General features: G+C 70.2%; 46 protein-coding genes and 1 pseudogene (1 of these 47 running past the window's edge). 28 read left to right on the top strand and 19 right to left on the bottom strand.

Annotation, left to right across the window (positions count from 1 at the left end; all coding sequences use genetic code 11):
* A protein-coding gene (locus tag ADK65_RS05575; protein ID WP_053668676.1) for a proline--tRNA ligase crosses the window boundary here: on the top strand, positions 1-183 show its end. 1518 nt of this gene lie to the left of the window's left edge; only the last 183 of its 1701 coding nucleotides appear in the window; its start codon lies beyond the left edge, outside the window; its stop codon occupies positions 181-183.
* 72 nt (positions 184-255) lie between these two features.
* Here ADK65_RS05575 and ADK65_RS05570 read toward each other — a convergent pair whose 3' ends face one another.
* Genes ADK65_RS05570 through ADK65_RS05560 form a run of 3 tightly spaced genes read right to left on the bottom strand, consistent with a single transcriptional unit; the run spans position 256 to position 2198 of the window.
* On the bottom strand, positions 256-1155 hold the full coding sequence (locus ADK65_RS05570) for an aminoglycoside phosphotransferase family protein (protein WP_053668675.1): 900 nt from the start codon (positions 1153-1155) through the stop codon (positions 256-258).
* 48 nt (positions 1156-1203) lie between these two features.
* Complete coding sequence (locus tag ADK65_RS05565) at positions 1204-1668, bottom strand: ferritin-like domain-containing protein (RefSeq protein ID WP_053668674.1); 465 nt, start codon at positions 1666-1668, stop codon at positions 1204-1206.
* Positions 1665-2198, bottom strand: coding sequence for a hypothetical protein (locus ADK65_RS05560; protein WP_053668673.1), 534 nt, complete (start codon positions 2196-2198; stop codon positions 1665-1667). The genes ADK65_RS05565 and ADK65_RS05560 overlap by 4 nt, the downstream gene beginning before the upstream one ends.
* A 227-nt stretch (positions 2199-2425) precedes the next feature.
* Here ADK65_RS05560 and rimP point away from each other — a divergent pair, with 227 nt between their 5' ends.
* The 9 genes from rimP to ADK65_RS05520 all read left to right on the top strand — a co-directional run bounded on the left by rimP (position 2426) and on the right by ADK65_RS05520 (position 14294).
* On the top strand, positions 2426-2923 hold the full coding sequence (gene rimP, locus ADK65_RS05555) for a ribosome maturation factor RimP (protein WP_053668672.1): 498 nt from the start codon (positions 2426-2428) through the stop codon (positions 2921-2923).
* Between the two features lie 2 nt (positions 2924-2925).
* Positions 2926-3924 carry a transcription termination factor NusA gene (gene nusA, locus ADK65_RS05550; protein WP_053668671.1) on the top strand — a complete coding sequence of 333 codons (999 nt, stop codon included), beginning with the start codon at positions 2926-2928 and terminating at the stop codon, positions 3922-3924.
* A 102-nt stretch (positions 3925-4026) separates the two neighbouring features.
* Positions 4027-4323 (top strand): YlxR family protein, encoded by a 297-nt coding sequence (locus tag ADK65_RS36780; RefSeq protein WP_078955822.1) that lies wholly within the window; start codon positions 4027-4029, stop codon positions 4321-4323.
* 145 nt (positions 4324-4468) lie between these two features.
* Positions 4469-7582, top strand: a complete 3114-nt coding sequence (gene infB / locus ADK65_RS36775; protein ID WP_078955821.1) for a translation initiation factor IF-2 — start codon at positions 4469-4471, stop codon at positions 7580-7582.
* A gap of 133 nt (positions 7583-7715) precedes the next feature.
* A complete protein-coding gene (locus ADK65_RS05540) occupies positions 7716-8009 on the top strand; it encodes a DUF503 domain-containing protein (protein WP_030853207.1) in 294 nt (97 codons plus the stop codon).
* 32 nt (positions 8010-8041) lie between these two features.
* Positions 8042-8494, top strand: a complete 453-nt coding sequence (gene rbfA / locus ADK65_RS05535) for a 30S ribosome-binding factor RbfA (RefSeq protein WP_053668669.1) — start codon at positions 8042-8044, stop codon at positions 8492-8494.
* Positions 8491-9396 carry a tRNA pseudouridine(55) synthase TruB gene (gene truB, locus ADK65_RS05530; RefSeq protein ID WP_053668668.1) on the top strand — a complete coding sequence of 302 codons (906 nt, stop codon included), beginning with the start codon at positions 8491-8493 and terminating at the stop codon, positions 9394-9396. The genes rbfA and truB overlap by 4 nt, the downstream gene beginning before the upstream one ends.
* Before the next feature lie 254 nt (positions 9397-9650).
* Positions 9651-13178 carry a trypsin-like peptidase domain-containing protein gene (locus ADK65_RS05525; protein WP_234352803.1) on the top strand — a complete coding sequence of 1176 codons (3528 nt, stop codon included), beginning with the start codon at positions 9651-9653 and terminating at the stop codon, positions 13176-13178.
* A 171-nt stretch (positions 13179-13349) separates the two neighbouring features.
* On the top strand, positions 13350-14294 hold the full coding sequence (locus ADK65_RS05520) for a bifunctional riboflavin kinase/FAD synthetase (RefSeq protein ID WP_053668667.1): 945 nt from the start codon (positions 13350-13352) through the stop codon (positions 14292-14294).
* A gap of 8 nt (positions 14295-14302) precedes the next feature.
* On the opposite strand, the gene ADK65_RS05515 is transcribed toward ADK65_RS05520, so the two are convergent.
* The 8 genes from ADK65_RS05515 to eccE all read right to left on the bottom strand — a co-directional run bounded on the left by ADK65_RS05515 (position 14303) and on the right by eccE (position 26699).
* Entirely contained in the window at positions 14303-15376 is a 1074-nt protein-coding gene (locus ADK65_RS05515; RefSeq protein WP_053668666.1) for an ABC transporter ATP-binding protein, read from the bottom strand.
* Positions 15373-16425: an ABC transporter ATP-binding protein gene (locus tag ADK65_RS05510; RefSeq protein ID WP_053668665.1), complete on the bottom strand. Its 1053-nt coding sequence runs from the start codon at positions 16423-16425 to the stop codon at positions 15373-15375. The genes ADK65_RS05515 and ADK65_RS05510 overlap by 4 nt, the downstream gene beginning before the upstream one ends.
* Complete coding sequence (locus ADK65_RS05505) at positions 16422-17333, bottom strand: ABC transporter permease (protein ID WP_053668664.1); 912 nt, start codon at positions 17331-17333, stop codon at positions 16422-16424. The genes ADK65_RS05510 and ADK65_RS05505 overlap by 4 nt, the downstream gene beginning before the upstream one ends.
* Positions 17330-18379 carry an ABC transporter permease gene (locus tag ADK65_RS05500; RefSeq protein WP_053668663.1) on the bottom strand — a complete coding sequence of 350 codons (1050 nt, stop codon included), beginning with the start codon at positions 18377-18379 and terminating at the stop codon, positions 17330-17332. Before ADK65_RS05500 ends, ADK65_RS05505 begins: the two co-directional genes overlap by 4 nt.
* Before the next feature lie 18 nt (positions 18380-18397).
* Entirely contained in the window at positions 18398-20251 is a 1854-nt protein-coding gene (locus ADK65_RS05495) for an ABC transporter substrate-binding protein (protein WP_053668662.1), read from the bottom strand.
* A 296-nt stretch (positions 20252-20547) separates the two neighbouring features.
* A complete protein-coding gene (locus tag ADK65_RS05490; RefSeq protein WP_234352802.1) occupies positions 20548-24330 on the bottom strand; it encodes an SCO5717 family growth-regulating ATPase in 3783 nt (1260 codons plus the stop codon).
* A 231-nt stretch (positions 24331-24561) separates the two neighbouring features.
* Positions 24562-25371, bottom strand: coding sequence for a hypothetical protein (locus tag ADK65_RS05485; protein WP_053668660.1), 810 nt, complete (start codon positions 25369-25371; stop codon positions 24562-24564).
* A complete protein-coding gene (eccE, locus tag ADK65_RS05480; protein ID WP_053668659.1) occupies positions 25371-26699 on the bottom strand; it encodes a type VII secretion protein EccE in 1329 nt (442 codons plus the stop codon). Before eccE ends, ADK65_RS05485 begins: the two co-directional genes overlap by 1 nt.
* A gap of 206 nt (positions 26700-26905) precedes the next feature.
* Here eccE and eccB point away from each other — a divergent pair, with 206 nt between their 5' ends.
* The 3 genes from eccB to ADK65_RS05465 are packed head-to-tail and all read left to right on the top strand — an operon-like array spanning position 26906 to position 30328.
* Complete coding sequence (gene eccB / locus ADK65_RS05475) at positions 26906-28432, top strand: type VII secretion protein EccB (protein WP_053668658.1); 1527 nt, start codon at positions 26906-26908, stop codon at positions 28430-28432.
* A gap of 46 nt (positions 28433-28478) precedes the next feature.
* The gene (mycP, locus tag ADK65_RS05470) at positions 28479-29732 is read left to right on the top strand and encodes a type VII secretion-associated serine protease mycosin (RefSeq protein WP_234352801.1); all 1254 of its coding nucleotides are present in this window, start codon (positions 28479-28481) and stop codon (positions 29730-29732) included.
* Entirely contained in the window at positions 29726-30328 is a 603-nt protein-coding gene (locus tag ADK65_RS05465; protein ID WP_053668656.1) for a hypothetical protein, read from the top strand. The genes mycP and ADK65_RS05465 overlap by 7 nt, the downstream gene beginning before the upstream one ends.
* Positions 30329-30524: 196 nt before the next feature.
* Here ADK65_RS05465 and ADK65_RS38425 read toward each other — a convergent pair whose 3' ends face one another.
* From ADK65_RS38425 to ADK65_RS05450, 3 genes are all read right to left on the bottom strand, one after another.
* On the bottom strand, positions 30525-31046 hold the full coding sequence (locus ADK65_RS38425) for a hypothetical protein (RefSeq protein ID WP_159038726.1): 522 nt from the start codon (positions 31044-31046) through the stop codon (positions 30525-30527).
* 79 nt (positions 31047-31125) lie between these two features.
* Entirely contained in the window at positions 31126-33459 is a 2334-nt protein-coding gene (locus tag ADK65_RS05455; RefSeq protein ID WP_053668654.1) for a hypothetical protein, read from the bottom strand.
* A gap of 125 nt (positions 33460-33584) precedes the next feature.
* A complete protein-coding gene (locus tag ADK65_RS05450; RefSeq protein WP_053668653.1) occupies positions 33585-34106 on the bottom strand; it encodes a hypothetical protein in 522 nt (173 codons plus the stop codon).
* A 412-nt stretch (positions 34107-34518) separates the two neighbouring features.
* Here ADK65_RS05450 and ADK65_RS05445 point away from each other — a divergent pair, with 412 nt between their 5' ends.
* The 6 genes and pseudogenes from ADK65_RS05445 to ADK65_RS36760 form a co-directional block, all read left to right on the top strand.
* A complete protein-coding gene (locus tag ADK65_RS05445; RefSeq protein ID WP_324614245.1) occupies positions 34519-35067 on the top strand; it encodes a DUF2563 family protein in 549 nt (182 codons plus the stop codon).
* 2 nt (positions 35068-35069) lie between these two features.
* Positions 35070-36845, top strand: coding sequence for a hypothetical protein (locus ADK65_RS36770; RefSeq protein WP_078955820.1), 1776 nt, complete (start codon positions 35070-35072; stop codon positions 36843-36845).
* Between the two features lie 54 nt (positions 36846-36899).
* Positions 36900-38147 carry a S8 family serine peptidase gene (locus ADK65_RS05435; RefSeq protein WP_420708967.1) on the top strand — a complete coding sequence of 416 codons (1248 nt, stop codon included), beginning with the start codon at positions 36900-36902 and terminating at the stop codon, positions 38145-38147.
* 149 nt (positions 38148-38296) lie between these two features.
* Complete coding sequence (locus tag ADK65_RS05430) at positions 38297-38644, top strand: WXG100 family type VII secretion target (protein ID WP_053668649.1); 348 nt, start codon at positions 38297-38299, stop codon at positions 38642-38644.
* A 100-nt stretch (positions 38645-38744) separates the two neighbouring features.
* Positions 38745-39044, top strand: coding sequence for a WXG100 family type VII secretion target (locus ADK65_RS05425; protein WP_053668648.1), 300 nt, complete (start codon positions 38745-38747; stop codon positions 39042-39044).
* Positions 39045-39158: 114 nt separating this feature from the next.
* Positions 39159-39689 (top strand): annotated as a pseudogene (locus ADK65_RS36760) (IS5 family transposase); the annotation flags it as partial.
* Here the strand turns inward: ADK65_RS36760 and ADK65_RS05420 are convergent.
* Together ADK65_RS05420 and eccCa are read right to left on the bottom strand one after the other, a co-directional pair.
* Complete coding sequence (locus ADK65_RS05420; RefSeq protein WP_053668647.1) at positions 39651-40367, bottom strand: hypothetical protein; 717 nt, start codon at positions 40365-40367, stop codon at positions 39651-39653. The pseudogene ADK65_RS36760 and the gene ADK65_RS05420 overlap by 39 nt on opposite strands.
* Before the next feature lie 289 nt (positions 40368-40656).
* Positions 40657-44631, bottom strand: coding sequence for a type VII secretion protein EccCa (eccCa, locus tag ADK65_RS05415; RefSeq protein ID WP_053668646.1), 3975 nt, complete (start codon positions 44629-44631; stop codon positions 40657-40659).
* A gap of 334 nt (positions 44632-44965) precedes the next feature.
* Here eccCa and eccD point away from each other — a divergent pair, with 334 nt between their 5' ends.
* The gene (gene eccD / locus ADK65_RS05410; RefSeq protein WP_053668645.1) at positions 44966-46477 is read left to right on the top strand and encodes a type VII secretion integral membrane protein EccD; all 1512 of its coding nucleotides are present in this window, start codon (positions 44966-44968) and stop codon (positions 46475-46477) included.
* A gap of 125 nt (positions 46478-46602) precedes the next feature.
* On the opposite strand, the gene ADK65_RS05405 is transcribed toward eccD, so the two are convergent.
* A complete protein-coding gene (locus ADK65_RS05405; protein ID WP_053668644.1) occupies positions 46603-46878 on the bottom strand; it encodes a DUF397 domain-containing protein in 276 nt (91 codons plus the stop codon).
* Positions 46879-47146: 268 nt separating this feature from the next.
* Between ADK65_RS05405 and rpsO the strand changes: the two genes are divergently transcribed.
* From rpsO to ADK65_RS05380, 5 genes are all read left to right on the top strand, one after another.
* On the top strand, positions 47147-47434 hold the full coding sequence (gene rpsO, locus ADK65_RS05400) for a 30S ribosomal protein S15 (protein ID WP_053668643.1): 288 nt from the start codon (positions 47147-47149) through the stop codon (positions 47432-47434).
* Positions 47435-47724: 290 nt separating this feature from the next.
* Positions 47725-49941: a polyribonucleotide nucleotidyltransferase gene (locus tag ADK65_RS05395; protein WP_053668642.1), complete on the top strand. Its 2217-nt coding sequence runs from the start codon at positions 47725-47727 to the stop codon at positions 49939-49941.
* Positions 49938-51317 (top strand): M16 family metallopeptidase, encoded by a 1380-nt coding sequence (locus tag ADK65_RS05390; protein ID WP_053668641.1) that lies wholly within the window; start codon positions 49938-49940, stop codon positions 51315-51317. Before ADK65_RS05395 ends, ADK65_RS05390 begins: the two co-directional genes overlap by 4 nt.
* A 28-nt stretch (positions 51318-51345) precedes the next feature.
* A complete protein-coding gene (gene dapB, locus ADK65_RS05385; protein WP_053668640.1) occupies positions 51346-52098 on the top strand; it encodes a 4-hydroxy-tetrahydrodipicolinate reductase in 753 nt (250 codons plus the stop codon).
* A 13-nt stretch (positions 52099-52111) separates the two neighbouring features.
* On the top strand, positions 52112-52567 hold the full coding sequence (locus ADK65_RS05380) for a hypothetical protein (protein WP_053668639.1): 456 nt from the start codon (positions 52112-52114) through the stop codon (positions 52565-52567).
* Between the two features lie 75 nt (positions 52568-52642).
* Here ADK65_RS05380 and ADK65_RS05375 read toward each other — a convergent pair whose 3' ends face one another.
* Both ADK65_RS05375 and ADK65_RS39110 read right to left on the bottom strand, forming a co-directional pair.
* Positions 52643-53197 carry a hypothetical protein gene (locus tag ADK65_RS05375; RefSeq protein ID WP_053668638.1) on the bottom strand — a complete coding sequence of 185 codons (555 nt, stop codon included), beginning with the start codon at positions 53195-53197 and terminating at the stop codon, positions 52643-52645.
* 111 nt (positions 53198-53308) lie between these two features.
* Entirely contained in the window at positions 53309-53548 is a 240-nt protein-coding gene (locus ADK65_RS39110) for a hypothetical protein (RefSeq protein ID WP_053668637.1), read from the bottom strand.
* 176 nt (positions 53549-53724) lie between these two features.
* On the opposite strand from ADK65_RS39110, the gene thyX reads away from it, so the two are divergent.
* The 3 genes from thyX (at position 53725) to ADK65_RS05355 (ending at position 57414) form a co-directional block, all read left to right on the top strand.
* A complete protein-coding gene (gene thyX / locus ADK65_RS05365) occupies positions 53725-54465 on the top strand; it encodes an FAD-dependent thymidylate synthase (protein WP_053668636.1) in 741 nt (246 codons plus the stop codon).
* Positions 54466-54677: 212 nt separating this feature from the next.
* Positions 54678-55577, top strand: a complete 900-nt coding sequence (gene dapA, locus ADK65_RS05360) for a 4-hydroxy-tetrahydrodipicolinate synthase (protein ID WP_053668635.1) — start codon at positions 54678-54680, stop codon at positions 55575-55577.
* Between the two features lie 151 nt (positions 55578-55728).
* Positions 55729-57414 (top strand): ribonuclease J, encoded by a 1686-nt coding sequence (locus tag ADK65_RS05355; RefSeq protein ID WP_053668634.1) that lies wholly within the window; start codon positions 55729-55731, stop codon positions 57412-57414.
* Positions 57415-57671: the final 257 nt, after the last annotated feature.

Raw genomic sequence — 57671 nt, 5'->3', positions numbered from 1 at the left:
GTCGACGACCGCCCCGGCGTCTCCCCGGGCGTCAAGTTCACCGACTCCGAGCTGATCGGCGTACCGCAGATCCTCGTGGCCGGGCGGCGGGCGGCCGACGGTGTGGTGGAACTGAAGGACCGCCGCACCGGCGAGCGCGAGGAGCTGACCGTCGAGGAGGCCGTCGCCCGCCTCACGGCGTAGCCCCGGCAAGGGCGGTTGCGGCAGCCCGTGGCCCGCACCCACCCGGCTGTGAGCGCTCCGGTGGCGGAGCGCTCACAGCCAGGCCGCGAACTCCAGCAACAGTTCCGCGTCCCGCGGCCGTCCGACCCGCCCCGCCCGCACGCCCGACTCCACGGCCCGGAACAGCGTCCAGCCCCGCAGCCGGTCCTGGTCCACGTCCAGGGACTCGGCGAGCCGCTTCACCCGGCGCCGGGTCGTGGCCGCGCCGGACGGCTGGGCGATCAGGTCCTCCACCCGGTCCCGGACCAGCCGGGCCAGGTCGAAGGCGCACTCGCCGACCACCGGGTCAGGTCCCACGGCCAGCCACGGCATCCGCTCCCCGGCGAGCACCTTGCTCTGCCGGAACGTGCCGTGCAGCAGCCGGTGCTCGGGCGGCGCGGCCAGCAACTCCTCGCGCGCCGCGAGCGCCGGATCGACCAGCGCGGCCACCTCGGGCTCGGCCCGTGCCCGTGCCCGCATCGCCTCGGCCTGCCGCCCGGTCCGCTCGGCGACCGTCTCGAAGACGAAGTCGGCGGGCGGCTCCACCCACAGCCGCCGCAGCGTTCCCGCCGCCTCCAGCAGCGCCTTCGCCTCCGGCAGCGACCGCACCGACACATCCGGATGCAGCCGCTCCAGCAGCAGTGCGCCCTCAGACGAAACAGGGTCGAGCAGTTGTACGGCGCCCCGCCCGGCCCAGTGCGCGAGCGCGGCCCGCTCCGCCTCCGGACGGGCCCGGCCCGGCGCCAGCTTGAGTACGGCGGGCGTACCGCCGGCCGTCCGCACCAGCAGGACCAGGCTGCTGCGCCCACCGGGCACCTGCACCCGCTCCACGGTCAACTCGCGTAGCGCGACGGCCCGCTGCGCCGCCTCGGGCAGCTTTTCCAGCCAGTCGTCACCGTCCGGCGCCGTCTCACCGAGCGCCCTCACCAGACGCTGCGGCGGTTCGAAAACCATGCGCGAGTCGTTCCCTTCGTGCTGTCCGCGGTGCGTGCCCCGCGAGGGTCACGCCGTCGGCGCCGCCGAGGGCGGGGCCGTGCCGGCCCGCTCGGCGAGCCCAGGGAAGGCTACGCTCTCGCCGCGCCAGCGCACCGCCCGCACCGCAGCCTCCCGCAGCGCCTCGGCGGCCAGGGCCCGGCGCCCGCCCCCCGCCGCGCGCACCAGGTCGGCGTACACCCCGGCCACCCGGTCCTCCAGCTCGGCGGCGAGCCGCACGGCCGCCGCCGCGTCCGGCACCTGGAAGGGCAGCGCGTAACCGGCGGACGCGGCCACCGGCCGGCCCCCCAGGTCCTTCACCTCGCGTACCAGGGCGTCCCTGCGGGCCCGGTGCGCGTCGTAGGCCGTGACCGCCTCGGCGCGCTTCCCCTCGCCGATCCTCCCGCCGACGACGCCGTATCCGTAGACCGCCGCGTGCTCGGCCGCCAGCGCCGCCTGCAGAGCCCGCAGCTCCCGGTCCTTCTCCGCGCTCACGCGCCACCCTCCGTCAGCAGATACACATGCGCCGCCCCGGCCGCCGCCACCGACGCCAGCAGGCGCGCCAGCTCGCCCGGAGCACCGCCCAGCGCCTTGACCCGCCGGTCGGCCAGCTCCCGCTCCGCCGCGGCGAGCCCGGCGAGGGCGTCCTTGTCGTTCCCCGGCACGGACAGCGACGGCGAGGGAGAGGCCGACGCGGACACCGAAACCGACGGGGACGCCGAGGGCGATGCTTTTCGGCCACCGCCGAACGCCTGCGTGTGCCGCACGACCTCCTCGCGCAGCGGCCGCAGCCGGTCCGCGAGCCCCGGCCGGGCCGCGATCACCGCGTCGTAGCGCTCCGCCAGCCCCTCGCTGTCGCGTGCGGCGCGCGCACGTGCCCGGTCGGCGGCCGCCGGGCCGTCCGGGGCCGGGCCGCCGGAGTCCCCGCCGGTGCAGCCCGTCAGGACGAGGGCCGCCGGGGCGGCGGCGAGCAGACTCCTTCTGCGCGGCCCCGAGCGGGTTCGCGGCGAGGGGGGGAACGGCACGTCAGACGTCCTCGGGGCTCGTGTCGAGAAACTTCGAGAAGGATGCGGGAAAACAGGGGACCGCACGGGCTGCGCGCCCGTGATCACGGTACCCGGGCCGCGGTCCGGCATCACTCAGCGGCACCGTTCGTGACCGGGTGGACGGCAACACTCCCCGCGACCGGATACCCTTTGACCAGACACGCGACCCATCCCACAACAGCACACGCGGCCGAGGAGTCACCCGGATGAGCACCACCCAGAGCGAGAGGCTGCGAGAGCTACTGGAACCGCTCGTCAGCTCCCAGGGCCTGGATCTCGAGGAGATCGAGGTGGACTCCGTCGGACGCAAGCGGGTGCTGCGCGTCGTCGTCGACTCGGACACGGGCGCCGACCTGGACCAGATCGCCGATGTGAGCCGCGCGCTCTCGGCGAAGCTCGACGAGACGGACGCGATGGGCGAGGGCGAATACACCCTCGAGGTCGGCACCCCGGGCGCGGAGCGCCTCCTCACGGAACACCGCCACTACGTCCGCGCCGCGGACCGGCTGGTGAAGTTCCAGCTGGCCGAGGGCGGCGAGCTGGTCGCCAGGATCCTGAAGGTCGACGACGAGGGTGTCGACACCGAGGTGCCCGGCGTGAAGGGCCGCAAGGCCACCGCGCGCAGGATCGCCTTCGACGACATCGTCCGGGCGCGTGTCCAGGTCGAGTTCAGCCGCAAGGACAAGAAGGAAGAGGAGGCGTAGCCGTGGACATCGACATGAGCGCCCTGCGGGGCTTGGTACGGGAGAAGGAGATCTCCTTCCCCCTGCTGGTCGAGGCGATCGAGTCGGCCCTCCTCATCGCCTACCACCGCACCGAGGGAAGCCGCCGTCACGCGCGCGTGGAGCTCAACCGGGAGACCGGCCATGTGACCGTGTGGGCGAAGGAGGACCCCGACGACCTCGAGGAGGGCCAGGAGGCCCGCGAGTTCGACGACACCCCGTCCGGTTTCGGCCGTATCGCCGCCACCACGGCCAAGCAGGTCATCCTGCAGCGCCTGCGCGACGCCGAGGACGACGCGACGCTCGGCGAGTACGCCGGCCGCGAGGGCGACATCGTCACCGGAGTGGTCCAGCAGGGCCGTGACCCGAAGAACGTGCTCGTCGACATCGGCAAGCTCGAGGCCATCCTGCCCGTGCAGGAGCAGGTGCCGGGGGAGACCTACCCCCACGGCATGCGCCTGCGCACCTACGTCGTGCGGGTGGCCAAGGGCGTCCGCGGGCCGTCCGTCACCCTCTCGCGCACGCATCCCAACCTGGTGAAGAAGCTCTTCGCCCTGGAGGTGCCGGAGATCGCCGACGGGTCGGTGGAGATCGCCGCGATCGCCCGCGAGGCCGGTCACCGCACGAAGATCGCCGTCCGGTCCACGCGCTCCGGCCTGAACGCCAAGGGTGCCTGCATCGGCCCCATGGGCGGCCGTGTGCGCAATGTCATGGGCGAGCTGAACGGCGAGAAGATCGACATCGTCGACTGGTCGGAGGACCCGGGGGAGATGGTGGCGAACGCGCTGTCCCCGGCCCGCGTCTCCAAGGTGGAGATCGTGGACATGGCGGCCAGGTCGGCCCGGGTGACCGTGCCCGATTACCAGCTGTCCCTGGCCATCGGCAAGGAGGGGCAGAACGCCCGCCTCGCGGCCCGGCTGACCGGCTGGCGGATCGACATCCGCCCGGACACCGAACCGGCCGCGGCCGGCACTCAGGAATAGATCCAAGCCGCGCGCCGTTCAGATCACGACAGGTTCATGCGCGGCAACTGTTCGAATCCTGCCCCAAAGGGGTGAGGAGCGTACGGGGAGGTAGACTTAGCAGTGTCTGGCCGGACGCGCGCCCGCGCATGCCCTGAACGCACCTGTGTGGGGTGTCGGGAGCGAGCGGCCAAGGCCGAACTGCTGCGGATCGTGGCGATCAAGGACGCGTGCGTCCCTGATCCACGCGGTACGCTGCCCGGCCGGGGTGCGTACGTACACCCCGCACCGGTCTGTCTCGACCAGGCGGTACGCCGCCGGGCGTTCCCGAGGGCACTGCGCGTCCCGGGGCCGCTCGACACAAAGGCGTTGCGCCAGTACGTCGAGCAGACGACAGTTGCCGAGCAGGCAACACGGTAAGACGTGCCGTACGGAACCCCGTACGGCTAGGTACCTCGCGAGTCGAAAGCAGGTCGAGATTGCGATGAGCACTCGATGAGTACGCGATGAGTACGCCCATGAACTAGCGACGGTCCGGACGCAACCCGGACCTCAAAGGAGCGAAGTGGCTAAGGTCCGGGTCTACGAACTCGCCAAGGAGTTCGGCGTCGAGAGCAAGGTCGTCATGGCCAAGCTCCAGGAACTCGGTGAATTCGTCCGTTCGGCGTCTTCGACGATCGAAGCGCCCGTTGTACGCAAGCTGACGGACGCCCTCCAGCAGGGCAGCGGTGGCGGCAAGCCCGCCCCCGCCCGCAAGGCTGCCCCGGCGAAGCCGGGTGCCCCCTCTCCCGCGCAGGCCGCCCGTCCGGCCGCCCCGCGCCCGCCGGCCCCCAAGCCGGCCGCCGAGAAGCCCGCGGCTCCCGCCGCGCCGGCCACTCCCGGCCCCCGTCCCACCCCGGGCCCGAAGCCCGCGCCGCGGCCCGCCCCGGCGTCCCCGGCTCCGACCACGCCCGAGTTCACGGCGCCCCCGTCGGCTCCCGCCGCCCCGGCCGCTTCTCAGGGCCAGGGCCAGGGTCAGGGCTCCGGCCCGCGTCCGGGCGCCCCGCGTCCGGCCGGCCAGGCCCCGCGTCCGGGTGCCCCGCGTCCGGGCGGTCAGGGCCAGGGAGGCCAGGGCCGCGGTGACCGCGGCGACCGTCCCGGCGCTCCGCGTCCGGGTGGCGGTGCCCCGCGTCCCGGCGCCCGTCCGGCGGGTCCCCGTCCGGGCAACAACCCCTTCACCTCCGGCGGCTCCACCGGCATGGCGCGCCCGCAGGCGCCCCGTCCGGGCGGTGCCCCGCGTCCGGGTGGCCCCGGTGCGCCCGGTGGCGCCCCGCGTCCGCAGGGCCAGGGCGGCCAGGGCGGTCCCCGTCCGCAGGGTGCCGGTGGCGGTCCTCGTCCGCAGGCCCCGGGCGGCGCGCGTCCGACCCCGGGCGGCATGCCCCGTCCGCAGGGCGGCGGCCCGCGTCCCGGCGGCGGTCCCGGCGGTCCGCGTCCGAACCCCGGCATGATGCCGCAGCGTCCGGCTGCCGGCCCCCGTCCCGGCGGTGGCCCCGGTGGCCGCGGTCCCGGTGGCGGCGGTCGTCCCGGTGGCGGCGGTCGTCCGGGTGGCGGCGGCTTCGCCGGCCGTCCCGGTGGCGGCGGTGGCGGTTTCGCCGGTCGTCCCGGTGGTCCCGGTGGCGGTGGCGGCGGTTTCGCCGGTCGTCCCGGTGGTCCCGGTGGCGGCGGCCGTCCCGGCTTCGGTGGCCGTCCCGGCGGTCCCGGTGGCCGTGGTGGCACGCAGGGTGCCTTCGGCCGTCCCGGCGGTCCCGCGCGTCGTGGCCGCAAGTCGAAGCGGCAGAGGCGCCAGGAGTACGAGGCCATGCAGGCCCCGTCGGTCGGCGGTGTGATGCTGCCTCGCGGCAACGGCGAGACCGTTCGCCTGTCGCGCGGTGCCTCGCTCACCGACTTCGCGGAGAAGATCAACGCCAACCCGGCGTCGCTCGTCGCGGTCATGATGAACCTCGGCGAGATGGTCACGGCCACGCAGTCCGTCTCCGACGAGACGCTGCAGCTCCTCGCCGACGAGATGAACTACACGGTTCAGATCGTCAGCCCGGAGGAGGAGGACCGCGAGCTCCTCGAGTCCTTCGACATCGAGTTCGGCGAGGACGAGGGCGACGAGGAGGACCTGATGGTCCGCCCGCCCGTCGTCACCGTCATGGGTCACGTCGACCACGGTAAGACCCGGCTCCTCGACGCCATCCGCAAGACGAACGTCATCGCGGGCGAGGCCGGCGGCATCACCCAGCACATCGGTGCCTACCAGGTCGCGACCGAGGTCAACGACGAAGAGCGCAAGATCACCTTCATCGACACCCCGGGTCACGAGGCGTTCACCGCCATGCGTGCCCGTGGTGCGCGGTCGACCGACATCGCGATCCTGGTCGTCGCGGCCAACGACGGCGTCATGCCGCAGACGGTCGAGGCGCTCAACCACGCCAAGGCGGCCGACGTCCCGATCGTCGTCGCGGTCAACAAGATCGACGTCGAGGGCGCCGACCCGACCAAGGTGCGCGGTCAGCTGACCGAGTACGGCCTGGTGGCCGAGGAGTACGGCGGCGACACCATGTTCGTCGACATCTCCGCCAAGCAGGGTCTGCACATCGACTCCCTGCTGGAGGCCGTGGTCCTCACCGCGGACGCCTCGCTCGACCTGCGGGCCAACCCGAACCAGGACGCGCAGGGCATCTCGATCGAGTCCCGCCTCGACCGCGGCCGTGGTGCCGTGTCGACGGTCCTCGTCCAGCGAGGCACGCTGCGGGTCGGCGACACCATGGTGGTCGGCGACGCGTACGGCCGAGTCCGGGCGATGCACGACGACAACGGCAACAGCGTGGCCGAGGCCGGCCCGTCGACGCCGGTTCAGGTCCTGGGCCTGACCAACGTCCCGGGTGCGGGCGACAACTTCCTGGTGGTCGACGAGGACCGTACGGCCCGTCAGATCGCCGAGAAGCGCGCCGCCCGTGAGCGCAACGCCGCGTTCGCCAAGCGCACGCGCCGCGTCTCGCTCGAGGACCTGGACAAGGTGCTCAAGGCCGGCGAGGTCCAGCAGCTGAACCTGATCATCAAGGGTGACGCTTCCGGATCCGTCGAGGCGCTCGAGTCCTCGCTGCTCCAGCTGGACGTCGGCGAAGAGGTCGACATCCGCGTCCTGCACCGCGGTGTCGGTGCGGTCACGGAGTCCGACATCGACCTGGCCATGGGCTCCGACGCCATCGTCATCGGCTTCAACGTGCGCGCCGCCGGGCGTGCGCAGCAGATGGCCGAGCGCGAGGGTGTCGACGTCCGGTACTACTCGGTCATCTACCAGGCGATCGAGGAGATCGAGGCGGCCCTCAAGGGCATGCTCAAGCCGGAGTACGAAGAGGTCGAGCTCGGTACGGCGGAGATCCGCGAGGTCTTCAAGTCGTCCAAGCTGGGCAACATCGCGGGTGTTCTCATCCGCTCCGGCGAGGTCAAGCGCAACACCAAGGCGCGCCTCATCCGCGACGGCAAGGTGGTCGCGGAGAACCTCAACATCGAGGGTCTGCGTCGCTTCAAGGACGACGTCACCGAGATCCGCGAAGGGTTCGAGGGCGGTATCAACCTCGGCAACTTCAACGACATCAAGGTCGACGACGTCATCGCGACGTACGAGATGCGCGAGAAGCCGCGCGTCTGACCTGAGCCACGATCGGGGCCGGTCGGCGGGAGTTATTCCGTCGATCGGCCCCGGCCGTTGCGTGTACGGTTCCCGTATCGGCGTCGAAGCGTGGCGCCCGTACCCCGAACCGGCGGGACATCCGGATACACACATGTATGTGGGGACTCTGTCCTTCGACCTCCTCCTCGGCGACGTCCACTCGCTCAAGGAGAAGCGCTCTCTCGTCCGTCCGATCGTGGCCGAACTCCAGCGCAAGTACGGGGTGAGCGCGGCCGAGACGGGTAACCAGGACCTCCACCGCAGGGCCGAGATCGGGCTCGCGGTGGTCTCAGGGGAGACGGGTCACCTCACCGACGTCCTGGACCGCTGTGAGCGGCTCGTCGCCGGGCGGCCCGAAGTCGAGCTGCTCTCGGTTCGACGCAGGCTCCACAGCGACGAAGACTGAAGCAACAAGTAAGCACTTAAGGAGACGGACCAGTGGCCGACAACGCGCGCGCCAAAAGGCTGGCGGACCTCATCCGAGAGGTGGTGGCCCAGAAGCTGCAGCGCGGGATCAAGGACCCGCGGCTCGGCTCGCACGTCACCATCACGGACACCCGCGTCACCGGTGACCTGAGGGAGGCGACCGTCTTCTACACGGTGTACGGGGACGACGAGGAGCGCAACGAGGCCGCAGCCGGCCTGGAGAGCGCCAAGGGCATCCTGCGCTCCGAGGTGGGCCGGGCCGCCGGCGTGAAGTTCACGCCGACCCTGACCTTCGTCATGGACGCCCTCCCGGACAACGCCCGCACCATCGAGGACCTCCTCGACAAGGCGCGCCAGTCCGACGAGAAGGTGCGCGAGGCGTCCGCGGGCGCGAAGTACGCCGGCGACGCCGACCCGTACCGCAAGCCCGACGAGGACGACGAGACGGACGACAGCGCGGAATGACCCAGAAGCCCACCACGCCCGACGGCCTTGTCATCGTCGACAAGCCGTCGGGCTTCACTTCGCACGACGTCGTCGCCAAGATGCGCGGCATCGCCAGGACACGACGCGTCGGGCACGCCGGCACCCTCGACCCGATGGCGACGGGCGTCCTCGTCCTCGGCGTCGAGAAGGCCACCAAGCTCCTCGGCCACCTCGCGCTGACCGAGAAGGAATACCTGGGCACCATCCGGCTCGGGCAGAACACCCTCACGGACGACGCCGAGGGGGAGATCACCTCCTCCATTGACGCCTCCAAGGTCACCCGCGACGCCATCGACGCCGGCATCGCCGCGCTGACCGGCGACATCATGCAGGTGCCGTCCAAGGTCAGCGCCATCAAGATCAACGGTGTGCGGTCCTACAAGCGGGCCCGCGAGGGCGAGGAGTTCGAGATCCCGGCCCGGCCGGTCACGGTCTCGTCCTTCGGCGTGTACGACGTCCGGGACGCCGTCGCCGACGACGGCACGGCCGTCCTCGACCTGGTCGTCTCGGTCGTCTGCTCCTCCGGTACCTACATCCGGGCCCTGGCCCGCGACCTGGGCGCCGGTCTGGGGGTCGGCGGTCACCTCACCGCGCTGCGCCGTACCCGCGTCGGCCCCTACAAGCTGGACGCGGCCCGTACCCTCGACCAGCTCCAGCAGGAGCTGACCGTGATGCCGATCGCCGAGGCCGCCGCTGCCGCGTTCCCCCGGTGGGACGTCGACGCCCGGCGGGCCAGGCTGCTCACCAACGGCGTCCGGCTGGAGATGCCCGAGACCTACGCGGGCGCCGGACCCGTCGCCGTCTTCGACCCCGAGGGCCGCTTCCTCGCGCTCGTCGAGGAGCAGCGGGGCAAGGCCAGGAGTCTGGCCGTCTTCGCCTGACGGTCCGGGGAGCGGGGGTCCGCCCGTGGAGCGGCGGCCACGGATACCTCCACTGCCGCCGCTCCACGGTCCCCCTCGGTTCCCCCACCTCTAGGCGTATCCAGCCGTCGCCGTTCCTTCACCCGTTTGTGCGGGCGCTCGGAGTGAACCGGGGGAGCGGAAGGGGGCGCTTTCGCAGACTGGTCTGTCCCGCTGATCATCTCGCCCCTACCGTCGGACCCGAGGGCAGGGGTGTACGGCGGGAAGGCTCGACGATGGCGTCGCGGAACCGGTCGCGGGAGAGGGACGACAGCTCACAGGACTTCCCGGGCAGTCCCGGCACAGCAGGGCACGAGGCCGGGGCGGTGCCCTGCCCCCGAAGAGTGCCGCGAGAGGGCGGAGCGGTCCTCGATTCCGGGACGGCGGGGCACGAGGAGGGAGCGGTCCCCGACGACCGCCTCGTCCGTGTCCGGGATCTCGCCGGCCGCCCCCGCGGCACCGGCTTCCTGGCCGACCACCACGGCACCCTGATCACCAGCCACGAGGCCGTCGACGGCCTGTCCCGGCTCGTGCTGCAGGGGCCCGGCGACCGCCGCCGGGTCGTGTCCGCCGACGCGGTCACCCCGCTGCCCGCGCTGGACCTGGCCCTGGTCCGGACCGAGGGGCTCGGTGTGCCGCCGCTGCCCGTCACCGTGCGGGACGGGGCGGCGACCGGCGCCTATGTACGGATCCCCGCCGGCGGCTGGCGCGAGGCGCGGGTGCTGGGCCCGGCCTGCGTGACATACGCGGCCACGGACCGCTCCCACCGTCTCGACGGCGCGCTGGAGCTGGCGGTCGGCACGGCGGGGCGGGACGCGCTGCGGCTGGGCGGCGGAGCGGCCGGAGGCCCCGTGCTCGACGCCGCCACCGGCGCCGTCGTCGGAGTCCTCGGCACCGCGCTCAGCTCCGGCCATCGCGACGTCGGGTTCGCCGTACCGCTGCATGCGGGGGTCGCCGCAGCGGCGGGCCCGCTCGCCGGACTGCTCGCCGAGAACGCCGCGACGGTACCCGCCTATGGGGCCGATCTGAACCTGGCGGGCGTGCTGGAAGTGACCGGCGCATCGGTGGGTCTGGACGGTCCGCCCGGCGGGACCGGAGTGCCGGAACCGGTCGAACGGGCGGGGATGGCCGCCGAGTTCGACGCCTTCGCGACAGGCACGGCGGCCGTCCTCGGTCTCGTCGGAGCACCCGGCAGCGGTCGCACGACGGAACTCGCCGCGCTCGCCGCCCGCCGCGCCCGCGGCGGGCAGCCCACGCTCTGGCTGCGCGGCTGCGACCTGCGGGAGGACGACACGTCGGTGGCGGACGCGGTCCGCAGGGCGCTGACCCGGGCCGTCCCCGTCGTGGCCGGTGCGCAGGCCCCGCCTCCGCCCTCCCTGCCCCGACCGGCGGGCCCCCAGGACATGACGCCCGAGCGCCTCGCCCGCCTCGCCGGTTCGTCCGGCCGGCCCCTGCTGCTGCTTCTGGACGGCCCCGAGGAGATGCCTCCGGCGGCGGCCCGCCGCTTGGCCGACTGGGCGGGCGGGACCCTGCGGTGGCTCGGGGAGACCGGAGCGCGGCTGGTGGTGGCCTGCCGGCCGGAGTACTGGGAGGAGGTGTCCGGCCCGCTGCACCGACCGGCGTGCGTGCGGCTCGGCGACCTCGGCGAGGACGAGGCCCGGGAGGCCCGGCTGCGGTACGGCATCGCCGAGGGCGCCGTCGGCGGCACCGGCGCCCGGCACCCCCTCACCCTGCGTCTGCTCGCCGAGATCCGGGACGAGTTCACCGACGCGTCCGACACGCCGGTCCTGCTCGCGGGCCCCGTCGGCCGGGACGAGGTCTTCTCCGCCTACCTGGACCTGATGGCGCTGCGCGTCGCCACCCGGCTGGCCACCGGCAACGGCCTGAACGGCACAGCCGTACGCCGGCTGGCGGCCAAGGTCGCCGGGCAGGTGCACGAAGCCGCCCGGCGCGGCCTCGGCCCGGGACAGGGCGACCTGGACCGGGAGGCGTTCGAGGCGGTGTTCCCGTGGGGGGCTGCCCCGGAGCGGCTCGGCGGCTGCTCGGGCTGGGCGGCGGCCGTGCTCGCCGAGGGACTGCTCGTGCCCGCCGGTCCCGGCTACCGTTTCGCGCACGAGGGGCTCGCCGACTGGCTCCAGGGCATGCACCTCGACCTCGACGAGGCGCTGCACGCCCTGGTCCACCGCGGCGGGGACGCGCAGACCGACCCCGTTCCGCGGCACCGCATCGGGCCGGTGATCCAGGCCCTGCTGTGCCTCGCCCGCCAGCACGGCGCAGCTCACCTGGCCTCCCGCCTGACGGACCTGGTGCACGCGCTGGACGCCGACCCGCGGTCCTGGTGGGCCGTACGACTGCTCGCAGGGACCCTGTCGGCCCTGCCCGACGCGGCACCGTACACGGAGGTGCTGCGTCTGCTCGCCGACCGGATCGTGGCCTGGCGGCAGCAGGCAAGGCCCGTGCCGAAGGAGCTCGGGCCCCCCTTCTGGACCGAAGTACGGCTCCCGCCGGAGACGCGCTGCGCACTGCTGCGGCGGCTGGTCCACGCCGACGGGCCGCCGTGCGAGGCCGGGCCCCGGTTCCTGGACGCCGTCGCCGGACTTCTCACCGCCGACCCCACCGCAGTGCAACCCCAGCTCGCCCGCTGGTTCGACGACGAGCAGCCGCTGCCCGCCACCCCGCACGCGACCGTGGCCACGGCCGCGCAGGCGCTGCTGCACACCCACCGCCACACCGCCCTGGACGATCTGACGGACGTGCTCGTCGACCGCGCGCACCCACGGGCCGACGAACTGCTCGCGGTGCTCGCGGAGGAGGAGCCGTCCGCGGTGTGCCGGGCCGCCGACCGGTGGGCCCGCGACGAGCGGCCCGCGCGGCGGAGCGCCGCGGTGGCGCACGGACTGCGCGTCGCGCCGCACGTGAGCACGGGAGGCGACCGCGCCCTCCTGCGCTACGCGGCCCTCACCCTGCTCGCCCGCCCCGCCGACCGCGCCCTGCACGGCGGCGCACTCGCCCTCCTCGTCCAGGACCCGCACACCCGGGCCCGCTACCTCCCTCGGGCGCTGGAGCACTTCGCGGCGGGCGACCCGCGGTTCTCCCCGGACGCCCTGGCCGGAGCCCTTCTGACCGACCCCGAGCCGGTCCTCGGGGCCTTCACGGCCCGGCTGGAACGCCCGGACGCCCAGGAAGCGCTGCGGGCACTGGCCGACGCGGCCCCACCGGGCCTGGCCCGGCGGATCGCCGCGCTGCTGTGCCGGGCGGCGCGCGGGCGGCCGGAACTCGCCGGGCAGGTGGCCGCGTACGCGGACCAGCGGCTCGACCGGGGCCCCGACGCCCGGCCCGTGCTCCTGCCGCTGGTCACCGGCCTGCTGGAGGACGGCGACGTGCGGCTGCGCTGCGCCCTCGCCACCGTCCTCACGCCGCCCGGCATCCCCGCCTCACGTCCGCTGCGCCGCGAACTGCGCGACGCGCTCCTCGCCCGTGAGCACGACACCGACGTCCTGGACGCGCTGCTGCACGCCGCCGCCCGCAACGGCGGCGACGACCTGCGCGACCTCGTACACCGCGTCGGACTGCTCCTCGTGCGCACCCCACAGGGCGCCACCCGCTTCGACCGCGCCCTGGTCGACCTGGGCCGGCACGTGCCCGGTTTCGCCGCCCGCACGGCCGGCTGGCTGGCCGACGCGCCCGGGGAATGGGCCGCGCTGGTCGGGCCGAGTTCCCGCCGCACGATCGAGAACCTGGCCGGCACCGCCGTCCCCGTGTGACCGGCCTTGCGGGGCCGGGGCCGCAGGACGGTGCCGTGCGCCCTGTCACAGCCCCCATGCCGATGCGGGCACGGGGCACCCGGCATGGCACCCTTAGACCTGCGCACGAGGCAACGACGGAAAAACCGACCGGACACGGGTTCGACGAGTTTTCGACAAGGAGCAGGCACAGTGCAGCGCTGGCGTGGCTTGGAGGACATCCCCCAGGACTGGGGGCGCAGCGTCGTCACCATCGGCTCCTACGACGGAGTGCACCGCGGTCACCAGCTGATCATCCGGCATGCCGTGAACCGCGCCCGGGAACTGGGCGTGCCCGCCGTCGTCGTGACCTTCGACCCGCACCCCAGCGAGGTCGTCCGCCCCGGCAGCCACCCGCCGCTGCTCGCCCCTCACCACCGCCGCGCGGAACTCATGGCGGACCTGGGCGTGGACGCGGTGCTCATCCTCCCCTTCACGACCGAGTTCTCGAAGCTGTCCCCGGCCGACTTCGTCGTCAAGGTCCTGGTCGACAAGCTGCACGCCAAGGCCGTCGTCGAGGGCCCCAACTTCCGCTTCGGCCACAAGGCCGCCGGGAACGTGGAGTTCCTGTCCACGCAGGGCAAGACCTACGACTTCGAGGTCGAGGTCGTCGACCTGTACGTGACGGGTGAGGCGGGCGGCGGGGAGCCGTTCTCCTCGACGCTGACGCGACGGCTGGTCGCCGAGGGCGACGTCCGGGGCGCGGCGGAGATCCTGGGGCGCCCGCACCGGGTGGAGGGCGTCGTCGTCCGGGGCGCGCAGCGCGGGCGCGAACTGGGCTTCCCCACGGCCAACGTCGAGACGCTGCCGCACACCGCCATTCCGGCCGACGGGGTGTACGCCGGCTGGCTGCACGCCCAGGGCGAGGCGATGCCGGCGGCGATCTCCGTGGGGACGAATCCGCAGTTCGAGGGGACCGAGCGGACGGTGGAGGCGTACGCCATCGACCGGGTGGGGCTCGATCTGTACGGCTTGCATGTCGCGGTCGACTTCCTGGCGTTCGTGCGGGGGCAGGCGAAGTTCGAGACGCTGGACGCGCTGTTGGTTCAGATGGGGCAGGACGTCGAGAAGTGCAGGGAGCTGGTGTCCGGCGGCTGAGGGGCTGCCTAGGCCTCTTGCCGGCCGTCTGCGGGTGCGGTGTGGCTGGTCGCGCAGTTCCCCGCGCCCCCCTCAGGTGCGTCTGCGACTGCCCAGTGGCAGGCCACCTGCGAGTCGCCGCCACCGTTCAGCACCTCCAAGTCCTGGTGTCTGCACGCGTCCGCCACGCCCGCCGCTTCCGCCTCGCCGCCCGCCAGGATCCGGCAGCGCACGTGGAAGCGGCACCCTGACGGGATGCGCGACGGGTCCGGGGGCTCGCCCGTGAGGACCACCGGGGTGCCCGGAGCCTCCGGGAGGACGGACAGAAGCGCCTGCGTGTAGGGGTGCCGGGGTGCCGTCAGGACCTGCTCCACCGCCCCCGTCTCCACGATCCGGCCCAGGTACATCACGGCCACCCGGTCGGCGATGTTCCACGCCAGGCCCAGATCGTGCGTGACGACCAGGGCGGACAGGCCCAGTTCGGTGCGCAGTCGCAGCAGCAGGGCGAGGATCTCCCCGCGTACCGAGGCGTCGAGGGACGCCACCGGCTCGTCGGCGACGAGGAGTTCGGGTTCCAGGACCAGCGCGCCCGCGATGACCACCCGCTGGCGCTGCCCGCCGGACAGTTCGTGCGGATAGCGCAGGAAGAAGCGCTCCGGGGGACGCAGCCCGGCCCGGGACAGTGCCTCGGCGACCGCGGTGCGTTCGTCGCCGCCGTGGCCGTGGATGCGCAGTCCCTCGGCGACCGCGTCGTACACCGTGTGGCGGGGGTTGAGGGAGCCGCTCGGGTCCTGCAGGACCAGCTGGACGCGTTTGCGGTAGGCCTTCAGGGACCGGCCGGAGTACTCCAGCGGGCGGCCGTCGAAGGTGACCCCGCCCGCCGTCGGGGCGACCAGGCCGAGCAGACTGCGCGCCAGGGTCGTCTTGCCGCAGCCGGACTCACCGACCAGCGCGACGATCTCGCCGGGGCGGATGTCGAGGTCGACGCCGTCCACCGCCCGGGCCCGGGGGCCGCCGTGCCGTCCGGGGAAGGTGACGTGGAGGCCCCGGGCGCTCAGCAGCGGGGCGGAGGTGACCTCGGGGGCCGTGGGAGACGTGGTCATGGCGTGCCGGGCCTCGCTTCCTCCAGGGCCTCCGGTGTCCCGGACGGCCGCTCACCACGGTCCCGCGCACCCTGGACCGCCTCACGGTCCTCCGCTCCCGGCGGCCCGGCCAGCACACACGCCGCCCGCCGCTCCGGCCCCGCCGCCCGCAGCACCGGGTCCTCCTCGGAACACGACTCCAGCGCCACCTGGCACCGCGGATGGAACGTGCAGCCGGACGGCAGCGCGGCAGGGTCGGGCGGGTCGCCCGCGAGCCCCTGCGGCGCGAACCGGGACGCCGGGTCGCCGATGCGCGGGAACGCGGCCGACAGGGCCCGGGCGTACGGGTGCCGGGCGTCCTCGTACACCTGCCGGGCGGGGCCCTCCTCGACCACCCGGCCCGCGTACATCACCGCCAGCCGGTCACAGGTGTCGGCGAGGACCGCCAGGTCGTGGCTGATCATGATCAGACCGAGGTCCTGGTCCGCGACCAGCTGCTCGATGAGCCGCAGGATCTGGGCCTGGATCATCACGTCGAGCGCGGTCGTCGGCTCGTCGGCGATGATCAGCCGGGGGGCGCAGGCCAGCGCCATGGCGATCATGACGCGCTGGCGCTGGCCGCCGGACAGTTCGTGCGGATAGGCGTCCGCGCGGGCGGGCGGGAGGCCGACCTGCTCCAACAGCTCACCGGTCTTCCTTTTCGCACCGGCGGCGGTCGCCTTCCGGTGCAGCAGGATCGGCTCGGCGATCTGGTCGCCGACGCGGTGCACGGCGTTGAGGGAGTGCATCGCGCCCTGGAAGACGACGGAGGCCCCGGCCCAGCGGACCGCCCGCACCCGGCCCCACTTCATGGTCAGCACGTCCTCGCCGTCGAGGAGCACCTCCCCGGTGATCCGGGCGCCCGCCGGCAGCAGCCGCAGCAGGGCCAGCGCCAGCGTGGACTTGCCGCAGCCGGACTCGCCGGCCAGGCCCAGCTTCCGGCCCGCCTCCAGGCGCAGATCCACCCCGCGCACGGCGGCCGCCCCGCCCGCGTACGTCACGGTCAGGTTCCTGACGTCGAGCAGACTCAACGCGACACCCCCAGCCTGGGGTTGAGGACGGACTCCACGGCCCGCCCGCAGAGCGTGAACGCCAGCGCCACCACGGCGATGGCGATGCCCGGCGGCACCAGATACCACCAGTCCCCGGCACTGACCGCGCCCGCCTCCCGCGCGTCCTGAAGCAGCCCGCCCCAGGACACGACCGTCGGATCGCCGAGGCCGAGGAAGGCGAGGGTCGCCTCGGCGAGGATGGCCGAGGAGATGATCAGGGTCGTCTGGGCCAGCACCAGCGGCATCACATTGGGCAGGACGTGCCGGGACATGATGTGCCAGTGGCCGCCGCCCAGCGCCCTCGCCCGCTCGATGTACGGCCGGGTCTCCACGGCCAGGGTCTGGGCGCGCACCAGCCGGGCCGTGGTCGGCCAGGTGGTCACGCCGATCGCCACGACGGTCGTGGTCAGCGAGCGGGACATCACCGTCGCCAGGGCGATCGCGAGCACCAGCGTCGGCATCACCAGGAACCAGTCGGTGATCCGCATCATCACCGTCGCGTACCAGCCCCTGAAGTGCCCCGCCGTCACCCCGATCAGGGTGCCGATCGACACCGACAGCACGGCGGCGAGCAGCCCGACCATCAGCGACACCCGCGAACCCCAGATCACCAGGCCCAGCAGGTCCCGGCCGAACTGGTCGGTGCCGAGCGGGAACTCGGCGCTCGGGCTCTGCATCGGACGCCCCGGCGCGTCGGTCACGCTGCTCACGTCGGAGCCGACGAACAGCGGCGCGAACAGCGCCAGCAGCGCGCACAGCGCCAGCACGGCCAGCCCGTGGAGCCCCGCCCGTTCGGAGCGGTACTGCCGCCAGAAGCGGGCGACGGAAGCCCGGCGCCGCTGCCGGGCCAGGGCGCGCGGGCTCGGGGCCGGCTCGGTCGTCGTCATCGGGCCACCCGGGGGTCCAGCAGCGGATAGACCAGGTCGGCGAGGGTGTTCATCAGGATCACCGCGGCGGCGAACACGAAGAACAAGCCCTGCACCAGCGGCAGATCGGGCACGCTCAGCGCCTGGTAGAACAGCCCGCCGAGCCCCGGCCAGGAGAAGACCGTCTCCACGAGGATCACGCCCGCCACCGTCCGGCCGAGGTTGATGAAGATCAGCGTCACGGTCGGCAGCAGCGCGTTCGGCACGGCGTGGCGACGGCGTACGAGGTCGTCGCGCAGCCCCTTGGCCCGCGCCGTCGTCAGATAGTCGCTGCCCATCTCGTCCAGCAGCGCCGACCGTGTGACCAGCAGCGTCTGCCCGTACTCCACGGCCACCAGCGTCACCACCGGCAGCACGAGATGGTGCGCCACATCGAGCACGTACGCGAAGCCCTCCTCGCCGCCCGACTCCATGCCGCCGGTCGGGAACATCCCGGGCAGCGGGCCGATGCCCACCGACAGCACGATGATCAGCAGCAGCCCCAGCCAGAAGGACGGGATGGAGTACAGCGTCAGCGCAAGGCCCGTGTTGAGGCGGTCGCCCAGCCCGCCGTGCCGCCACGCCGAGCGCGTGCCGAGGAAGATGCCCAACGCCGTGTAGAGGACGAACGCCGTGCCCGTGAGCAGCAGCGTGTTCGGCAGCGCCTCGGTGATCTTGTCGACGACCGGGGCGCGGAACTGGTACGACGTCCCGAAGTCACCCGTGAGCGCCTTGCCGCAGTAGTCCGTGAACTGCCGCCACAACGGCAGGTCCAGCCCGAACTCCGCGCGATATGCCGCCAGTTGCTCGGCCGACACCTGACGGCCGCCCGTCATGGTCTTCACCGGGTCACCGGGGATCAGCCGGAACAGGAAGAAACTGGTCACGAGGACCGCGAGCAGCGAAACGGCGGCACCGGCCAGCTTGCCCGCCAGGTACCGCGGGTACGCGGACCTCCCGCGCACCCGCGGCCCGGCCGCCGCCTGCTGCTTGTCCTCGACCAGCGCGGGGGTCGCGTCAGCGGTCATGAGTACCCGCTCGCCGCTTCACTCGCGTTCCTCGGCGGTGGCCCGTCGCCGCATCGCCGCGAAGGCGCCGAGCCCGCCGAGGATCAGGACACCCGCGACGATCCCCACCACAACCCCCGTCGACGAGGCGGTGTCGGAGGAGCCGCCGGAGTCCGCGGGGACCGCTGACCACCAGCTCCAGTAACCGTCCTGACCGTAGATGTTGCCCGCCTTCGCCGGCATGGTCGTGATCGACTTGATCTGGTCCGTCCGGAAGGCCTCGACCGCGTTCGGATACGCCATGACGTTCATGTACCCGAGGTCGTACAGCCGCGACTCCATCCGCTTGACGATGTCCGCCCGTTTGGCGGGGTCGTACTCGCTCAGCTGCCGGGCATAGAGCTCGTCGTACTTCTTGTCGCAGATGAAATTGTCCGTCGCGCCGGTGTCCTTCGGGGTCGCCGGGAGCGCGCCGCACGTATGGATCGACAGGACGAAGTCCGGGTCGGGATTGACCGACCAGCCGTCGAACGCCAGGTCGTACGTGCCGGCCAGCCACGGGTCGGTCACGTTGTCCAGGCAGTTGAGCCGCACTCCGATGCCGAGCTTGCCCCACCACTCCTGCAGGTACTTGCCGACCGCCTTGTCGTTCGGGTCGGTGGCGTGGCACAGCACGCGGTAGGTGATCGGCTTGCCGTCCTTGCCGACGCGCTTGCCGTCGCCGTTCTTCTTGTACCCCGCCTGGTCGAGCAGCCGGGCCGCCTCGGCCGGGTCGTACGCCAGCTTCCGGTCCGCGGAGGGCTTCCAGAAGTAGTCCTGGAAGCGCGGCGGGAGGTAGCCCTCGCCCTCGACGGCGTGGCCCCGGAACACCTTGTCGATGATGGCCTCGCGGTCCACGGCCCGGAACAGCGCGTTGCGCACCCGCTGGTCCAGCAGGGAGGGGTGGCCGTCGCCGAACTTCTCGCCGTTCTTCGCCTTCGCGCCCGGGTTGGTGGCGAGGGCGTAGAAACGGCGGCCGGGGGCGTCGTTCACCTGGATGTCGTCAGCGCCCTTCAGGGACTCCGCCTGAGCGGGCGTCAGGGACGGGGACCCGGCCACGAAGGACACCTCGCCCTTGCGCAGCGCCGACACGGCCGCGTCCTGGTCCTTGTAGTAGCGGAACACCAGCTCGTCGAACTTCGGCGACCCGCGCCAGAAGCTCTTGTTGGCCTTGAGCCGGACGTAGCTGTCGGCCTTGTACCCGCTCAGCACGAACGGCCCGTTCCCCACCACGGGGAAGCTCTTGTCGTTGTTGAACGCGGAGAAGTCCGAGACCTTCTCCCACACGTGCTTCGGCACGATCGGCACGTCCAGCGCGGCCATCGTGGCCTGCGGCTTCTTCAGCTCGATGACCAGCTGGGTGGGGCTCGGAGCCGTCACCTTCCTGAAGTTCCCGACGTAGCTGCCGTTGGCCGTGGCCGCGCCGGAGTCGGTCATCATCTTGTTGAACGTCCACGCCGCGTCCTCGGCGGTGGCCTGCTCGCCGTCCGACCACGTGGAGTTCGAACGGATCGTGTACGTCCAGGTCAGCTTGTCCGCCGACGGCTCCCACTTGGTGGCCAGGCCCGCGATGGCGCGGTTGTCCTTGGGGTCGTAGTTCGTCAGGTACTCGTACACGAGCCGGTGGATGCTCGTACTGAGCAGCCGGACCGCCAGAAACGGGCTGAGCGAGTCCACGCTCTGCGCCACGGCGACGGTCAGCACCTTCTTGCCGTCGTCGGCCGCCCGGGCCTGCTGGGGCGCCGGGGCGAGCGGGGTCGTGAGACCGGCGGTGAGGGTGAGCGCGGCCGCCCCGGCCAGGGCGACGAGCCGGAGGCCGTGCGGGAGGCTGCGTTTCTGATCGTTCGTGCCCATGGGCGGACCTCGCGTCATCGCTCGGACGGGAAGGACGGGTTGATCAGCTGTCAGATCCGTGATGTGTGTGTACCAGCGGCCCCGCCACCCGTCAACGCCGCATTCACCCCTTGTGGCCTGCGGAAATAACGAATCGGCGAGCGTTCCGCACCCATTGGTCGAGACCACTGACGCGCCCCTGGCCAGGGCCTGGCAACGGAATTCGCCCCTGAACGCGCCAAGGCCCGCGCCGAGTCGAAGCGGCGCGGGCCGGAGCGGGGACCGGCCCCTGAGAAGGGGCCGATCGGGTGAGGCGATTACTGCGTCGGAGGCGGGGGCGGCGGCGTCTGCCCGTCCGGCTGGGCCGGGTGCCCGGGCTGCCCGGGCTGGTCGGCCTGGGGGTAGCCGTAGCCCGGCTGGTCGGCCTGGGGGTAGCCGTAGCCCGGCTGCCCGGGCTGGGGGTAGCCATAGCCCGGCTGCGGGGGAGCGGCCGGGGGCTGCCCGGGCTGGGGGTACGGCTGGCCGGGATGGGCCGCCGGCGGCCCGGACTGCTGCACCGGCTGGCCGGGCTGTCCCGGCTGCCCGGGCTGGCCGGGCTGCGGGAAGGGCGGCTGGCCCGCGGCCTGCGGATACGGCTGCCCGGGCTGGGCCGGGGGCTGTCCCGGCTGGGCATAGGGCTGTCCCGGCTGAGGGTACGGCTGCCCGGGCTGGGCGTAGGGCTGCCCGGGCTGCGGCGTCGGCGGCTGCGGGTACTGGTCCGGCTGGCCGGGAGCCTGCTGCTGTCCAGGAGCGGGCTGCTGCAGACCGGGATGCGGAGGCTGCTGCAGACCGGGATGCGGAGGCTGCCCGGGCTGGCCGTAGAGCTGCCCCGGCCCGGCTTGGCCCGGCATCGGCGGGGCCGCGACCGGCGGCGGATTGCCGTCGGAGGTCCACAGCCCGTGCGACTGCTGGTGCCGGACGAAGTCCTCGGCGACCATCGTCGCCAGGTTGAAGTACGCCTCCCGCACCTTCGGTCGCATCATGTCGAGGTCGACCTCGGCACCGGCGGCGAGATGCTCGTCGAAGGGCACGACGACGACGCCCCGGCAGCGCGTCTCGAAGTGAGTCACGATGTCCTCGACCTTGATCATCTTCCCGGTCTCGCGGACCCCGGAGATGACGGTGAGGGACCGCGAGACGAGGTCGGCGTAACCGTGCGCCGACAGCCAGTCCAGCGTCGTACTCGCACTGCTCGCACCGTCCACGGACGGCGTCGAGATGATGATGAGCTGGTCGGCGAGGTCCAGTACACCGCGCATCGCGCTGTACAGCAGACCGGTACCGGAGTCGGTGAGGATCACCGGGTACTGCTTGCCCAGCACGTCGATCGCGCGCCGGTAGTCCTCGTCGTTGAAGGTCGTGGACACGGCCGGGTCGACGTCGTTGGCGATGATCTCCAGGCCGGAGGGCGCCTGCGACGTGAACCGCCGGATGTCCATGTACGAGTTGAGGTACGGGATCGCCTGGACGAGGTCACGGATGGTGGCCCCGGTCTCCCGCCGCACCCGGCGTCCGAGGGTGCCGGCGTCCGGGTTGGCGTCGATCGCGAGGATCTTGTCCTGCCGCTCGGTGGCGAGCGTGGAGCCGAGCGCGGTGGTCGTGGTCGTCTTGCCGACACCGCCCTTGAGGCTGATCACCGCGATCCGGTAGCAGGACAGCACGGGCGTACGGATCAGGTCGAGCTTGCGCTGCCGCTCGGCCTCCTCCCTCTTGCCGCCGATCTTGAACCGACCGCCACCGGCCGCCGGACGGCTGCTCTTCGCCTTCTGCTTCTTGCTGTTGAGCAGCCGGTCGGACGACAGCTCCACGGCAGCGGTGTAACCGAGCGGCGCGACCCCGGGGTTGGTCGGCTGCCGCTGGTCGTGCTGCATGGGCTGAGGCCAGGCGGCGCCGGTGCGGGGGTCGACGGGCTGCTGGGGCTGCTGCCCTGGCTGCGGCTGTCCCGACGGGCCGGCCTGCGGGGTGTGGCCCTCGGTGTGGGGCTGGGCCTGCGGCGGGATGTGAGGCTGCGGCTGGACCTGCTGGTGCGGGGGCTGAGCACCGGGGTGCGGGAAGCCGTATCCGCCCTGAGCGGTGGCCGGAGTGCTCTGGTGCGGGAAGCCGTAGCCGCCCTGGGCGTCGGGTGCGGGGGCCGGCGCACTCTGGGGCTGCCGAGCCGAGGGCTGCTGGGCATCCGGAGCCGGAGCGCCCGGCTGAGGAAAGCCGTATCCGCCTTGCGGGGCGGGCGGGGCGGTGGGCGGAGTGCCCTGGTGCGGGAAGCCGTAACCGCCGGGCTGCGGGGTGGGCTGCGCGGGCGGCGCCGGTGCGGCAGGCTGGTTCCATGCGGCGGGCGCGGGCTGCGGCGCCTGCGGCTGGAACGTTGGCTGCTGCGCCGGCGGCTGCTGTACCGGCACGGAGGGCTGCGGCGGCACCGGGTGCTGTCCCTGTGCGGCCGTCGGCTGCGGCTGAGCGGGCGTGTTCGGGTCCCAGGGCTGCGCCTGCGGCTGCTGCTGCGGCTGGGCGGGCCACTCGCTCGCCGGGGCCGGAGCGGCCGGCTGGTACGACGGCGGCAGCGGCGGCACGCCCGGCGGGGGCGGGGGAGTGAAGCCGGGCGGCGTGCCGTGCGGCGCATCGGGGGAGGCCGGTGCCGGCGGTGCGGCGTCCTCGGGCTGGCCCGGCGCGGACGCGTGGTCGGCGAGGGGCGCGTCGGCCGGCTCGGCAGCTGGCGCCACCGAGTCCTCACCCTCGTGCTCGGCGTCGGCGGGTACCGCGTGCTCGGACTCGTCGGAGCCGGGCAGCGCGTACCCGGGCTGCGCGTCCTCAGACAGGCCGGCCTCGGGCTTCGTGTCCTCAAGCTGCGCGTCATCGACCGGTGCCGGCTCGGAGTCGGCGTCGTCGGCCTCGGCGGCCGAGGACTCCACGTCCTCCGCTTTGGGGCGCGTGTTCCCCGACTCGGCCTCAGCGAGCGGTGGTGGCACGTCCGTGAAGGAGTCCACGTCCAGCGCGTCATCCGAAGCCGCTGGGGAGTCGTCCCCCTCCGCAGCGGGAGCGACGTCCTCCGCGTCGTCGGGTCGAAGCCCGCCTACGGCCTCGTCGGCGTTCTTCGCCTCGGTGGCCTCGGGGGCGTCGGTGTCTGCGGAGCCTTCGGACCCTTCAGGGGCGGCGGGCGCGGAGGCCGCCTCCGCAGCGGCACGCTCCTCGATCTCCCGCTTCAGGGCGACGGCGGAGAAGCGCATGGTGGCGCCGCTCTCCAGATCGCCGTTCTCTGGCTCCGCGGCATCATCGGAAGCCGCCACGGCCGAAGCCTCGGGAGCGACTGGGGCCACCGAAGCGACAGGCGGAGCTGCCGGGACCGCGGGATTCGCCGGGACGGCCGGGGCCTCCGGCGGAGCCGGCGGGGCCCACTGCGGCTGATGCCCGCCGACGGGGATGTGCGGCACGGCCGCAGGAGAAGCCGCATCCCCCGCGGGCGCCTCCACCTGCCCCTCAGACTGTTCGCCGTGCGGCGACCCCTGCGGCTCGAATCCGCTGCCCATCGGAAGCCTGGGCACGGCCGCAGGGCCCTCCGAAGAGGGCGCAGGCGGCGCAGGCGGTGCGAAGGGCGCACCCGGCGCGGACGCGGGAGGCGTGAACGGGGCGCCCGGAGCGGGGGCCGGCGCGGGAGGCGTGAAGGGCGCCCCGGGCGCCGGAGCCGGTGGGGAGGCCTGCCCCGGCATGGACGTCGGAGAGGCCGAAGGCCCACCGTCAGGATTGGCGTGCGCCGGTCGGGTCAGCCCGGGCAGCGGCGGCACGGGTCCCTTCGGCACGGTCGGACCCCCAGGCGCCCAGGCGGCTCCGGCGCCACCGGGCACGCCGGAAGCGCCGATCGCCCCGGGGCCGGGCGCCCCGGGAGCGCTTGAGTCCTCGGACCCGCCCGCCCCCTGCCCCGAGGACGAACTCCCCGAGGCATTCTGCGTGTACCAGGCGGGCGGGGCGTAGTCGATGGTGAACTCGCCCGTCATCTCCGCTGCGGACTCCGCGTCGGGCTGGTCATCGCCGGGTGTCGCCCAGCCCCCGCGGATCCCGTCCCGATCGCTGCTCACAGTGTTCCTCCTGGTGTGCTCGAGCACCCTCATGCCGTGCTGGGGCGACCCTTGCTGTCGCACGAGTCAGTGGGCTACCCCCTGGGCCACCCCCGATATCGCGTCACCCTGTTGGGTCATCGCCTCGTCCCCCGCCCCAGCCTAATCAAGAAAGAGGCGGACACGGCAGGCGTGTCCGTCCGCGTGGGGTGCGTCCGACACAAAGTCGGTTGGACCAACGCGAGTTCGCGGTCAGTCCATCCGCCGGGCCATACCCAGCAGACCGATCTCGGCGTCCGTGGGCTGCGTCATGACGTACTGGCGGTCACCGTCGGTGCACCACAGGGTCATCCCGTCAGCGAGGGTCGGTAGCGGTTCGTACTCGGTGCGCGGCAGGCCGATCACCCGGCCTACCTCGGCCGCCTCGTCGGGCGACACCCGCTGCACTCCGGTGAGCCGCGCCTGACGCATCAGCCTGGGTGCCACCGGGCTGAGATACGGCAGCAGGGTGAGCACCGACTGCCAGGGAGCCGACACCACGCGTCCGCGTGGCGGACGCATACCGCAGTCCCGGACCACCAGGACCGGGTTGCCGGCCGAGGCGCCGAGGGGAGGGACTCGGCCCACGTCGTGCACCGTCATCCCTGACTGGCCGCCGCCCACTGCCTGGACGATCTGCGACCAGTGCTGGGCGCGGCCGGTCTCGACGGCGACCCGCGCGCCCGTCGCCGCGGCGCGCAGGGCGAGCACCTGGGCCGTCCACAGGCCGCCGATCAGCAGCACGTCGTAAGGCGTCGGACGGTTCACCCCGAGCACGGCGGGCTGGCCTTGGGGGGTGACGCCGACGACCACGCCATCGTCACCGATGGGCAGCGACAACGCGTCGAGCTGGTCAACCGGCAGCGTGTGTCGCGGATGGCGTGGGCCGAGCAGTCCGAAGCCGGTGCGCAGCCGCACGGCAAGGCCGCCGCCATCGGAGCGGGTCCGGGACGGCGGGACCGCATCCGGACCGGGCGCCGTGGGGTAGTTGGCGGACGAGATCGGGGTCGTCAGGGGGGCCATCAGCGTGCACCTCCGAGCGGCAACGTGGCCAGGACTCCGGGCAATTGCTCCCGGTCGAGTCGGGCGAGTCCGGTTTGCGCCTGCCGCGCCACGCGTTCCAACTCGCGCCGTGACGACGCGAGCTCTGTGCTGCTGCGCCCGGTGACCCGCACATGCCCAGTAAGGGCTACCTCCTGCTGTCCGCTCCGGGCAAGTGTCAGGCTGAGCGTCGTCGCAAGGGCAGGCACCGCGGTCAATTGCGCGACCAGTTGCGGCAGACCGGTGCCGGAGCCGCCGAGGGAGGGCCAGCGGCGCACCCAGTACGTGGTGTGTCTGCGGTTGTCACACCGCCAACTGCGACTGGTCTCCTCGGTGCGTCGCCGGGGCGCCTCGTTGTGCCCGGCTTGGGTGGTCACCGTCGGGTTTGCGCAGGCGGAGGTGGCGATGGCCGAGGTCACCTCCTCCTCGGTGAGCACGCTCACCCGGAACCCGGCACCCGTCAGCCGGCTCGCCAGATGCTCCGCGGACCGCACCAGGCTCTTCTGGGCCCCGACGAGGCCGCCGCCGCGGGCGGCCACCGCCTCCGAGCACAACTCAGGGTCCAACTTCAGTGCGATCCACGTGATGCGGACGGCCGGAGAGGCCGTCTGCCCCTGCAGCTGTGTGTAGTTGGTCACCACGACCGACTGCTGGGGCAGGTGCGGCGCGGGCGCGGGCTGGGTGTGCACCACGATTTGGGCGGACTCCAGGTGGATTCCGTCGACATCCAGAGCGTCCCGCACCGGGGCGAGGGGGAGGGGGCGGCGGCCGCGCTCCGCGCGCAGCGCCCCGAAGTCTGCCTCCACTTGTAGGACCGCGGTGAGGAAGCCACCGTCACCGACCATGCCGACGGGCCGCTGGTCTCGGTCGTTGCCGCGGCTGTAGCTGTAGGTCCGCAGGCTCGGGTCGCACTCGACGGCAGGGGCCAGCCCCGGGTCCGTGCCCGGCGGCACTGTGCTGTTGGAGGCTCTGCGGCGGCGGGAGCGCAGGGCCTGCACGCGGGCCAGCCACTCGGGCAGGGAGCGCCCTCGGCGCCGCACCAGCGCGAGCATCACGAGGATCCCGGCCACGACGGCGGCCGGGACGAGCGCGTATGTCCCGATCACCCAGCCGCACATGACGAGTGCCGCGGCCAGTTCCAGCAACACCAGCCGCTGCACGGCGAAGGAACCTCCGCGCCCCGAACGTGCCCTCAGGTGCGGCGTGACATTGCCTGACGCCGCCCCGCCGTCGCTGGGCACCGGCCGACCGGCGCTGCCCGAACGCGACCTCGATTGCGATCGTGACTGTGACCGCCGTGCGGAAGCCATCACCCCAAACCCCCCGAATGTCTCACGAATACCTCTACCCACTCGCTCATGCGAGTCCTGAGCCCACTGCCCGTGACACACGCACGGTCACGCAACAGGCATAGTAGGGGCCGGGCCTGACAACGAGGCACCAGAGGCAACCACGGCCGGGCGACGGTCACCATCACCGTCCCCAGGGCTCCGCAACGGGGAAAGAGCGGACACGGATGGCATCACGCCGCGATGAACTCAACGCCTACACCTTCGCGAAGCGTCGCACACTCGCTTCGTTTCTGCGGCCGTCGCCGTCGGGTTCCGAGGAGGGCGCGCCGAAGCCGCTGAGCGCGGTATGGCCAGGGGTGGTGGTTGCCGTGGTGATCCTCGCGGTGTTCGGCGCCATCGGGCTCTTCAGCCCCACCGCCCCGAGAGGCTGGGACACCCCGAACGAACACGTCATCGTCGCCAGCGACTCGACGACGCGATACGTCGTCCTGAAGACGAAGGGCCAGAAGCAGCTTCACCCGGTGCTCAACATGGCCTCGGCGAAACTGCTGCTGAAGCCCGACAAGAACAGCATCATCACAGTCGACGAGAAGGTCCTCGACAGCGGCAAGCCCCCACACGGTGCCACCCTCGGCATCCCGTACGCCCCCGACCGGCTGCCCTCCACCGATGAGGCGGAGGCCGCTAAGCGCTGGGCGGTCTGCGAGCGCCCGAGCGACGGCGGACGGGCCATCCAGAAAGCGGCGTTCGTCCTGGCCGAGAAGGAGTGGACAAGGACGGAGGGCCGCCACAAGCTCTCCGGGAGCGACCTGATGTACGTCGTCGGTCCGGACGGCAAAACGCAGTACGTCGTCGACGACCGCGGCTGGGCCTACCCGCTCGGCGACCCCACCGACAAAGAACTCCTCAAGGCCCTCGACACCCAGGGCCGCGCCCCGCAGCGCGTCTCCCAGGACTGGCTGGACACCCTGCACAAGGGCGACCCCCTGACCATCCCCTCGATCGACGGCACCCCCGGCGCCGAGGCCGGCGCGTCCGAAAGCCTCGGTGAGTACGACAAAGTCGGCATGGTCATCAAGGCCTATGACGGCACGCGCATGCAGTACTACGTCGTCCTCCCCGGCGAGGTCGCCCGGATCAGCGAGTTCACCGCAACCCTCCTGCTGAACAGCGGCAAGCTCATCGCCGTCGGGCAGACAGGCGAGGCACAACAGGTCGCCCCCGGCGCGGTGGTCGACAGCACCGCCTTCCGTGGCGAGAAGAAGTGGCCGACGTACAAGCCGAAGACCGTCAACAACGGCACCAGCGCCACCACCGGCCGCAACACCGTCTGCAACGTCCTGCGCTCGGTCGACACGAAGAACGGCACGACCACCCTATCCACGTGGGTCGGCACCGACTTCCCCGCCTCGCTGCCCACCGGCTCCTCCAGCGCGTATGTCACCGCCGGCTCCGGACAGCTCTACCGCCAGTTCCAGGGCACCGAGACCAAGGCAGGCAGCGTCTTCCTGGTCACCGACACCGGCCTGCGCTATGCGCTGCAGTCCAATAGCGACAGCGCCACCGAGGACAAGGGCATCGGTACCTCCAAGGAGCAGCGCGAGCAGGCACTGACCGAGGCCAAGATCGCCCAGACCAGGCTCGGCTACGAGAAGGTTGACCCGACCCCCGTCCCTCTGGCCTGGTCGAGGTTCCTGCCCACGGGCCCCCGCCTGTCCGAGTCGGCGGCCCGACAGCCGCAGGGCTCGTAGCCGCGGGCATTCGGTAGGAGAGCGACTGATGCTGAAAGCAGGCGACGTGAGGACCAGAAGCCGCTCGCTGGTGGTGACGCTGCTCGCCACGACGGTCGTCAGCGCGACGACCCAACTCGTCCTCCCGATCCACGAGGCCCGGGCGGACGACAGCGGCCAGTGCACCTTCCCGTCGGAGAAGTACGAAGGCCGCCCCTGGTCGTTGCAACGCATCAATCTCGACGAGCTGTGGGCGCAGACGAAGGGCGAAGGGATCCGGGTCGCTGTCGTCGACACGGGTGTCGACGTCAAGAATCCCCAGCTCACCGAGGCCGTCGACGCGTCGAAGGGTAAGAACTTCCTCCCCGAGAAGAACCAGAAGGGCGAGAAGATCGAGCGCGGCAACGCGAGCGGCACGACGGACACCGTCGGCCACGGCACCCGCGTGGCCGGCATCATCGCCGCCCGCCCCGTGGCGGGGACCGGCTTCGTGGGCCTGGCCCCCGAGGCCACGATCATCCCGATCAAGCAGAACGACGCGGACGGCAACGGCACGGCGCTCACCCTGGCACAGTCCATCCGCCATGCGGTGGACGTGGGCGCGGACGTCATCAACATCTCCCAGGACACGGCCAACGCCGTGAAACCGGCCGCGGAACTGGAACAGGCGGTGAACCATGCCCTCAGCCGACAGGTCGTCATCGTCGCCTCGGCCGGCAACGACGGGCTGGGCGGCAACGTCAAGGTCACTTACCCCGCGTCGTACCAGGGCGTCCTCGCCGTGGCCTCCTCGGACCGCAACAACGAGCGCGCCCCCTTCTCCCAGTCCGGCAGTTTCGTCGGGGTCGCCGCACCCGGCGTCGACATGATCTCCACCGTCCCCGGCGACGGCCACTGTTCCGACAACGGCACCAGCTTCTCGGCCCCGTACGTCGCCGGCGTAGCCGCCCTGCTGAAGGCCAAGTATCCCAAGTGGACGGCACGGCAGATCGTCGCTCAGATCGAACAGACCGCGGAACGCACCATCCCCGGACATGACATCCTCGTCGGCTGGGGCGTGGTCGACCCGGTCAAGGCCCTCACCGACGTCGACCCTGCGCACCCCGTCGAGTCTCCCCGCCCGGAACGCAACCCTGTTGGCGCCGAAGCGCCCTCGGTGGCCCCCGTCCACTTCGGAGAGACACCAGAGGAACGCAACACCCGCCTCGGCACCTATGTCGTGGTCGGAGGTCTCGTCCTGGCAGCGGGACTGAGCGGCACGGCGGTGGCGGTGCGGGACGCGCGGCGTCGGCGGAGAGGCCTGGGAGGCCCGGCATGCTGACGCAACTGTCGATCATCCTCTTCGTGCTGGCGGCTCTGCTGATCCTCATGGCCTGTGTGAAGGCGCAGCGGGTCCGTTCCTGGCGCGAGTCCCTGAACCCGTCCGCGCCCGAGGTCCCGGACGTGGCGTTCGTCGTCGCCCGCATCACCCTCATAGGCATGGCGGCAGTCTGCGCAGTGATGGGTTTTCGAGGCGTCGACGTGCAGGACCGTTGGAAGTGGAGCGACGACGAGCTGCAGAGCGCGGTGGAACAGGCCACGCACGAGCTCGACGGGTTCCTGTATCGGGTCGACGAGTCGGGCAAACCCGTCGTCCCCATGTACGAGTACGAGACGCTCCTCGAGAGCGAGGTCGTCGAGAACGGCGGCGACGCCCCACAGGACGGCGTCGCCGCCTCAGCCGCCGACGGCAACACGAACGCCGACGCGTACTTCACCGTCTCCGCGAACGGCGCCGACGCCGAATTCTGCGTCCACATCGAGCGCGTGCGCTCGAAGGAGGACGACTACACGCCGCCGGGCATCGCGGGAGGCGAGGGGACGTACACCGAGCTGGGCTACCGGCTCACGGTGACCACACAGGAAGGGGCGTGCTGACTGGTCAGGTGAAGCCGCACAGGGGGGCGCAAGGCGCGCCTTCACGGCCTGAGCCTGCTCTGCGGGCAGGGTTGCCTATGTCCGCTGGGCGTCGAGTGATTCGCCCCTGTCCGCCTTGCCGCCAGCGCAGCTGAACAGGAGCACGAGCACGCACGGTGTGACCGCCTGTCGGACCAGGCTACGGTCCCGCCTCGCGTCAGCGGCATGTGTCCGAGTCGGCGACGGACTGGCTGTAGGAGGTGATCAGCTTTTTCACCGCGGCATCGTCGCTGACATCGTCAGCGTGGACCTGCAGCCCGGTGAAAAGAGTGTGATTTGGATGATCTGGGCTGGTGCAGTCCGCTACCTTCATCACCGCCCCTGTGCCGGAGCCGACGTACGTGCCGGCATCATCTGTGAGCCTGGCTGATTCAAGCTGCGGAACGGAGGCGGCAACGTCGACGACGGTGTCACCATCTTCCCACCACTCCTGGCTGAGGGTTAGAGCGGCCTTGCCGTCGACGTTCACCTGGCACTCGCTCCTCCGATACACCGGGTGCTTCTCCTCGGTTTCGATCCGATTCCCAGTCGGCAGGAGATCGGAGACGACTCCGCGGTTCACTGTGGCGCCGCACAGAGCGCTAGGCACCTCGTATCCCTGTTTTTCGCGAGAGCAGCCGACGAGCATGCTGAACGCGGTGAGTAGTACACATACTTCCGCCACTCGTCGTTCGATCACAATGACTACCTCTCGTTGGTCCAAGTACGTGCCCTTGGCGGTTCAGAAGCTAGAGAGTGCCTTGAACACGCTGGCTGTCTCAGATATCCGTGACAAGGTCCGGCGCGACTGTTCGCATGTACTCCCCAGCATCGAGGAATGCCTTCGAGGACTCATCCTCCGCCCATGACGCGACATCCCCCGGGTGCTGCAAGTTGTACATTCTGGCGGCTTCCGACGCTGCTCGACGTGTGTACTCCATGTTGGTCGTGCGGCCGTTCTGCCAGTCATCACCGATCTTGGGCCCTGCATCGTCCTTTGCGCTGCCCTCCGCGTCCTTGAACAACTCCTCCAGGATTACGCTCGTGACAGTGCCCGCAGCGCCACCGACCCCCGCTCCTACGGCAGGCGTGGCGATGAACGAGGTGCCGACGCCGACTCCGGTACCAACTGTGCCCGAGATCACGTTCTTCCACTGGGCCATCGAGTGGTCGTACTCCTCATCCGACTTGACGGCTTCGGAGGCGACAGCCTCGTTGCGGCCCATGGCCAGAACACCCGAAACGTCGCCCGAGTGCCGGGCGATGGATCGAACAGTGAGTTCCAAGTCGTGATGCGGGCGCTGACTCTCCGGTAGGTCCGGGTTGAGGTGGTACTCCATCAAGTCGCCCATGTACTTCGTCTGACCCACTTCGACTGCGGCGTATCCCTCCGGATTCTGGCCCACGGCGAAGAGGAAGCGTGACACCTCGTTGTGTTCCAACTCGGCAGACGAACCGAACACGGGGTAAAGCTTCTCAATTCGTTCCCAGGCGTCCTTCTTGTCCTCGTCGTCCCGCTCCGGATGCGGGTCGACCTCTGTCGTCGCGCGATTGATGTCGGGCAGGTACTCGGAAGCGATCTGTCCCATGCTGTCCGACATGTAAGCGCTCTCGGTGAGTCGTGTGTCGTTATCCGCAATCGACGCGACGATGGCCTCGAAGAGTTTGGTTTGGCCCTCGTTGTGTGCGGGAGTGTCCTTGGTGGGAAGCTCGCCGGCTGGGTGGCCAGTGGTTGCTGCCTCCAGAGCGAGCGCCAGATTGTTCTTCCCTGTGTGGAGATCGTCCCCCTTGAGGTCGCTCTCCTTCGGCCACTCACGCTCCTCGAAGAGGTACTGGAAGTTGGAGAGCGTGACCTTGCCGTTCTTGCCGTTGCCGTCGGTGTCCCGCTCGAAGGGGTTGCCCTCGTCGTCCTTGTTGATGAACTCCTGGTTGAAGAAGTCCGTCGCCGCGTCCGGGCTGTTGGAGAGGCCTTTCAGGTAACCGGTGAGCGGGTCGGAGCCGCTGTCCTCGCCGATGCGGTTCAGCCAGGGGTCCGCACCCATGTGCTGCCACGCCATGTTCTGGTGCTCGCCGTTGCCGGTGAGCTTGCGCTCGGTGGCCATGAGCTTGTTGCCGTAGTCCTTCAGGAACTGGTCGTCGTAGTCGCCGGTCCGCATCAGGTTGCTCATGACCTGGAAGCCCATGGGGCCGCCGGCGTTGTTGCCGTAGACCGGTTTGTCGCCGATGTCGATCATCGTGCGCTTCCACTCGCTCATCGCGACCGAGTCGCTCTGCGTGGCGTTGGCGAGCGTAGTGCCCAGGCTGCGCTGCAGATCGTCGAACTTCTCCTGCCGTTCCCGCCCGAGCTCGAAGTTGCCCCGGTGCGGGTCGTTGACGCCGGTCCAGAACTCCAGCGTCTTCTGCGGACCGAGCGTCGTGGCGAACCGTTCGGCGAACAGATCGTCGTTGCCGTACTTGTTGAGCCCATTGAGGAGCCGGTCGAACTCCTCGGGGCTGAGGTCCTTGGGATCCTTCCGCGCCAGCTTCGCCAGCTCGTCGGCCTGCTTGACGGCCTCAGCCGCGCTGTCCCGGTCCTTGTACGAGGCGTCCGAGAAGCCGAGCTTGCTCTGGTCGGCGATGGCCTGCAGGACGGTCTTGGCCGAGTTGTCGCTCTCGGTCGCCTTGTCGAGGATCTTCTGGAGCTGATCGCGCAGCCCGTTGATCTCGGACTGGTTGTCCTTGTCCTGCCGCGCCCGGCCCTCCGGCGGCACGTCCGTGGTGACGGTGAACCCGCCCTCGTAACCGATGACCCTCAGGTTGCTCTTCCGGCCGCCGTCTATTGCATTGACGAGCTGCTGGTGATAACCCTTCAGCTCTGTCCGTGTGTCCGCGAGGATCTTGTGGATGGTCGTCGCCTGTGTGTGCGCGTCGCCAAACTCACCGGCCGTCTTACCGATGAACTCCTTCGACACCTGAGCGTTCACACCAGCCCAGTCCGCCTTGTTCGCTGCCTGGTGCAGTTCGTCCTCGGCGTCTTTCTTCAGCGTCTCCAGGTGCTTGACCAAGGTCGACCAGTCCGTGACGGCGTCGTCGAGCAGCTTGAAGTTGGCGTCGCGCAGAGTTTCGAGGTCCATCGGTCTCTATCCCCAGAAGTCCAGGAGTTGCAGAAGTGTCGAGCTGCGGCTGAGTGAGTCGCTGAGCCGTGTGCCGGTGTCCGGCCGGAACGGCGGGAACCACACGGGCGTCCCCTAGGCCGCCGCTACTCGTCCTTCTTCTTCTCGTCCTTCTTCTCCCCGTACACGGGATTCTTTTCGCCGGGCTGCCCCACGCGCTCGTCGAAACCGGCGTCCAAAGTGTCGATGCTGCTCATCTGGCGCACGATGAAGTTGTCGTCGCCGGCGTGGATCTTCTTGGTGACCTGCAGATGGTTCGTGATCTGCGCACACGCGTCCATGAGGGACTTGAGCTGTTGCTCCCACCGGTTCGACACGTGCTGCAGCCCCGCTCCGAGCGCGAAGCCCTGCTTCGACAGGTCGCTGGCCGCGGAGTCACTGCTGGGGACAGAGACGCGGGCCTTGTCCCACAGCGCGTTGTACAAGCTGTGCGCGGATTTGCTGATCTTCGTCAGGGAAGCGTTGGCGACCTTCAGGTCGCCGTATGACGACGGTCCTCCCGCCGAACCCGGCGATCCGTCACCGGGGTCGAGCTGGTTCAACTGCATGTGCGTGGACTGCTGCTCGGCAGCCTGAGTCTTGAGCTGCTCCCACTCGTCCCATGCCATGGGTCGACCTCTTCCCCCGTACTGATCGGCTCCCGGAGCTCGTGCCGATGGGATGACTTGATTCCGGGGGCTGTGGTTGAGGACCAACCTAGCAACCGGGCTTGGCATGGAGGGAGCAGGATCTTTTGTGTACGGATTGTCCGCAGTGAAGATTTGGGGGAGGTGCCCGCCGGGCGGTGGTCCGGGGGCACGGGTCTCGCGGTCCCGTGTACAGGCCTGCAGGCCGGTGTTGGCTGCTCGGAGTTGCTGCCGCCAGCGGCCGCAGTGGAGCGGAGACCGCCCGGGGACTCGCTGTGGGTTGGAGGGCAACTCGTGAAACGGTGAACGCGTCGGTGGGTGGCTTGTAGCACGAGACTCGTAACTGAGCTAAGACGTGGGACGGTTGGTCCCATTGTGCTGGTTGACTAGAGTGGTGAACGCGCTGTCCGACGCGGCTCGCCCTGCGATCGGCGCGCGAGTGGTCGGTCCGGATCTGGTCGGGCCGACGGATGTTCACGGGGAAACGGGGAGGAACGTCGTGCTTCCAGCGGACATGGGGGGCGTGTCGGCGGCTAGGGCGGCGGACCTGGAGGTCAGTGGCGAACTGTTGAAGGACTTCGTCGACCGAGTGGACGCGGTGCTTCGCGATCTTGAGGGGTCCGCCGGCAACCCGACGAAGGTGGGTGCGCAGACGATCAAGGCATCGTCCTTGAGTAATGGGTCGGCTGGTGTCTTTCCTGAAGCGCAGAGCCTGCATGCCCAGTACAACAGCGTCCACGAGAAGCTCACAGCGCTGTCGAAGACGCTGCATCTTCACATCGAGGCGATCGCCATCGGGGTCAAGGGCGCGGCCAACGGCTACGACCAGCTCGAAGACGACCAGCGTCGGCGGTTCTGGGCGATTCGCTGGGAACTCGAATCGATGCAGGACGACAAGAGCGGCCAATACAGCCGCGAAGACGAGTCCGGGATTGGGGCCTGACCATGAGTGACAGGCAGCACAAGCAGGACTTGGAGCGTGTTACCAACCAGAACGACTTCGCCGACGTGGCCCGGAATGTCGAGCACTCCGAGGGCTACGGGTTTCTCCCCGGGTTCATGAGCGACCCGTTGCGGGCGGTGGTCGGGTCCACCGCTCCGGGCAAGGCCGTCTTCAGCAGTACGGACTTCGGAACGAAGGACCTCGACCTCAACGCGATGATCGACCTGGTCGAGCAGACAGCGCCCGAGGACCTGGAGTCGTCCGGCAAGGCGCTGTGGGACGCACGTGACGCCATCCAGTCGGCAGCGGATGAACTCAGGGGGCGCATTGAACGCGTCAAATGGAAGGGTCAAGCAGGTACTGACTTCCAGAAATACGGTCGCTCCCTCGTCGAGAGCACGGACGGGTTGAGCGAGTTCGCCGGAAAAGCCGGTGATCAGATCTCCGCTGCCGCGGTGGGCCTGGCCTCAGTGCGTGTGGCCATGCCTAAGCGTGATCCGCGAAACCTCAAGCGGCCCGAGAGCTACAGCGAGGCCGAGAAGACTGAGAAGAAGGACGAGTACGAAGCTGCCGTCAAGGTGGAGAAGGACCGGCAAGAGGCGATTAACCAGATGAATCGGTTGGCCTCGTACTACGCGGTCTCCAGCCAGCAGCTTTCCGTGCTGCAGGAGCAGCCTCCGACGTTCCGGTCGTTGCCGACCATGGGCATGCCGCCCCAGACCGTGGACGGTGGTTCGGGGACGGCCGGGGAAGGGGCGGGGACAGCAGCGAAGGCGGCTGCCACCACGTACCACGCACCGAAGGAGGCGGAAGGCCGCTCCAGTGTGGACGGCGTAACGGACGCGCGGGCGCCCGAGAGCATCCCCAGGGGCAGGGTCTCGTATCCCGACGACGCCGTCGGCACCACCATCGACAGTGTCGACACTCTGCCGCCGACCACGACGACACCCGCCACCGGGAACGTGCCTCCGGTCACCGGAACGCCCCCTGCCACGGGTGGGCAGCCCGGCACCTCCGACAGCTACGCGCCCGCTGTTCCGGGCAGGGTCAACGGCAGAACGACGGGTGGGGCGAGCGGGCCCCGCACCCCTGTCACGGCCCGAGGGCGTACTCAGACCGGTTCGATCAACCCGGCCACCGGGCGCACAGGTCCCGGTGCCACGAACCAGACGGGTCGTCCCTTGGCTACGGGCCAACCCATCGCCAAGGGAACCGGTTCCGGTTCCAGACCGTTGCCTATGGGACAGTCGGGCGTGCACGGAGGCACTCCTCGCTCCGGCGGTACGGCCGCATCGCGGACGAACACCGGTCCCACCACTGGTGCCGGGCGGGCGAACGGAGTGGTCGGTGGACGACCCGCGGCCACCGGTGGTGCGGCGGCGAAGGGCAGGCAGCAGATTCCTCGTGGCACGGTGGTCGGTGCCGGTCCCCATGCCGGCACCCGGCCGTCGACCGGTGCTCCCGGACAGCGCGGTGTCTTCGGTGCATCTCAGACCGGCGTGAGGCCTGGCGCCGGCTCCGGTGGCGCTTCTCGTGGAGGTGCCGGAGCAGAGAACAGGCCTGTGACAGGCAACCCGGCAGGTCGTAACTCCGCTGTCCAGGCTGAGCGCAATGGCATGACGCGGGGTGGCGCTGGACTGGTTCGGCGGCCTGGTAAGGGCAGGCCGGACGACGAGAGGGACGCGCAGGGGGCAGAGCGTCCCGACTATGTGGTCGAGGACGTAGAGACGCATCTGCCCAATACGCCCCGGCGCGACGTGCCGCCGGTCGTCAACTGAGTGTTAGCGAGGATTGACAACGCCATGAAGTCAGGGACGACATTCGGTAGGCGAGTGCGTACTACAGGCGCGATCGTCGGCACCCTGGCTGCCGCTGGAATGGGACTGGCTCCGAACGCCACTGCCGCCGACGGCGAGCCACAGCAGTGGTACCTGGAGCCGATGCACATCGAGCAGATGTGGAAGACGAGCACGGGCAAGGGTGTCAAAGTCGCCGTCATCGACAGCGGGGTGAACGCGAACACGCCCTCGCTGAAGGGGCAGGTACTGGGCGACGAGGTTCCCAAGTCGGTTGCGTACCGTGCGACGGTCGACTACAGCGGTCACGGGACGAGCATGGCGGAACTGATCGCCGGCACCGGTGAGGGAGGCGGCATTCGAGGGCTGGCTCCAGGGGCCAAAATCGTCCCTTACCGAGTTGAGACCTTTGACCAGTCGAACGCGGACCGAGAGAAGACGCCGCAGACATACCAAGCACTCAGGGCTGCGGCCGACAGCAACGCCAAGATCATCAACATGTCTATCGGCGGTATGAACTCCGACGAGGACAAGGCCGCGGTCAAGTACGCCGCTTCAAAGGGCAAGCTGCTCATCGCGTCTGTAGGCAACGACGGCGTACCGAACGCGCCCGCGATTCTCCCCTACGTGGTCGGTGTCGGGGCGGTCGACTCCTCCTACGAGGTGACGGAGTTCGCTAAGAAGTCGTCGCACGGATTCGCCGACCTCGTAGCGCCCGGCAAGGACGTGCCCACCTGGTGCGACGAGAAGTTCCGTTCGTACTGCAAGTCCGCGGGAACGAGCCAGGCTGCCGCTCTCGTCTCCGCCTCTGCCGCCCTCATTTGGTCCGCCCACCCCGACTGGACCGTCAACCAGGTCACTCGAGCGCTGCTCGACACCGCCGGACGAGGCTGGCCCAAGGACGAACCCAGCAAGTATGCGGGCTATGGAATGGTCCGTCCGCGAGTCGTCCTGGCGGACTCCGACTACGACGCCGGCGCGCCGGACGTCGACCCGCTGGCGAAGATCAATGGCGGCGACGTGCTGGCCAAGGCAGGGGCACGGGACGCAAGCGACAGCGACGCCGCCGACCACTCCTCCTCCGTCCCGTCCGCTTCTGCATCAGCCGCGTCACAGGCCCCCGAAAAGGGTTCAGTCGACGGAACTTCGGCGGCAGGATCGCACGCGGAAGTGGCCGCCGACACCAACGACAGCACCCTGTGGATCGCCCTGGGCGCCGCAGGCGCAGTGATCGTGATCGGCGGTGGCGGCGCAGCCGTACTGCGGGCGCGCCGCGCGAGGTGACTGGACCAGCCGCCCGAGCCGACTGAGTACCTGGGCGTGAGCCACGGGGCCTTCGGCTCGGTATCAACACCGCGTTCGCCTCCTTCAAACCTCGAGGTGACGCGGGACCAATCGACCAGACAAACACACAGCGGAAGGGACGGCTGGCCATGGCGATGGACCAGAAGCTCGAAGATGCAGCAGTAGTCAAGCTGCAGAAGCAGATGTTCGAGAAGTACGAGAGCATCCGCAAGCGGGTGCACAACCTTCAGGGCGTCATCGACGGCCTCGAAGGGCAGTGGCAGGGTATCGGTCGCGCCGAGTTCGACCGGAAGCAGTACGAGATCAACGAGTCCCTCGCCAAGATCGGCAACATCCTCGGTGAGGTCATGGATGCCATGACCACCACGCGCAACATCAAGGACAGCAAGGAAGACGAGGTCCGTGCGGCAGTCAACCGCATCAACCTCCAGGACGGTGCTCCTACGGTTCAGCCGTCTGCGTTCAACTCGATGTGAGCAGCTCGAACCGAGGCCTCCGGTCCGGTTCCAGGGCATCGAGCTAAGCAGTTCACCCCCACATCACCCACCGCACACGAGCGATACGAGGTAGGTAGGCATGAGCCGTAATGGTGACGGTCTTTCCGTAACTTACGACGCGCTGGACTTCGCGGCCACGAACATCGGCAACGAGGCGAAGCAGCTGGAGCAGGACCTGGCGGAGCTCCGCAAGCTGGTCGAGAGCAGCAAGCAGTACTGGGCGGGTCAAGCCCAGGGCACCTTCGGCGACAAGCTGGCCCGCTGGGACAAGGAAGCAAATGACATCCACCAGGCGCTGACGGGCGTCGGCCACGTCGTCGGCCAGTCGGGTGGTACGTACATGGAGGGCGACAAGAAGGCCGCCAGCTACTTCCTGTAAGAGGACGGCTGTTCGCGGGACGAGCACAGGGTGGGCGCGCACGGGAGGCGCCCACCCTGCTGTGTGTGGGAACGGGACGATTGGTGTGACGAGGGCTCGGGGGAGCCGCTGCGGGCCAAGCTTCACCGCCTGGCCCTGGATGAAGCTCGGTGCCTATGGTGAGCTGGACTGGTCGCGGTGCGCGATCGACTCGGTAAGCGTCCGGGCCCTCAAAGGGGGCAGCTGACGGAACCGGCTCCGACCGACCGTGGCAAGAAGGGATCGAAGATCCACCTCATCGTCGACCGCCAGGGCCTGCCTCTGTCGATCGGCATCTCCGCCGCCAACCTCCACGACAGCCAGGCACTCATCCCGCTGGTCCGCGGCATCCCACCCATCCGCTCACGTCGCGGCCCGCGACGCCGACGGCCCGCCAAGCTACACGGTGACAAGGGATACGACTACCGCCACCTGCGGCGATGGCTCGCTTCCCGCGGCATCCGGCATCGCCTTGCCCGCAAGGGCATCGAGTCGTCCAGGCGGCTGGGCCGGCACCGCTGGGTGGTGGAGCGGGCCGTGTCCTGGCTGTCCGGCTGCCGCCGCTACGAGCGCAAACCGGAACTCTGCTCAGGCGGCTGTCCATGCAAGTGCAGGAATCTGATCTAGCACGTCGCACAGGTAGTTCAGCTTCTCTTCGAGGGCTTCGTGCGACAGCGTGCCCGTGTACCACGTGAAAAGTTCCCCGTCACGCAGCTGAAGCGGGGATTTTTTGGCTCGTGGGTCTGTGAGCAGGAAAGACGGCAAGGAGCCGCTCAGGAAATTGCGAGCAAAATTCTCATCCTTGGTGACGACCCGGAAATCGTCATCGAATTCTGGTAGGTCGAGCCGCATCCGAGACCTCCGGTCCAGCAGCACGTCCGTCTTGCTCGGCCGGAGAACCTCGACAGGCTGCCCCGATCCAGGTGTCGTGATCATGAAAACGGCCTCGATGGTGGGGCGTTCACGGTCGCCGGCCTGGTTGCCGGAAGTGGGGCTGTTATAGCGGTGCTCGAAACACTTGAAGGAACGGCCGCGGAACTCTCCCGTGATGTAGTGCCAAGCACTCAGGTTCGAGCCGCTCCCAGGCATGGGGCCGATTCCGCAATACTGGGTGGCTTGACCTCGCGCGTGCTGTTCGTACGTCCAACCACGTTCCGAGGCGACCCGCGGGAGCTCCGCCCACGCCTCTCTCATCCGTTTGTCCGCCTTGTGTGTGCGAACGAATGTCCTGCCGACAAAGGTGAACAGTCCGGCAATGACGGCGAAGAAGAGGACCTTAGCCAAGATCGGTATCAGTTGCTCCATGGTCCGAGATTATTGTGGACCGCGTGTGCTTTCGTGAACTGGGGCTTCGCCGTGAGCGAGCCGCCTGATCCCCGCGAACGCGATTCGTCTTGCGGCGTCCGTGCCGTGAAGATCGCGTGAGGGTGCTGCGAGAGTTCAGCATGGGTCCATGTACTGTGGCCGAAGGTGCACTCCTCACGCCGATGTATACCCCTGCGCCTTATCCGTCTCCCGATCCTCACCATGCTCAATGGCGACGGGCCGCCTCGTCGAAAACGAAGCGACCCCGAAGCCGAGCCGACGGTGCCCGTCACTGAAGCCCGTCCGCCACCAACCCCACCTGAACCAGTGGCTTGCCCCGCTTCCGCGACACGAACACGCCCCGCCCCGCGGGCATCGGACGCGGCCGTACGCCCCCCAGCAGGTCGCCCTCCCCGGAGTCGCCGGCGAGGACGACGCCCTGGGCGCCGAGCTCCTTCATACGCTGCATGAACGGCTCGTAGCCCGCACGACCCGCGCCCGCAGAGGAGCGCGCGATGACGAAGCGGACACCGACGTCCCGGGCGAACGGGAGCATTTCCGTGAGGCCGGCCAGGGGGTTGCCACTGGATGTGGACACCAGGTCGTAGTCGTCGATGACGATGTACACCGTCGGGCCCTGCCACCAGCTGCGGTCGCGCAACTGCTCCGGAGTGACATCGGCGGTCGGCGTACGGCGCTGCATCAGGTTGGCCAACGCGTCCATGTGGTGCTGCATCTGGTTGGACATGGGGATGTACTCCGCCAGATGGGAGTCCGGTGTCACGCCGAGCAGCGAGCGCCGGTTGTCGACCACGAAGAGCTTCGCCTCGTTGCCGTTGTGACGCTCGGTGATCCGCTGGATGAGCAGCTTGAGCAGGTTCGACTTGCCGGACTCGCTCTCGCCGAAGACGAGGAAGAACGGGTCCTGCTCGAAATCGACGAACACCGGCTCGAGGTTGTCCTCGTCGAGCGCGAAGGCGACGCCGCGGTTCGGGAACCGGTTACCGGGCGGGAGCTGCTGCGCCGAGAACTCCCGGGGCAGCAGCCGCACCTCAGGGGCAGCGGGCTGCTGCCAGTGCCGGGAGACCTCGGCGGCGAGCGCCTGTGTTGCCTCGGCCAGGTCGGTGTCGGAGGACAGGCCGTCTATGCGGGGGACCGCCGCCATGAAGTGCTGCAGCTGCGGCGTCTGGCCGCGCCCCGGGACACCGGTCGGCACGTTGGCCGCCACCTTGCGGTCGAACTCGGAGTCCATCGCGTCGCCGAGTCGCAGCTCAAGGCGGTTCATCAGGTGGTCCTTGAGATTGGAGCGGACCTCCATCGACCGCGAGGCGGTGAGGATCAGGTGCATGCCGTAACCGAGGCCGCGCGCCGCGATGTCGACGACGGCAGGCTCCAGACCCTCGTAGTCCTGACGGAAGTTGCCCCAGCCGTCGACGACCAGGAAGACATCACCCCACGGCTGGTCGGTCGTGGAGATCTCGCCACGTGCGCGCCGGGTGCGGAACTCGGCGATCGAGGAGATACCCGAGGTACGGAAGTACTCCTCGCGGCGGGTCATGATGCCGTACACCTCGGCGACCGTGCGCCGGACCTTCTCCGGGTCGAGGCGTGAGGCGACGCCGCCGACGTGCGGCAGACCCGCCACCGAAGCCAGACCGCCACCACCGAAGTCCAAGCCGTAGAACTGAACCTCCTGCGGGGTGTGCGTCAGCGCGAACGAGGCGACGATGGAGCGCAGCAGGGTCGACTTGCCGGACTGCGGACCGCCGAGGATCTGCATGTGGCCGGCCGCGCCGCCGAAGTCCGTCCACAGCGAGTCACGGCGCTGCTCGTACGGCTTGTCGACGATGCCGACGGGAATCACCAGCCGGCCCGCGCCCTCGTACCCGGGCTGCGTCAGCCCGCGGCCGGGCACGGCGGCGAGGCCGGGCAGCAGGGAGTCCAGCGACGGCGGGCTGTCCAGTGGCGGCAGCCACACCTGGTGGGCCGCCGGGCCCTGTGCCTCCAGCCGCCGCACGATCACGTCGAGCACGGTGTCGGCAAGCGCGTCGTCCGTCCGCTCGGGCTCCTCCTCCTGTCGCTGCTGCGGCACCGGCACGTAATGGACCGGCACCTGCGCCGCGGTGAACAGCACGGGCCGGCGGTCCACCGGGAGCGGACCGCCGTACGACGCTGCCTGCTGGGCGCTGGAGCGGTACACGCCGGAGACGTACGCCGCCTTGAAGCGGACCATCTCGTCGGTGCCGTACTTCAGAAAGCCGGAACCCGGAACGTTCGGCAACTCGTAGGCGTCCGGGACGCCGATCGCGGCGCGCGACTCGGCCGCCGAGAAGGTACGCAGACCGATTCGGTAGGAGAGGTAGGTTTCCAGACCGCGCAGGCGTCCCTCCTCCAGGCGCTGCGAGGCCAGCAGCAGGTGCACGCCGAGCGAACGGCCGATACGGCCGATCTGCACGAACATCTCGATGAAGTCCGGCTTGGCAGTGAGCAGTTCGCTGAACTCGTCGATGACGAGGACGAGCGAGGGGATCGGCTGGAGCGCGGCACCGGCCGCGCGGGCCTTCTCGTAGACGTGGATGTTGGCGTAGTTACCCGCGTCGCGCAGCATCTCCTGGCGGCGGTTGAGCTCACCGCGGATCGAGTCGCCCATACGGTCGACGAGGGTCAGGTCGTCGGCGAGGTTGGTGATGACCGCGGCCACATGCGGCATCCGGGACATGCCCGCGAACGTCGCACCGCCCTTGAAGTCGGCGAGGACGAAGTTGAGTGTCTCGGAGGAGTGGGTGACCGCGAGACCGAGGACCAGGGTGCGCAGCAACTCCGACTTGCCGGAACCGGTGGCGCCGACACACAGACCGTGCGGTCCCATGCCCTCCTGGGCGGCCTCCTTGAGGTCGAGCATTACGGGGCGGCCGTCCTCGCCTACCCCGATCGGCACGCGCAGCCGCTCGGACTGCGAACGCGGCCGCCAGGTGCGCCGCGGGTCGACGGCGGCGGCGTCCCCGAGGTTCAGCAGGTCGGTGAACTCCAGGTTGGCCAGCAGGGGTTCGTCGTCTTCACCACCGGAGGCCATCCGCAGCGGCGCCAGCTGCCGGGCCAGAGCCTCCGCCGCCGCGTGGGACAGGACGTCGGGTGTGCCCTCGTAGACCATGCCGTGCGCCGACTCCAGACGCAGCTCGCGCGGGTGCACGACGACGGACAGGTCGCCACGTCCGGCGGTGAGCTCGCCGGGTACGACCTCCAGGACCGTCACGCCCTGCAGCCCCTCGGGGCTGGCGAGCAGGGACGTCGGCGGCAGCGAGACACCGTCCAGGATGACGACCACGTGCGGCTGTTCGGGCACCGGCAGCGCGCTCGGGTGGAAGCGCGCGCGGCTCTGGAGTCCGGAACCCAGCAGGTCCTCCAGCTCGAGCGGGTTCGTGGTGATCAGACGCAGGCTGCCGGCGCCGTCCGCCTCGCCCCTGGCCTGTACGTGCGGCAGCCACTTCGTCCACTCCCACTCGGGTGCGGAATCCCGCCCGGTGGCGACGGCGATGACGAGGTCCTCGGGTGAGTGCAGCGAGGCCAGGGCACCCGTCACCGCGCGGGCCGCGCCACGCACGGTGTCCGGCTCACCGCTGATCGACACGTGGTAAAAGGCCCGCAGTGATACCGCCATCGGCAGATCCTCGAGCGTGCTGTGTGTGGCCAGGAACCGCTGCATGGCTCCCGCCGTCAACGGCTCCAGCTGGTCCACCGGCGCGGTCTCCGGCGGGAGCAGCGGGGTGGCCAGGGACTGCGCTCCGAGTCCCACACGCACCTGCCCGAAGTCCTCGTCACCGGCGCGGCGTTCCCACACCCGGCTGCCCTCGGCGACCAGCGCCCACAGTTGCTCCGGCGAGGGGTGCAGGTAGTACTGGGCGTCGCGCTGCGCCTCGGCGGTCTTCTGCGCCGCACGCCGGGTCTGCGACAGGTACCGCAAGTAGTCACGGCGGATGTCGGCGATCTGTCCTTGGCTGCCCCGCCGGTAGCGGATCAGCATCGCGATGCCCATGGCGATCGTGGAGGCCACCATGACCATGCCCATGATCTTCATGAAGGGCTGAGCCTGGGGGTTGAAGAAGAACACCACCGACCCGCCCATGCCGAGCATGGGCAGGAGTTGCATCAGGGCGCCTTCCCGCTCCCCGCGCGGCAGCTCCGGCGGCGGTTGCAGGAGGACCTCGTTCGTGGGCACTTCCCGCGGCAGAGCCCTCGGTGGGCGCTTGACGACGATGTGGCTCACTTCGCACCAATTCCCTTGCCGGACCGACCGTTCCGTCCGCCGCCCCGTGTCCGGCGAGCGTCGATCGCGAAGCGCGATCCTACTGACAACCAGTGACATCGGTGGGCGGTAGGGTGCCCGTGAGACAAGTGAGCAGTTGCGAATCGGGCGCCCGAAAAACAGACAGCCCGCACTGTTCGTGGGAGAGTGCTCGCCGCCTGTTCCCGGGAGACGGGGCTCATATGACCGGCGGACCAGGTGATGGCAAGGCACAACCCGACAGCATCGTTGTCGGCGCTCGCGCGCTCGACGCCGTGAGCGCCGCACCATTGACGAGGGGGAACAGCAGGTGAGCATGATGGCTTCCGCGCCGACCGGCACGACCGGCGGAGCGGGCACCGGAGCTCCTTCCGGGGCGGGCACCGGGTTCGGATTCTGCCGAGTCACCATCGTGGCGCCCGACAGCCGGATCGACGTCGCGCTGCCCGACGATGTGGCAGTCGCCGATCTCTACCCGGAGATCCTGCGGTTCTCCCGGCAGAGCCCCGCCGAGGGCGCCCCGGTCGGTTACCACCTCGTGCGCAGGGACGGCACGGTCCTCGACGGGTCCCGCTCCTTCGCCGCTCAGCGCATCCTCGACGGCGAGCTGCTGACACTGCGTCCGTTCGCCGAGTCGCTGCCGCCCGCGGTCCACGACGATGTCTCCGAGGCGGTCGCCTCCGCCGTGACCGAGGACCGCACGCTGTGGAATGGCACCCTCACCAGGGCCGCTGGACTCATCGCCGGCGGTGTCCTGCCTGCGCTGCTCGCGTTCGTGGTCTGGAGTTCGGAGTTCCGCCACGACATGAACAGCCTCCAGGGCGTCCTGGCCGCCGTCACCGGTCTCCTCCTCGTCACCGTCTCGTGCGTCCGCGCGCGGGTCTACGACGACCGCGGCTCGGCCGTCGCCCTGGGCCTGGGGGCCCTGCCGAACATCGCCGTGGCCGGCTCCGGACTGCTCCCGCTGTCGGAGGGACAGGGCATCGGACGCCTGCAGTTCCTGCTCGCGTGCGCGGCCGTCCTCGTCGCCGCACTGGTCCTCACGCTGGTGTCGCCCAGCGGGGACGGCCCGTTCGTGGCATTCGTGTTCGCCTCCGGGATCGGCCTGCTGACCACCTTCGTCGCGATGCTCACCCAGCTGAGGCCCATCGAGACGGCCGCCGTCTGCGCGCCGCTCGCGGTCTGTGCCCTCGCGTTCCTTCCCGGTTTGTCCATGCGCTTCGCCAGGCTGCCCATCGGCTTCGAACCGCCCAACCCGGGCCGTGGCTACAGCACCGAGGAGTCCACCGGTCAGCACGGGCCCGTCGATGCCCGGCGCATCGCCGCCCAGGTCCGCCGCGGTCACGAACTCCTGGTCGGCCTGGTCGGTGGCTGCGCGCTCGTCGCGGTCGGCGCCTCCATCGTCCTCGGCTTCTCCGACGACGTATGGGCGCAGCTCCTCGCCCTCGCCACGGGCATCGCCATGCTGATGCGCGCCCACCTGTTCCGTTACACGGCGCAGGTCGGCGCCACGCTTGCCGCTGGTCTCTCCGCCCTCGTCTTCCTCGGCCTGGGGCTCGCCCTGAACCCGCCGGTGGAATTCGTGCGGGACGCCATCCAGGGCGACACCACCGGTCTCGACATCCGCTCGGTGTGGCTCGCGGCCGCGATCGCCGCGACCGCCGGCCTGCTGACGGCGATCGGTCTGATCGCACCGCGCAGCGGAGTCACTCCCTTCTGGGGGCGCTTCACGGAGATCGCCGAGACCTTCGTCTTGCTGACGCTGGTCCCGCTGGCGCTCGCCGTGTTCGACGTGTACGCGTCCGCGCGGTCCATGGCCGGTAACTGAGTCGCCGTCCGCGCTGCGCCGACGGGCGAAGATGCCGCGGACCGTGCCTCCAGCGGCGCGGCCGCCGGTCGTGTCCTGATCGTCATGCGCGCGTGACCCGGACAGGGGCCACGCGCGCGTCCCCACTACTCCGCGGAGCCGGGCTCAAGATCGAACTCCCCGTCCCGCGCCCCCAGCACGAACGCCCGCCACTCCGCCTCCGTGTAGCGCAGCACCGTGCCCGGGTCGAGCGACGACCGCATCGCCACGGCCCCCTCGGGCAGGTAGGCGATCTCCACCCGCTCCTCGTGCGCCTCGGTGCCCGGCGCGCTGTGCCACTCGACACCGGAGATGTCGAGGGCGTAGAGCTCGTCCCGCTCCCGCTCCTTGCGTGCCTTGATCTCCTCAGCCGTCTCCGCCATGCCGCAGCGACCCCTTCCCGACGTACGAACCATCCGAACCTGCTCACCCTAGTGGCCCCCTCCGCCCCGGCCGGGAGGTTCGAGGGACCAGGGCAAACGGGACCCCGGTCGCCTGGTACCCTGGTCGACGGCCGTTTGTGTACGCACCCCCGGAGCCCACCGCTCTGGAGGCCGCGCTCAGCGGATCCCCGCCTTCCGAGTCATGGAAGCTCCCCCGAGACACAGACCGGGGGCACTCGGTGGCCACCACAGACTACGAGGAGTACGCGTGCCGCTCGACGCCGCTACGAAGAAGCAGATCATCACCGAGTTCGGCCAGAAGGAGGGCGACACCGGCTCCCCCGAGGTCCAGGTCGCCATGCTCACGCGCCGCATCTCGGACCTGACCGAGCACCTCAAGACCCACAAGCACGACCACCACTCCCGTCGTGGTCTGCTGATCCTGGTGGGTCAGCGTCGCCGCCTTCTCCAGTACCTGGCGAAGAAGGACATCCAGCGCTTCCGTACGCTGGTCGACCGCCTCGGCATCCGTCGCGGTGCGGCGGGCGCCAAGTAAGACGCCGTGAGGGGAGCGGTTCCCGAAGAAAGGGGACCGCTCCCTTTGCTGTACGTGCGGAGTGTCACCGCGGCTTTGTAGTGTGGTAGCACAACGCAATACGGACGACACGGCACAACAAGAAGAGGAGAGGCGCACCCAGCCGCCGCCGGTCCTCGGTAGTGGCCCCCGGGGGAAGCGAGCCCCGGGTGCTTCGATCGAAGACCGGCCCGCACAGCCCGGAGCGCTTCTCCGCGACCGTCCCCCTGCCACACGGGCAGCGACGGGACGAGGACGAGGAGATAACGCTAGTGGAGAACGAGACCCACTACGCCGAGGCCGTCATCGACAACGGCGCCTTCGGCACTCGCACCATCCGCTTCGAGACGGGCCGCCTGGCCAAGCAGGCCGCCGGCTCCGCCGTGGCGTACCTGGACGACGACACCATGGTGCTGTCGGCCACCACCGCCTCCAAGAACCCCAAGGACCAGCTCGACTTCTTCCCCCTGACGGTGGACGTCGAGGAGCGGATGTACGCCGCCGGCAAGATCCCCGGCAGCTTCTTCCGCCGTGAGGGCCGTCCCTCCGAGGACGCCATCCTGACCTGCCGCCTGATCGACCGCCCGCTGCGCCCGTCCTTCAAGAAGGGCCTGCGCAACGAGATCCAGGTCGTCGCCACGATCATGGCGCTCAACCCCGACCACCTGTACGACGTCGTCGCGATCAACGCCGCGTCCGCGTCCACGCAGCTGGCCGGCCTGCCCTTCTCCGGCCCGATCGGCGGCGTCCGCGTCGCGCTGATCCGCGGCCAGTGGGTGGCCTTCCCGACGCACACCGAGCTCGAGGACGCCGCGTTCGACATGGTCGTCGCGGGCCGCGTCCTTGAGGACGGCGACGTCGCGATCATGATGGTCGAGGCCGAGGCCACCGAGAAGACCATCAAGCTGGTCGAGGGCGGCGCCGAGGCGCCGACCGAGGAGGTCGTCGCCGCCGGTCTCGAAGCCGCGAAGCCCTTCATCAAGGTCCTCTGCAAGGCCCAGTCGGACCTCGCCGCCAAGGCCGCCAAGCCCACCGGCGAGTTCCCGATCTTCCTCGACTACCAGGACGACGTCCTGGAGGCGCTCACCGCCGCCGTCCGCCCGGAGCTGGCCTCCGCGCTGACCATCGCCGGCAAGCAGGAGCGCGAGGCCGAGCTGGACCGCGTCAAGGGTCTGGCCGCCGAGAAGCTCCTGCCGGAGTTCGAGGGCCGCGAGAAGGAGATCTCCGCCGCGTACCGCTCGCTGACCAAGACCCTGGTCCGTGAGCGTGTCATCAAGGAGAAGAAGCGCATCGACGGCCGCGGTGTCACCGACATCCGCACCCTGGCCGCCGAGGTCGAGGCCATCCCGCGGGTCCACGGCTCCGCGGTGTTCGAGCGTGGCGAGACCCAGATCCTGGGCGTCACCACCCTGAACATGCTCCGCATGGAGCAGCAGCTGGACACCCTCTCCCCGGTGACCCGCAAGCGCTACATGCACAACTACAACTTCCCGCCGTACTCCACCGGCGAGACCGGCCGCGTCGGCTCCCCGAAGCGCCGCGAGATCGGCCACGGCGCCCTCGCCGAGCGCGCCCTGGTGCCGGTCCTGCCGACGCGCGAGGAGTTCCCCTACGCGATCCGCCAGGTCTCCGAGGCGCTGAGCTCCAACGGCTCGACGTCCATGGGCTCGGTCTGCGCCTCCACCATGTCGCTGCTGAACGCCGGTGTGCCGCTGAAGGCCCCCGTCGCCGGTATCGCCATGGGCCTGATCTCACAGGAGATCGAGGGCGAGACGCACTACGTCACCCTCACCGACATCCTCGGTGCGGAGGACGCCTTCGGCGACATGGACTTCAAGGTCGCCGGCACCAAGGACTTCGTGACCGCCCTCCAGCTCGACACCAAGCTGGACGGCATCCCGGCCTCCGTCCTGGCCGCGGCCCTCAAGCAGGCCCGTGACGCCCGCCTCCACATCCTCGACGTGATGATGGAAGCGATCGACACGCCGGACGAGATGTCCCCGAACGCCCCGCGGATCATCACCGTCAAGATCCCCGTGGACAAGATCGGCGAGGTCATCGGCCCCAAGGGCAAGATGATCAACCAGATCCAGGAGGACACCGGCGCCGAGATCACGATCGAGGACGACGGCACCATCTACATCGGTGCCGCCGACGGCCCCTCCGCCGAGGCCGCCCGCACCACGATCAACGGCATCGCCAACCCGACGATGCCCGAGGTCGGCGAGCGCTACCTGGGCACGGTCGTCAAGACGACCACCTTCGGCGCGTTCGTCTCCCTGCTGCCCGGCAAGGACGGTCTGCTGCACATCTCGCAGATCCGCAAGCTGGCCGGCGGCAAGCGTGTGGAGAACGTCGAGGACGTCCTCGGTGTGGGCCAGAAGGTCCAGGTCGAGATCGCCGAGATCGACTCCCGCGGCAAGCTCTCCCTGATCCCGGTCATCGAGGGCGAAGACGGCGACGAGACGAAGGACGACGGCGACAAGTGACGTCCCGTGGCTTCCAGGCGACGGCCCGCACCTCCTCGGAGGCGCGGGCCGTCGCCCGTACCCAAACCCTCATCAAGGGCGAGAACGGCATCGGCACGGTCCGCAAGACCACCCTCCCCGGTGGCCTGCGCATCGTCACCGAGACCCAGCCCTCGGTCCGCTCCGCGACCTTCGGCATCTGGGCGCACGTCGGCTCCCGCGACGAGACCCCGGCCCTGAACGGCGCCACCCACTACCTGGAGCACCTGCTCTTCAAGGGCACCAGCCGCAGGTCGGCCCTGGACATCTCCGCCGCGCTGGACGCGGTCGGCGGGGAGATGAACGCGTTCACGGCCAAGGAGTACACGTGCTACTACGCACGCGTGCTCGACAACGACCTGCCGCTGGCCATCGACGTCGTCTGCGACATGCTGACCGGCTCGCTGATCCGCGAGGACGACGTGGACGTCGAGCGGGGCGCGATCCTCGAAGAGATCGCCATGACCGAGGACGACCCGGGCGACTGCGTGCACGACCTGTTCGCGCACACGATGTTCGGCGACAACCCCCTCGGCCGCCCGGTCCTCGGCACGGTCGACACGGTCAACGCCCTCACCGCCGACCGCATCCGCCGCTTCTACAAGAAGCACTACGACCCGACCCACCTGGTCGTCGCCTGCGCCGGCAACATCGACCACGCCAAGGTCGTGCGGCAGGTCCGCACCGCCTTCGAGAAGGCCGGTGCCTTCAAGGACCCGGTCGCGGACCCCGTCGCCCCGCGCAGCGGCACGCGCTCCCTGCGCACCGCGGGCCGCGTCGAGCTGATCGACCGCAAGACCGAGCAGGCGCACGTGGTGCTCGGCATGCCGGGCCTGGCCCGCACGGACGAGCGCCGCTGGGCCCTGGGCGTGCTGAACACCGCCCTCGGCGGCGGCATGTCCTCCCGCCTCTTCCAGGAGGTCCGCGAGAAGCGCGGCCTGGCCTACAGCGTGTACTCGTACACCTCCGGCTTCGCCGACTGCGGCCTGTTCGGCGTCTACGCCGGCTGCAGGCCCTCGCAGGTGCACGACGTGCTGAAAATCTGCCGCGACGAGCTCGACCAGGTCGCCGAGCACGGCCTCTCGGACGACGAGATAGGGCGTGCGATCGGTCAGCTCCAGGGGTCCACGGTCCTCGGCCTGGAGGACACCGGCGCGCTGATGAACCGCATCGGCAAGAGCGAGCTGTGCTGGGGCGAGCAGATGTCCGTCGACGACATGCTGTCGCGGATGGCCTCGGTCACCCCGGACGACGTCCGTGAGGTCGCCCGCGAGATCCTGGGACGGCGGCCCTCCCTGTCGGTCATCGGCCCGCTGAAGGACAAACAGGCGGCCCGCCTCAACGACGCCGTCGCCTGACGATCCCCTGGTGAAGGAAGCACAAGAGATGAGCAAGCTGCGCGTGGCGGTCCTCGGTGCCAAGGGCCGGATCGGCTCGGAAGCCGTACGAGCAATCGAAGCCGCCGAGGACATGGAACTGGTCGCGGCCCTCGGCCGGGGCGACAAGCTTGAGACGCTGACCGAGGCGGGCGCCCAGGTCGCGGTCGAACTGACCACGCCCGACTCGGTCATGGCCAACCTCGAGTTCTGCGTGGGCCACGGCATCCACGCGGTCGTCGGCACGACCGGCTGGACCGACGAGCGCCTCGCGCAGCTGAACGGCTGGCTGTCCGACTCCCCGGAGACGGGCGTGCTCATCGCGCCGAACTTCTCCATCGGGGCCGTACTGAACATGAAGTTCGCGCAGATCGCGGCACCGTACTTCGAGTCGGTGGAGGTCATCGAGCTCCACCACCCGAAGAAGGTCGACGCCCCGTCGGGCACCGCCACGCGCACGGCCCAGCTCATCGCGTCGGCTCGTGCCGAGGCGGGTTCGGCCCAGGCACCGGACGCCACGGAGACGGCCCTGGACGGAGCGCGGGGCGCGGACGTCGACGGCGTCCCCGTGCACTCAGTCCGCCTGCGCGGTCTGCTGGCCCACCAGGAGGTCCTGCTCGGCGGAGAGGGCGAAACGCTCACCATCCGCCACGACTCGCTCCACCACAGCAGCTTCATGCCGGGCATCCTGCTCGGCGCCCGCCGCGTGGTGAGCACCCCGGGCCTGACGTTCGGCCTGGAACACTTCCTGGATCTGAGCTGAGCCCCTGACCGTCATGCGTGCGAAGCTCACCTACGCCCTCACCGCAGCCGTCCTGGTCGTCTACTTCGTCCTGGTCGGCAGCCGCGGCGTCCTGCTCATCGAGATCGGTACGCCCCTCACCGTCACCTTCGGTGTCGCCGTGCTGATCCTGCCGGTCATCGGTCTGTGGTTCCTGTGGAAGAACACCCAGTTCGCCCGCAAGGCCGGTCAACTCGCCGCCGAACTCGACGCCGAGGGCGGCCTGCCCGTCGACGAACTGCGGCGCACCCCCAGCGGGCGCATCGACCGCGACTCGGCCGACGAGGTCTTCGCCCGGCGCAAGGCCGAGACGGAGGACGCCCCAGAAGACTGGCGCACCTGGTTCCGCCTCGCCGTCGCCTACCACGACGCCCGTGACACCCCGCGTGCCCGCAAGGCCATGCAGCGCGCGATCGCCCTGCACGACGGCAAGCAGCCCGAAGCGGCCTGAACCGCGGCCCACGCATGACGGAGGGGCCGGACCGTTCTCTCACGGTCCGGCCCCTCCGCCATGAGGCTTGGGACGTCAGCGCGGACCGTAGTCCTCGGCCCACGCCTCGACGGAGTCGGCCGCCCTGTCGAAGGCCTCCGGGCGGCCCAGGAAGTCCGCGTTGTGCGTGGTCATCAGGGGAGGCAGCTCACCCGCCTCCCGGCCCTGGCGCCCGAGCAGCAGCGCCTGCCCCTGCACGGTCCTGGGCAGTCCCAGCCAGCGCACCGGCTGCTGCACCGTCCGCACGGAGACGACCTGCTCCCAGGACGCCGTACGCGTCGTGAGGAAGCCCACGTGCCGCAGCCCGCGCGCACTGACCCACACGCCCACGCGCAGCAGCCGCAGCGCCGCGGCGATGACGAGCAGCGCCACGCCGAACACCAGGGCAGCAGAGGCGAGTTGGGCCGTCGCGGCGATGATGACAGCGGCGAACAGCACGAACGAGGCGAGCAGCAGCGCGAGCGCGGCCACCACGACCCGCCACGGCCCGGGCCGGTACGGACGCCGCCAGCGGTCACGGTCTTCGTGGGGCAACGGAACGTCGTCCGTCGCCTCGAAAACGCGGTCGGCCGTCAGGAAGGGCAGGGGCACGGCTGGTCCTCACTCGATCCATGCGTGGGCTGTGCCCGGTGAGGCTACCGATCTGTGTCCCCGGTCACCACCGGCGGGGGCCGGATGGAGTCACCGCCGGCCCGGTGCGGGTCAGCGCCTTTCGGACGCCTGCGACTGCTGAGGCTGATCAGCCGTCCTGTCGGGCGTCAGCGCGGGCGTTCCGATGACCAGGGACCCCACGAGCCCCGCCACGAGGGTGAGCCCCAGCAGCCAACGCCCGGCCATCTGGCCGACGGTCGACCGCTCACGCGGTGGGGGAGTGACATTGCTGCGGAACCTGTCGGCCTCGGCGACGAAGGCAAACGGTACGGGTTCACGCCGACCGAACATCAGGGGTACGTCTCCTTCAAGGGTGGAACGGATCACTTTCGTCTGTAGAGACGAACGAACTCCCTCAGAGGTGCCCTGTTTCACCGACTTCATTGCGGCACGGCACCGATCGTGCTGAATCGGCCGGGCCGTAGAGTGGCGTCGCCACACGACGAGATGGGAAGGCCCTGCCAACCGTGACCGACACCCCCGCCGACGACCTCAAGCCCAGCTACCGCAGCGACGTCACCGTCGAGCTGGTCAAGCACACCGCGTCCGACGCGGACGTCCTTTTCGCGGCCCGGGTCTCGACCCTGGGCGAGCAGTCCCTGGACGAGCTGCAGAAGGACCCCGAGCGTTCCAAGGGCCTGATCAACTACCTGATGCGGGACCGGCACGGCAGCCCCTTCGAGCACAACTCGATGACCTTCCTCATCAGCGCCCCGATCTTCGTCTTCCGGGAGTTCATGCGGCACCGCGTCGGCTGGTCGTACAACGAGGAGAGCGGCCGCTACCGCGAGCTGCAGCCCGTCTTCTACGTCCCCGACGAGTCCCGCAAGCTGGTCCAGGAAGGCCGCCCGGGCAAGTACGTCTTCGTCGAGGGCACCCGGGCCCAGCAGGAGCTGACCGGCCGCGTCATGGAGGACTCGTACCGGCAGGCGTACGAGGCCTACCAGGAGATGCTCGCCGCCGGCGTCGCGCGCGAGGTCGCCCGCGCCGTCCTGCCCGTCGGCCTGTACTCGTCGATGTACGCCACCTGCAACGCCCGCTCGCTGATGCACTTCCTCGGCCTGCGCACCCAGCACGAGCTGGCGAAGGTCCCGTCCTTCCCGCAGCGCGAGATCGAGATGGTCGGCGAGAAGATGGAGGCCGAGTGGTCCCGCCTCATGCCGCTCACCTACGCCGCCTTCAACGCGAACGGACGCGTGGCGCCGTAAGGCGTCCCGGGTTTCCCGATCAGGTACAGATGTGCGGTTCAGCCGCGCGAAGTGTCCGTATTGCGGCATTTGGAGAAGTTCATCTAGCCTGATCAAACGGGTCCGGCACTGCTTGAACCCCCGAGCAGGCAGTGCCGGGCTCCAACTTTGTCACGACTTGTCGCCTGCCCCATGGGCAGACCCGGTCCTGAGCAACGAGTAGCGTGTAACCCATGGCTCCGACCTCGACTCCGCAGACCCCCTTCGGGCGGGTCCTCACCGCCATGGTCACGCCCTTCACGGCGGACGGCGCACTCGACCTCGACGGCGCGCAGCGGCTCGCCGCCCATCTGGTGGACGCAGGCAACGACGGCCTGGTCATCAACGGCACCACCGGCGAGTCCCCGACCACCAGCGACGCGGAGAAAGCGGATCTCGTACGGGCGGTCCTGGAGGCGGTCGGCGACCGCGCCCACGTGGTGGCCGGAGTCGGCACCAACGACACCCACCACAGCATGGAACTCGCCCGGACAGCGGAACGCACCGGCGCACACGGCCTGCTCGTCGTGACCCCGTACTACAACAAGCCGCCGCAGGAGGGCCTGTACCGGCACTTCACCGCCGTCGCCGACACCACCGGCCTTCCGGTGATGCTCTACGACATCCCCGGCCGCAGCGGCGTCCCGATCAGCACCGAGACGCTCGTCCGCCTCGCCGAGCACCCGCGCATCGTCGCCAACAAGGACGCCAAGGGCGACCTCGGCCGCGCCAGCTGGGCCATCGCCCGCTCCGGCCTCGCCTGGTACTCCGGCGACGACATGCTGAACCTGCCCCTGCTCTCCGTCGGCGCGGTCGGTTTCGTCTCGGTCGTCGGGCACGTCGTCACCCCCGAGCTGCGCGCCCTGGTCGAGGCGTACACCTCGGGCGACGTCCAGAAGGCCACCGAGATCCACCAGAAGCTGCTCGCCGTCTACACGGGCATGTTCCGCACCCAGGGCGTGATGACGACCAAGGCGGCGCTCGCCCTGCAGGGACTGCCCGCCGGGCCGCTGCGCGCCCCCATGGTCGAATGCGCGCCCGAAGAGATCGAGCAACTCAAGATCGATCTTGCTGCCGGCGGGGTACAGCTCTGACATCAGACTTCGCGCGGACCCCCGCGCACATGCTTCACAACTGAATAAGCGGGCCACCGGTGCCCGCACACCCCACACAACTGCTTCTGCACGAACGTCACGCGCGCCACGTGCCCCACCGGTACGTGGCGCGCGTGGTGAGGAGAGTCTTTTGAGTCATCCGCATCCCGAACTCCGCACGCCCCCGCCGCTCCCCGAAGGCGGCCTGCGTGTCACCCCGCTCGGCGGCCTCGGTGAGATCGGCCGCAACATGACGGTCTTCGAATTCGGCGGCCGTCTGCTGATCGTCGACTGCGGAGTGCTCTTCCCCGAGGAGGAGCAGCCCGGAATCGACTTGATCCTTCCGGACTTCTCGTCCATCAGGGACCGCCTCGACGACATCGAGGGCATCGTGCTCACGCACGGGCACGAGGACCACATCGGCGGCGTCCCCTTCCTCCTGCGCGAGAAGCCGGACATCCCGCTGATCGGCTCCAAGCTGACCCTCGCCCTCATCGAGGCCAAGCTCCAGGAGCACCGCATCCGCCCCTACACCCTCGAGGTGGCGGAGGGGCACCGCGAGCGCATCGGCCCCTTCGACTGCGAGTTCATCGCGGTCAACCACTCCATCCCGGACGCGCTGGCCGTGGCCATCCGCACCCCCGCGGGCATGGCGGTCCATACCGGCGACTTCAAGATGGACCAGCTCCCGCTGGACAGCCGCCTCACGGACCTCCACGCGTTCGCACGTCTGAGCGAGGAAGGCATCGATCTCCTCCTCTCGGACTCGACCAACGCCGAGGTGCCGGGATTCGTCCCGCCCGAGCGGGAGATCTCCAACGTCCTGCGGCAGGTCTTCGCCGGCGCCCGCAAGCGCATCATCGTCGCGAGCTTCGCCAGCCACGTGCACCGCATCCAGCAGATCCTGGACGCCGCGCACGAGTACGGCCGCCGCGTCGCCTTCGTCGGCCGCTCCATGGTCCGCAACATGGGCATCGCCCGTGACCTGGGCTATCTGCGGGTCCCGCCCGGCCTGGTCGTGGACGTCAAGACGCTCGACGACCTCCCGGACAACGAGGTGGTCCTGGTCTGCACGGGCTCCCAGGGTGAGCCGATGGCCGCCCTGTCCCGCATGGCCAACCGCGACCACCAGATCCGCATCGTCCAGGGCGACACGGTGATCCTGGCGTCGTCCCTGATCCCCGGCAACGAGAACGCGGTCTACCGTGTGATCAACGGCCTCACCCGCTGGGGCGCCAACGTGGTGCACAAGGGGAACGCCAAGGTCCACGTCTCCGGCCACGCCTCGGCGGGCGAGCTGCTGTACTTCTACAACATCTGCCGCCCGAAGAACCTGATGCCCGTGCACGGCGAGTGGCGCCACCTCCGGGCCAACGCCGAGCTGGGCGCCCTGACCGGCGTCCCGCACGACCGCATCGTCATCGCCGAGGACGGCGTGGCCGTCGACCTCGTCGAGGGCAAGGCGAAGATCTCTGGCAAGGTCCAGGCCGGGTACGTCTACGTCGACGGCCTCTCGGTCGGTGACGTGGGTGAGCCGGCCCTCAAGGACCGGAAGATCCTCGGCGACGAGGGCATCATCTCGGTCTTCGTGGTCATCGACTCCTCCACCGGGAAGATCACCGGCGGCCCCCACATCCAGGCCCGCGGCTCCGGCATCGAGGACTCCGCCTTCGCCGACGTGGCCCCCAGGATCACGGAAGTGCTCGAACGCTCCGCCCAGGACGGCGTGGTGGAACCCCACCAGCTCCAGCAGCTCGTGCGTCGCACACTGGGCAAGTGGGTCTCGGACACCTACCGGCGCCGGCCGATGATCCTGCCTGTGGTGGTGGAGGTCTGACGACCCATCGGGCCTGAGCCCGGGCCAACTGGGAGCGGGGCGCCTCGATTTGCATCGAGGCGCCCCGCTCCAGTAGGTTTACAACTCCTCACGACGGGGCACCCGCGCCAACTCAGGCACGGTGACCATGCCCGGCCGGGATGGAAATTCCGACTCAGAACTTCTGATAAAGTCGGAACCGCCGGAAAGGGAAACGCGAAAGCGGGAACCTGGAAAGCACCGAGGAAATCGGATCGGAAAGATCTGATAGAGTCGGA

Origin of the sequence: Streptomyces sp. NRRL B-1140 (assembly GCF_001280065.1) — a bacterium.
In the GTDB taxonomy this organism is placed as follows: Bacteria; Actinomycetota; Actinomycetes; order Streptomycetales; family Streptomycetaceae; genus Streptomyces.
Note: the sequence above shows the minus strand (reverse complement) of the source record. Positions and strands in the feature narration are given on the sequence as shown.

What these genes read in the sequence shown, in the direction of transcription:
- ADK65_RS05570 (WP_053668675.1), bottom strand. Translation starts at nt 1,155, where the DNA reads ATGGTTTTCGAACCGCCGCAGCGTCTGGTGAGGGCGCTCGGTGAGACG.
- rimP (WP_053668672.1), top strand. Translation starts at nt 2,426, where the DNA reads ATGAGCACCACCCAGAGCGAGAGGCTGCGAGAGCTACTGGAACCGCTC.
- ADK65_RS05540 (WP_030853207.1), top strand. Translation starts at nt 7,716, where the DNA reads ATGTATGTGGGGACTCTGTCCTTCGACCTCCTCCTCGGCGACGTCCAC.
- truB (WP_053668668.1), top strand. Translation starts at nt 8,491, where the DNA reads ATGACCCAGAAGCCCACCACGCCCGACGGCCTTGTCATCGTCGACAAG.
- ADK65_RS05525 (WP_234352803.1), top strand. Translation starts at nt 9,651, where the DNA reads ATGGCGTCGCGGAACCGGTCGCGGGAGAGGGACGACAGCTCACAGGAC.
- ADK65_RS05515 (WP_053668666.1), bottom strand. Translation starts at nt 15,376, where the DNA reads ATGACCACGTCTCCCACGGCCCCCGAGGTCACCTCCGCCCCGCTGCTG.
- ADK65_RS05505 (WP_053668664.1), bottom strand. Translation starts at nt 17,333, where the DNA reads ATGACGACGACCGAGCCGGCCCCGAGCCCGCGCGCCCTGGCCCGGCAG.
- ADK65_RS05500 (WP_053668663.1), bottom strand. Translation starts at nt 18,379, where the DNA reads ATGACCGCTGACGCGACCCCCGCGCTGGTCGAGGACAAGCAGCAGGCG.
- ADK65_RS05495 (WP_053668662.1), bottom strand. Translation starts at nt 20,251, where the DNA reads ATGGGCACGAACGATCAGAAACGCAGCCTCCCGCACGGCCTCCGGCTC.
- ADK65_RS05485 (WP_053668660.1), bottom strand. Translation starts at nt 25,371, where the DNA reads ATGGCCCCCCTGACGACCCCGATCTCGTCCGCCAACTACCCCACGGCG.
- eccE (WP_053668659.1), bottom strand. Translation starts at nt 26,699, where the DNA reads ATGGCTTCCGCACGGCGGTCACAGTCACGATCGCAATCGAGGTCGCGT.
- eccB (WP_053668658.1), top strand. Translation starts at nt 26,906, where the DNA reads ATGGCATCACGCCGCGATGAACTCAACGCCTACACCTTCGCGAAGCGT.
- ADK65_RS05465 (WP_053668656.1), top strand. Translation starts at nt 29,726, where the DNA reads ATGCTGACGCAACTGTCGATCATCCTCTTCGTGCTGGCGGCTCTGCTG.
- ADK65_RS05455 (WP_053668654.1), bottom strand. Translation starts at nt 33,459, where the DNA reads ATGGACCTCGAAACTCTGCGCGACGCCAACTTCAAGCTGCTCGACGAC.
- ADK65_RS05450 (WP_053668653.1), bottom strand. Translation starts at nt 34,106, where the DNA reads ATGGCATGGGACGAGTGGGAGCAGCTCAAGACTCAGGCTGCCGAGCAG.
- ADK65_RS36770 (WP_078955820.1), top strand. Translation starts at nt 35,070, where the DNA reads ATGAGTGACAGGCAGCACAAGCAGGACTTGGAGCGTGTTACCAACCAG.
- ADK65_RS05430 (WP_053668649.1), top strand. Translation starts at nt 38,297, where the DNA reads ATGGCGATGGACCAGAAGCTCGAAGATGCAGCAGTAGTCAAGCTGCAG.
- ADK65_RS05425 (WP_053668648.1), top strand. Translation starts at nt 38,745, where the DNA reads ATGAGCCGTAATGGTGACGGTCTTTCCGTAACTTACGACGCGCTGGAC.
- ADK65_RS05420 (WP_053668647.1), bottom strand. Translation starts at nt 40,367, where the DNA reads ATGGAGCAACTGATACCGATCTTGGCTAAGGTCCTCTTCTTCGCCGTC.
- eccD (WP_053668645.1), top strand. Translation starts at nt 44,966, where the DNA reads ATGATGGCTTCCGCGCCGACCGGCACGACCGGCGGAGCGGGCACCGGA.
- ADK65_RS05405 (WP_053668644.1), bottom strand. Translation starts at nt 46,878, where the DNA reads ATGGCGGAGACGGCTGAGGAGATCAAGGCACGCAAGGAGCGGGAGCGG.
- dapB (WP_053668640.1), top strand. Translation starts at nt 51,346, where the DNA reads ATGAGCAAGCTGCGCGTGGCGGTCCTCGGTGCCAAGGGCCGGATCGGC.
- ADK65_RS05380 (WP_053668639.1), top strand. Translation starts at nt 52,112, where the DNA reads ATGCGTGCGAAGCTCACCTACGCCCTCACCGCAGCCGTCCTGGTCGTC.
- ADK65_RS39110 (WP_053668637.1), bottom strand. Translation starts at nt 53,548, where the DNA reads ATGTTCGGTCGGCGTGAACCCGTACCGTTTGCCTTCGTCGCCGAGGCC.
- dapA (WP_053668635.1), top strand. Translation starts at nt 54,678, where the DNA reads ATGGCTCCGACCTCGACTCCGCAGACCCCCTTCGGGCGGGTCCTCACC.